43 protein-coding genes are annotated in these 47,579 nt (G+C 67.4%); 14 read left to right on the top strand and 29 right to left on the bottom strand.

Annotated elements, in window-relative coordinates; translation table 11 throughout:
• Positions 1 to 610: 610 nt before the first annotated feature.
• From CCS01_RS21575 to CCS01_RS21525, 12 genes are all read right to left on the bottom strand, one after another.
• Positions 611 to 1,570, bottom strand: a complete 960-nt coding sequence (locus CCS01_RS21575; protein ID WP_104520833.1) for a radical SAM protein — start codon at positions 1,568 to 1,570, stop codon at positions 611 to 613.
• Positions 1,571 to 1,587: 17 nt separating this feature from the next.
• Positions 1,588 to 1,734, bottom strand: a complete 147-nt coding sequence (locus CCS01_RS33895; RefSeq protein WP_158258528.1) for a hypothetical protein — start codon at positions 1,732 to 1,734, stop codon at positions 1,588 to 1,590.
• On the bottom strand, positions 1,731 to 2,693 hold the full coding sequence (locus CCS01_RS21570; RefSeq protein ID WP_158258527.1) for a radical SAM protein: 963 nt from the start codon (positions 2,691 to 2,693) through the stop codon (positions 1,731 to 1,733). The genes CCS01_RS33895 and CCS01_RS21570 overlap by 4 nt, the downstream gene beginning before the upstream one ends.
• Before the next feature lie 10 nt (positions 2,694 to 2,703).
• The gene (locus CCS01_RS21565; RefSeq protein ID WP_104520832.1) at positions 2,704 to 3,633 is read right to left on the bottom strand and encodes a prenyltransferase; all 930 of its coding nucleotides are present in this window, start codon (positions 3,631 to 3,633) and stop codon (positions 2,704 to 2,706) included.
• Complete coding sequence (locus CCS01_RS21560) at positions 3,618 to 4,622, bottom strand: radical SAM protein (RefSeq protein ID WP_104520831.1); 1,005 nt, start codon at positions 4,620 to 4,622, stop codon at positions 3,618 to 3,620. The genes CCS01_RS21565 and CCS01_RS21560 overlap by 16 nt, the downstream gene beginning before the upstream one ends.
• Complete coding sequence (locus CCS01_RS21555) at positions 4,619 to 4,879, bottom strand: PqqD family protein (protein WP_158258526.1); 261 nt, start codon at positions 4,877 to 4,879, stop codon at positions 4,619 to 4,621. The genes CCS01_RS21560 and CCS01_RS21555 overlap by 4 nt, the downstream gene beginning before the upstream one ends.
• 375 nt (positions 4,880 to 5,254) lie before the next feature.
• On the bottom strand, positions 5,255 to 5,668 hold the full coding sequence (locus CCS01_RS21550) for a type II toxin-antitoxin system VapC family toxin (RefSeq protein ID WP_104520829.1): 414 nt from the start codon (positions 5,666 to 5,668) through the stop codon (positions 5,255 to 5,257).
• Positions 5,669 to 5,908, bottom strand: a complete 240-nt coding sequence (locus tag CCS01_RS21545) for an AbrB/MazE/SpoVT family DNA-binding domain-containing protein (protein ID WP_104520828.1) — start codon at positions 5,906 to 5,908, stop codon at positions 5,669 to 5,671.
• A gap of 75 nt (positions 5,909 to 5,983) precedes the next feature.
• Positions 5,984 to 7,930 carry an RNA polymerase sigma factor RpoD gene (rpoD, locus tag CCS01_RS21540; protein ID WP_104520827.1) on the bottom strand — a complete coding sequence of 649 codons (1,947 nt, stop codon included), beginning with the start codon at positions 7,928 to 7,930 and terminating at the stop codon, positions 5,984 to 5,986.
• Positions 7,931 to 7,987: 57 nt separating this feature from the next.
• Complete coding sequence (gene dnaG, locus CCS01_RS21535) at positions 7,988 to 9,817, bottom strand: DNA primase (RefSeq protein WP_104520826.1); 1,830 nt, start codon at positions 9,815 to 9,817, stop codon at positions 7,988 to 7,990.
• Between the two features lie 15 nt (positions 9,818 to 9,832).
• On the bottom strand, positions 9,833 to 10,291 hold the full coding sequence (locus CCS01_RS21530) for a GatB/YqeY domain-containing protein (RefSeq protein ID WP_104520825.1): 459 nt from the start codon (positions 10,289 to 10,291) through the stop codon (positions 9,833 to 9,835).
• A gap of 67 nt (positions 10,292 to 10,358) precedes the next feature.
• On the bottom strand, positions 10,359 to 10,832 hold the full coding sequence (locus tag CCS01_RS21525; RefSeq protein WP_104520824.1) for a GFA family protein: 474 nt from the start codon (positions 10,830 to 10,832) through the stop codon (positions 10,359 to 10,361).
• 88 nt (positions 10,833 to 10,920) lie between these two features.
• On the opposite strand from CCS01_RS21525, the gene carA reads away from it, so the two are divergent.
• The 6 genes from carA to CCS01_RS36330 all read left to right on the top strand — a co-directional run bounded on the left by carA (position 10,921) and on the right by CCS01_RS36330 (position 20,485).
• Complete coding sequence (gene carA, locus CCS01_RS21520; RefSeq protein ID WP_104520823.1) at positions 10,921 to 12,309, top strand: glutamine-hydrolyzing carbamoyl-phosphate synthase small subunit; 1,389 nt, start codon at positions 10,921 to 10,923, stop codon at positions 12,307 to 12,309.
• Position 12,310: 1 nt separating this feature from the next.
• Positions 12,311 to 12,628 (top strand): hypothetical protein, encoded by a 318-nt coding sequence (locus CCS01_RS21515; RefSeq protein WP_104520822.1) that lies wholly within the window; start codon positions 12,311 to 12,313, stop codon positions 12,626 to 12,628.
• 1,180 nt (positions 12,629 to 13,808) lie between these two features.
• The gene (gene carB, locus CCS01_RS21510) at positions 13,809 to 17,054 is read left to right on the top strand and encodes a carbamoyl-phosphate synthase large subunit (protein WP_104520821.1); all 3,246 of its coding nucleotides are present in this window, start codon (positions 13,809 to 13,811) and stop codon (positions 17,052 to 17,054) included.
• Positions 17,055 to 17,137: 83 nt separating this feature from the next.
• Complete coding sequence (greA, locus tag CCS01_RS21505) at positions 17,138 to 17,611, top strand: transcription elongation factor GreA (RefSeq protein WP_104520820.1); 474 nt, start codon at positions 17,138 to 17,140, stop codon at positions 17,609 to 17,611.
• 168 nt (positions 17,612 to 17,779) lie between these two features.
• Entirely contained in the window at positions 17,780 to 18,976 is a 1,197-nt protein-coding gene (locus CCS01_RS21500; protein ID WP_104520819.1) for a threonine ammonia-lyase, read from the top strand.
• A gap of 789 nt (positions 18,977 to 19,765) precedes the next feature.
• Positions 19,766 to 20,485: a PTS sugar transporter subunit IIA gene (locus tag CCS01_RS36330; protein WP_104520818.1), complete on the top strand. Its 720-nt coding sequence runs from the start codon at positions 19,766 to 19,768 to the stop codon at positions 20,483 to 20,485.
• A 410-nt stretch (positions 20,486 to 20,895) separates the two neighbouring features.
• Here CCS01_RS36330 and CCS01_RS21485 read toward each other — a convergent pair whose 3' ends face one another.
• From CCS01_RS21485 to CCS01_RS34435, 4 genes are all read right to left on the bottom strand, one after another.
• Entirely contained in the window at positions 20,896 to 21,309 is a 414-nt protein-coding gene (locus CCS01_RS21485) for a DUF29 family protein (RefSeq protein WP_104520816.1), read from the bottom strand.
• A gap of 341 nt (positions 21,310 to 21,650) precedes the next feature.
• The gene (locus CCS01_RS21480; protein ID WP_104520815.1) at positions 21,651 to 22,637 is read right to left on the bottom strand and encodes a CobW family GTP-binding protein; all 987 of its coding nucleotides are present in this window, start codon (positions 22,635 to 22,637) and stop codon (positions 21,651 to 21,653) included.
• 53 nt (positions 22,638 to 22,690) lie between these two features.
• Positions 22,691 to 23,791, bottom strand: a complete 1,101-nt coding sequence (locus CCS01_RS21475) for a glycosyltransferase family 4 protein (RefSeq protein WP_104520814.1) — start codon at positions 23,789 to 23,791, stop codon at positions 22,691 to 22,693.
• Positions 23,792 to 23,866: 75 nt separating this feature from the next.
• Positions 23,867 to 24,862 (bottom strand): glycosyltransferase family protein, encoded by a 996-nt coding sequence (locus tag CCS01_RS34435; protein ID WP_193540159.1) that lies wholly within the window; start codon positions 24,860 to 24,862, stop codon positions 23,867 to 23,869.
• 523 nt (positions 24,863 to 25,385) lie between these two features.
• Between CCS01_RS34435 and CCS01_RS21465 the strand changes: the two genes are divergently transcribed.
• Positions 25,386 to 26,177, top strand: coding sequence for a slipin family protein (locus CCS01_RS21465; RefSeq protein WP_104520813.1), 792 nt, complete (start codon positions 25,386 to 25,388; stop codon positions 26,175 to 26,177).
• A gap of 141 nt (positions 26,178 to 26,318) precedes the next feature.
• Complete coding sequence (locus tag CCS01_RS21460; RefSeq protein WP_104520812.1) at positions 26,319 to 28,952, top strand: cache domain-containing protein; 2,634 nt, start codon at positions 26,319 to 26,321, stop codon at positions 28,950 to 28,952.
• Between the two features lie 680 nt (positions 28,953 to 29,632).
• Here CCS01_RS21460 and CCS01_RS21455 read toward each other — a convergent pair.
• The 5 genes from CCS01_RS21455 to CCS01_RS21435 all read right to left on the bottom strand — a co-directional run bounded on the left by CCS01_RS21455 (position 29,633) and on the right by CCS01_RS21435 (position 36,471).
• Positions 29,633 to 30,520 carry a DUF2076 domain-containing protein gene (locus CCS01_RS21455; RefSeq protein ID WP_104520811.1) on the bottom strand — a complete coding sequence of 296 codons (888 nt, stop codon included), beginning with the start codon at positions 30,518 to 30,520 and terminating at the stop codon, positions 29,633 to 29,635.
• A 129-nt stretch (positions 30,521 to 30,649) separates the two neighbouring features.
• A complete protein-coding gene (gene metH / locus CCS01_RS21450; RefSeq protein ID WP_104520810.1) occupies positions 30,650 to 34,138 on the bottom strand; it encodes a methionine synthase in 3,489 nt (1,162 codons plus the stop codon).
• Positions 34,139 to 34,149: 11 nt separating this feature from the next.
• Positions 34,150 to 35,112, bottom strand: coding sequence for an ArsR family transcriptional regulator (locus tag CCS01_RS21445; RefSeq protein ID WP_104520809.1), 963 nt, complete (start codon positions 35,110 to 35,112; stop codon positions 34,150 to 34,152).
• Positions 35,113 to 35,173: 61 nt separating this feature from the next.
• The gene (locus tag CCS01_RS21440; protein WP_104520808.1) at positions 35,174 to 35,803 is read right to left on the bottom strand and encodes a hypothetical protein; all 630 of its coding nucleotides are present in this window, start codon (positions 35,801 to 35,803) and stop codon (positions 35,174 to 35,176) included.
• Between the two features lie 86 nt (positions 35,804 to 35,889).
• Positions 35,890 to 36,471 carry an LOG family protein gene (locus CCS01_RS21435; protein WP_104520807.1) on the bottom strand — a complete coding sequence of 194 codons (582 nt, stop codon included), beginning with the start codon at positions 36,469 to 36,471 and terminating at the stop codon, positions 35,890 to 35,892.
• A gap of 123 nt (positions 36,472 to 36,594) precedes the next feature.
• Between CCS01_RS21435 and CCS01_RS21430 the strand changes: the two genes are divergently transcribed.
• The 4 genes from CCS01_RS21430 (at position 36,595) to CCS01_RS21415 (ending at position 38,847) form a co-directional block, all read left to right on the top strand.
• Entirely contained in the window at positions 36,595 to 37,032 is a 438-nt protein-coding gene (locus CCS01_RS21430; protein ID WP_104520806.1) for a c-type cytochrome, read from the top strand.
• A gap of 319 nt (positions 37,033 to 37,351) precedes the next feature.
• The gene (locus CCS01_RS21425; RefSeq protein ID WP_104520805.1) at positions 37,352 to 37,567 is read left to right on the top strand and encodes a ribbon-helix-helix domain-containing protein; all 216 of its coding nucleotides are present in this window, start codon (positions 37,352 to 37,354) and stop codon (positions 37,565 to 37,567) included.
• Positions 37,561 to 37,926: a type II toxin-antitoxin system VapC family toxin gene (locus tag CCS01_RS21420; RefSeq protein WP_104520804.1), complete on the top strand. Its 366-nt coding sequence runs from the start codon at positions 37,561 to 37,563 to the stop codon at positions 37,924 to 37,926. Before CCS01_RS21425 ends, CCS01_RS21420 begins: the two co-directional genes overlap by 7 nt.
• Positions 37,927 to 37,998: 72 nt before the next feature.
• Positions 37,999 to 38,847, top strand: a complete 849-nt coding sequence (locus CCS01_RS21415) for a TauD/TfdA dioxygenase family protein (RefSeq protein ID WP_104520803.1) — start codon at positions 37,999 to 38,001, stop codon at positions 38,845 to 38,847.
• Between the two features lie 9 nt (positions 38,848 to 38,856).
• On the opposite strand, the gene CCS01_RS21410 is transcribed toward CCS01_RS21415, so the two are convergent.
• The 6 genes from CCS01_RS21410 to argC all read right to left on the bottom strand — a co-directional run bounded on the left by CCS01_RS21410 (position 38,857) and on the right by argC (position 43,667).
• On the bottom strand, positions 38,857 to 39,282 hold the full coding sequence (locus CCS01_RS21410; RefSeq protein WP_104520802.1) for a VOC family protein: 426 nt from the start codon (positions 39,280 to 39,282) through the stop codon (positions 38,857 to 38,859).
• 17 nt (positions 39,283 to 39,299) lie between these two features.
• Positions 39,300 to 40,433, bottom strand: coding sequence for an acyl-CoA dehydrogenase family protein (locus CCS01_RS21405; protein WP_104520801.1), 1,134 nt, complete (start codon positions 40,431 to 40,433; stop codon positions 39,300 to 39,302).
• A gap of 281 nt (positions 40,434 to 40,714) precedes the next feature.
• Positions 40,715 to 41,320: a DUF1214 domain-containing protein gene (locus tag CCS01_RS21400; protein ID WP_146101886.1), complete on the bottom strand. Its 606-nt coding sequence runs from the start codon at positions 41,318 to 41,320 to the stop codon at positions 40,715 to 40,717.
• A gap of 3 nt (positions 41,321 to 41,323) precedes the next feature.
• Positions 41,324 to 41,953 (bottom strand): DUF1254 domain-containing protein, encoded by a 630-nt coding sequence (locus tag CCS01_RS21395; RefSeq protein WP_104520799.1) that lies wholly within the window; start codon positions 41,951 to 41,953, stop codon positions 41,324 to 41,326.
• A gap of 201 nt (positions 41,954 to 42,154) precedes the next feature.
• Entirely contained in the window at positions 42,155 to 42,718 is a 564-nt protein-coding gene (locus CCS01_RS21390) for a gamma carbonic anhydrase family protein (protein ID WP_104520798.1), read from the bottom strand.
• Positions 42,711 to 43,667: an N-acetyl-gamma-glutamyl-phosphate reductase gene (gene argC / locus CCS01_RS21385; protein WP_408887500.1), complete on the bottom strand. Its 957-nt coding sequence runs from the start codon at positions 43,665 to 43,667 to the stop codon at positions 42,711 to 42,713. The genes CCS01_RS21390 and argC overlap by 8 nt, the downstream gene beginning before the upstream one ends.
• Before the next feature lie 158 nt (positions 43,668 to 43,825).
• Between argC and ykgO the strand changes: the two genes are divergently transcribed.
• Positions 43,826 to 43,951, top strand: a complete 126-nt coding sequence (gene ykgO / locus CCS01_RS21380; protein ID WP_104520796.1) for a type B 50S ribosomal protein L36 — start codon at positions 43,826 to 43,828, stop codon at positions 43,949 to 43,951.
• Between the two features lie 96 nt (positions 43,952 to 44,047).
• Here the strand turns inward: ykgO and CCS01_RS21375 are convergent, their stop codons facing one another.
• Both CCS01_RS21375 and CCS01_RS21370 read right to left on the bottom strand, forming a co-directional pair.
• Positions 44,048 to 45,229 (bottom strand): acyltransferase family protein, encoded by a 1,182-nt coding sequence (locus CCS01_RS21375; RefSeq protein ID WP_104520795.1) that lies wholly within the window; start codon positions 45,227 to 45,229, stop codon positions 44,048 to 44,050.
• 118 nt (positions 45,230 to 45,347) lie between these two features.
• Positions 45,348 to 46,445, bottom strand: coding sequence for a glycosyltransferase (locus tag CCS01_RS21370; RefSeq protein ID WP_146101885.1), 1,098 nt, complete (start codon positions 46,443 to 46,445; stop codon positions 45,348 to 45,350).
• Positions 46,446 to 46,536: 91 nt separating this feature from the next.
• Here CCS01_RS21370 and CCS01_RS21365 point away from each other — a divergent pair.
• The coding region (locus CCS01_RS21365; RefSeq protein WP_104520793.1) for a mandelate racemase/muconate lactonizing enzyme family protein at positions 46,537 to 47,579 on the top strand (1,043 nt) is incomplete at its 3' end.

Here is a 47,579-nt window from a genome sequence, read left to right as displayed (position 1 = left end):
TCCCATTTGGTGTGATTTAGGCTCTCGAATTCGTCCATTGATGGAACTCCATCAGCGTGTGCTTTGGCGGCTCACGCTCCAGAGTTTCATTGATGGGCGAACCGGGGCCTACCCCCGCAAATGTCAAACTGCTGCTGCCTCCCCGGCAGAGCCGGGGGAACTCCCGGTTACGTTAGGGAACGGTAGCGGATGCAAGCGCAATGCGACCACAGGCCATCTGAATCCCTGCTCTGCGGAGCCTGCGCCCCGCTCTGCGTTGAATCGCGGTGGCCGGGGCGCCACCGGCGTTTCGGGCTGGGCAACCCACCGGCAACACCGATCTTTGTTGCGGCACCGCATTTTTCAACGCAGCGTCCGCAGAGCGGGGCGCAGAGTCCGCGGAGAAGAACTTGTTGCGACCTGCGGTCGCCTGGGAGCAACCGCTGTCCCACAGGCTTCGTCAGGCCGGGGCAATCGTTGGACTTGGCGGCGTAGGCTCTGACACGGCAGCGACCGGCGAATATGGCGGCACTCCGGCCTCTGGAGGCCGGCTCAACAGCGCAATCAAGACGCCGCTTGCCAGCGCGCCGGCAGCTCCGTCCCCGACGATCAGGCTCTACCGCGACCGCTATCAGACCGTTTCCCGCAAGTACCACGTTTCGTTAGCATGCCGCAGCAGATTCGGGTCGGCCTGACAGCGTGCGATGAAATCCCGCACCTCATCGGTCTTCCAGGCCTGCCGATAGGCATCCCAGGCTTCGGCCAGCGTCATCCGCCGCAGGTCGCCCGGCGCGAAGGGCAGAGCGTTCAGCAGCTTGACCCGGCCGTTCGGCACCACCAGCATCATCGCCTGCGGGCTTTCGATCCGCTTGTCCAGCTCCGTCAGGATGCCCCACGGATAGATCGACAGCATCAGCCCGCCGCCGAGCGCGATCGCCCGCGCCCGCAGCGTCATCGCCGCGTCCCGCCAGGTTTCCTCGTCGCAGGCCAGCGTATCCCACGCCCACGCCGCCCGACCCAGTTGCATCAGCGGCCCGGTGACGAACGCGCTGCACCCGTGCTGCTTCGCCAGCTCATAGGTGGCCGCCATGTCGTCGACATTCAGCCGCGTCGGCGAGAACACCACCTGTGGCGCCAGGCCACGCGACACCAGCCGATCGATTGCGGCGAGGGCGGCATCAAAGCTGGAGCCGGGGCGGACCCGTTCGTGCACCTCGGCCGTCGAACCATCCACCGAGATCTGGACGCACTGCACCTGCATCGCCTGCAGCCGATCGGCCGCGGCGTCGTCGATGTGGCGCCCGTTGGTTTCCAGCTTGAGGGTGATGCCAGCCGCGGCCAGCTTTTCAAAGATGTCCCAGCAGAACGGGACGCTCAGCGGCTCACCGCCGCCAAAAGCCACGTACGGGATGCCCATGCCGATCGCCTGTTCGGCGACATGCAAGGCTTCGTCCCGGTTGAGTTCGTCTTTCCAGCCCTTGTCCGGCCCTGATTCCTCACAGCATGCGAGGCAGTTCGCCTCACAGCGGTTGGTCAACTGCCAGGCGAGGAAGAGCGGGGACCCAAACTCGTCAAGCGATCGCCCGCTCATTGTCACAGCCGATCGGCTCAGGTGAAGCGGATGTAGGGCTGCGCCATCACCTGCTCGGAGACGTCCTCAAGCTTCGGAGTCTCCCAGAAGGGCAGGTCGCTCTTCTGCTTCTTGGCCTGCACAGTTTCGGCAGCCTTGGTCGTTTCGACTACCATGTCATTCATGTCACTGCTCCTTCGTCCGGAATGGACTGCCAGGTGTTTGCGTCCGCGTGACCCGCTTCCGCCGCAATGGCGCGGCGTATCGCGTCCAGGACCGTTTCGTTGCGCCAGGCGGCGCGATAACTGTCCCATACCTCCGTCAGCGTCATACGGCGAAGGTCACCACAGACATAACCGATCGCCGCAACGACCTTGACCCATCCGTTCGGCAGCACCATCAAAGTCGCCGGCGGGGAGCCCAGGCTCTGCTGCAACCCTGCTTCGATTGCAAACGGATCATGGCAAAACTGCATTGTATCGTCAATGATATGCTGCTGCCGGTGCAGCGTTTCGCGGAAGCGCGCGTAGTCCGCCTCCGACGGCGCGATCCGCGGCCACAGCCGCGCCGCCCGGCCGATTCGCATCAGCGCGCCGGTGTTGAAACGGAAGGCGCCGAGGTCCCGCGCGCGAGCGATCACCGCCTCGGCCTGATGGATGTTCATCCGGGTCGGGGCGAACGTCACCTCCAGCGGCAGCCCGGCGTCGCGCACCGCGCGGCAGGCGGCGTGGGTCTTCGCCAATGAAGCGCCGGGACGCTGGCGCCCATACACGTCCTGGGTGTCGCCATCGAGACTGATCTGGATCGAGCGAATCGGCAGCCGCTTGAGACGCTCGGCCGCGGCGGCGTCGAAGCGCTGGCCGTTGGTCTCGATCTTCAGCTTGACGCCGGCGCGGCCCAGGTACTCGGCGATGTCGAAGAAATAGGGCACGATCAGCGGCTCGCCGCCGCACAGCATGACGTACGGGACGTCGTGGCGGACGATGTCCTCGGCCAGCCGCATTGCCGCGTCGGCATCCAGCTCATCGGCAAGCGGCTTGTTCGGGGCCGAGTCGGTGCAGCAGTGCAGGCAGGCCAGATCGCAGGCGCGGGTCAGCTGCCAGGAAACGAACAGCGGCGCGGCGAGCGAATCGATCCAGTTCATGCCGGCCCGTTCATCCCGGCATATGCAGCCAGGCGTCAAACGCCACCGTAAGGGTGAACAGCGACACCGCGACGCCATAGCAGGCGACGATGCTGCGGATCGCCGGCACGAACAGCCTCGGCGTGTTGTAGGTACCGATGGCCTTGCGCGCGCTGGAAACCAGCAGCGGCAGCGCCAGCAGCGTGACCAGGCACTCGGGCGGAAACACCCGCTCGACCACGCCGATCGGCGCCACCATCAGCCCCGCTGTCGCCAGCCCGAGATACAGCCCGACGGCTTTCTGCCGGCCCAGCCGGACCACGAGGTTGCGTTTGCCGACCAGACGGTCCTGATGGAAGTCCGGGATGGCGTTCACCACCGCCAGCGCCATGATCAGCAGCCCCGGGACCAGCGACGCCCACAGCGCCCCCGATGCCAGGGTGTGCGCATGCAGGTACAGGCTGCCCAGCACCATCCACGGGCCATAGGACAGCGCGATCACCGTCTCGCCCAGGCCGCGATACGCCCAGCGTACGGGGGGCGCGACATAGAACACCGCGGCCAGCCCCCCGAGCACGGCGAACGCCAGGATCGGCCAGCCCACGAGAAGCGTCAGATAGAAGCCCACAGCCAATGCGCCGGCAAAGCCCGCAACGCCCAGCCACATCACCGCATCCGACATCGGCGGCAGGTCGTCCGGGTTGAACACCCGGTCGGTGCCCATGCGCGCGTCGAAATATTCGTTGAACGCCTCGACGCCGATGACCGCGAGGATCACGCCGCCCAGGCCGCTCCAGAACGTCGTGCCCGGCACCGAGCCGGTGACGCGCCACGCCCAGGCCGCCCCCAGCAGGTACGGCAGCAGGCCCGCATAGAGAAAGAACCGGTAGCGGACCAGGCTGAGGACACGCAGCAGCCGGTGACCCGGCCGCGCGTGCGGCGCGGCTAAACGCTGATCCATTGGTGCAGCATCGCTGTCTTGCCGGGATCCTGCTCGAGCGCGTGGACGAACGCCGCAACCCGCGGGTCCTGCCAGGCCTGCTGGAAGTGTGCCCAGATCTCGGTCAGGCTCTGCCTGCGGAGGTCACCGCAGACGAAAGGCAGGGCGTTGATCAGCTTGACCAAGCCGTTCGGCAGCACGATCAGCAGCGCCGCGGGGTGGTGCAGGCGGTACTGCAGCTCCTCCAGCAGGCCCATCTCGTGGAAATGGATCCGCATCCGGCCGCGGTACTGCTCGGTCTTCTCGCGCAACGTGGCGAAGAACTGCTCGTACTGCTCATCGGTGGCGTTGAGCTTCGCCCAGGTCTTCACCGCGTTGCCGGTGTACATGGTGCGGCCGGTGTAGAAGCTGTCGGCACCCACCTCGGCCGAGAGATCCACCATGTTGGCGATCTCATGCGCATTGAATCCCGTCGGCGAGTGGTTGATCTCGATCGGCACCCCCGCTTCATGCAGGTTGTGCAGCCCCTCGATCACCTGGTGGAAATTGCCGCGCACCCGCATGCGGCCGAAGCTTTCGGGGTTGGCGCCGTCCAGGCTGACCTGCACCGCCTTGACTCCGGCCGCTTTCAGCCGGGCGCAGGCCTCCGGCGAGAGGTAGTGGGCGTTGGTTTCCACCTTCACCTGCGTGCCGTGGCTGCAGGCGTATTCCACCATCTCGAAGAAATACGGGTGCAGCATCGGCTCGCCGCCCGAGAACGACAGGTACGGCACGTCGTTCTCGGCGATCTGCCGCAGCACGTCGAACACCTGCTCCTTCGACAGTTCGTCCTTGAACGCCTTGCCGGGGCCGCTTTCCTCAATGCAGTGCATGCAGGCGAGGTTGCACTCGTTCGTCACCTGCCACGCGACATAGAGCGGGGCGCGCAACATGCCGGAGGTGGTGGTCGCCGGCGTGGAGACGGGAATGCTGCTGCCGGGCAGCGGCGTGACGCCGGTGATCTGGGTCATGACCTTGCGTCTTCCACCAAACCCTTCTGCCGCAGGTCGGCGATCAGCGCGGCCACGTCGCGTTCGATCGTGTCCATCGGTGCCTGGAAGCGGTCTGCCAGGCGCTGGGTGAGTTCCGTCGCGTCACAGCCGGAGCCGAGTTCCCGGATGATCGCCGCCGCCGTCGGGTTCAGCGTGTAAACCTTCTCCGACTGGGTCTCGAACAGGACGCCCCCGAACTTCTCTTCCCGGAACTTGACGTATTTGCCGAGTTGCATGGCGATCAGGACCTCATGGAATTGCAAGGAAAAGGGGCTGGGCGGGACTGGCGGAGAGCCAGCCGAACCTGTCCGACAGACGCGCATTCGTTCGATATGTCGGTGCCACCCGGGTTCCCCATGAATGATGGCGGTCAGGATACAGGCTGTCCGCGCGGCTGCCGGTGTCGCCAGAGGCCCCGCAGCCGCGCCAGCACAGACGCTGCCTGACAACCATGATTGTCGTCAACGTCCTATGCCGTGCGGTGATTCAAGCCAAGTGGAAAAAGGCTGATCGTATCGGAGCTTCGGGGGGATATTCGAAGCGGCCTGATGGACAGGGGCCTTCGGCAGCAGGCGGCTATCGTACGCGATCCGCGCGGCTTGGAACCGGCTTCAGCAATAATCCGGCGCTATCAGGCGAAGGCGCGGGTAATAGGTACGGTACCGGGCGATGTCGCGGGTCAGAAGCTGATATCCTGCAACCGCGGCATGCGCACCAATGAGGAAGTCCGGGAGTGGCGAACGCTTCGTACCACCCCGCTGCCGGTAGGTGAGAAATGCCTTTCCGGCCAGAAAGGCCGCCTCGTATGGCAGTTCCTCCCGTTCGAACATGGCGTCCGGCAGGGCTGTATCGAGGTCTTCAATGCGCGAATAGCGAACGGAAACCTCGCCGTAGATGACGGCATTGATCACAAGGCGAAACCGGTCGGCCGCGCTTTCTATGGCGTTGGCCGACCATGTTGCCCAGTTAGTGTCGTTGGTGACCACGTCGAGCAGAACATTGCTGTCAACCAGGACGGCGGTCATTCAGTCGCCACGGGTCAAGGCCATGATGGCCTCGGTGCTCATGGGAACATCGCCCGGATGCGCCTTCAGGTTGGCGACCACGCGGGCACCCCGGCCATCGGTCCGCCGGGGGGAGGCGGCCCGGACGATCCGCACGTCGGTGCCGTCGAACTGGAATTCGACCTCGGTATGCGGAAGCAGGCCGGCTTGCTCGCGGATGTCGGCAGGGATCGTGACCTGGCCTTTCGTTGTGATGCGCATTTTGCCTCCTTACTCTTACATGTAAGAGTAAGGAATTGGCGTGGCGAAAACAAGGCCGATGGCGACCCACCGCCCTCAATCGTCCAAAAAGCTCCGCAGCTTCCGGCTCCGGCTCGGATGCTTCAGCTTGCGCAGCGCCTTCGCCTCGATCTGGCGGATACGCTCGCGGGTCACGTTGAACTGCTGGCCGACTTCCTCCAGCGTGTGGTCGGTGTTCATGCCGATGCCGAAGCGCATGCGCAGCACCCGCTCCTCGCGCGGGGTCAGCGACGACAGCACCCGCGTGGTGGCCTCGCGCAGGTTGGCCTGGATCGCCGCGTCCAGCGGGATCACCGCCGCCTTGTCCTCGATGAAGTCGCCCAGATGCGAATCTTCCTCGTCGCCGATCGGCGTTTCCAGGCTGATCGGCTCCTTGGCGATCTTGAGGACTTTCCGGACTTTCTCCAGCGGCATGCCCAGCTTGTCGGCCAGTTCCTCCGGCGCCGGCTCGCGGCCGATCTCGTGCAACATCTGGCGGGAGGTGCGCACCAGCTTGTTGATCGTCTCGATCATGTGCACCGGAATGCGGATCGTCCGCGCCTGGTCCGCAATTGACCGGGTGATCGCCTGCCGGATCCACCACGTGGCATAGGTGCTGAACTTGTAGCCGCGGCGGTACTCGAACTTGTCCACCGCCTTCATCAGACCGATGTTGCCTTCCTGGATCAGGTCGAGGAACTGCAGCCCGCGATTGGTGTACTTCTTGGCAATCGAGATCACCAGCCGCAGGTTCGCCTCGATCATCTCCTTTTTCGCCCGGGCGCTGTCCCGCTCACCGCGCGAGACTGTGGTGTAGACCCGGCGGAACTCCGCAATCGGCAGGCTGGCATCGGTCGCGACGGCGGAAATCTGCGCCCGCACCTTGCCGATATCCGTCGGGTGCTTGGCGACGAACAGCTTCCAGCCCTTGCCGGGCAACTGGCCGACACGCTCCACCCAGTTCGGATCGAGTTCCGCGCCGCGGTAGTGCTTCAGGAACTCCTCGCGGTTGACCTTGCAGCTCTCGGCCATGCGCATCAGCTGGCCCTCCAGCGTGGTCAGCCGCTGATTCAGCAACTTGAGCTGGCTGACCAGTTCCTCGATGCGGTTGTTGTGCAGGCGGACCTGGCTGACCTTCTCGACCAGTTCCTCGCGGGTCTTCTCGTAGCCCTTTTCCGAGCGCACGTTCATTTCCTCGCCGCTGGTGATGGTTTCCAGCCGGCGGTGCTGCATCTTGTGCAGCTTCTTGTACAGGTTCTCGATTTCCTCGAAGTTGGCCAGCACCTCGGGCTTCAGCTTCTCTTCCAGCGCCGACAGCGACATGCTCGGGCCGCCGTCCTCATCGTCCGGGTCCATGTCGTCATTGGCAGCGAAGTCGCCCCCGGCCGGCGCTTCGGCCTCGCCCTCGGCCTCGACCGCCTCCGGCGCGCCGGCGCCTTCGGTCGCCTCCAGGTCGATGATATCGCGCAGCAGCATGCGCCCGGCCTTGAGCTGCTCGTGCCAGTTGATGATCGCCTTGAAGGTCAGCGGGCTTTCGCACAGCCCGTTGATCATCATTTCGCGGCCAGCCTCGATCCGCTTGGCGATGGCAATCTCGCCCTCGCGCGACAGCAGCTCGACGCTGCCCATCTCGCGCAGGTACATGCGCACCGGGTCGTCGGTGCGGCCGAGGCTGGCTTCGTCGACGTTGCCGCTCTGCTCTTCCTCGTCGGCTTCCTCGACCTTGTCCGCCTTGGCGGCGGGGGCCTCGCCTTCCTCGTTCTCTTCGCTTTCAACGACCTGGATGCCCATTTCGGAGAAATTGGCCATCACGTCCTCGATCTGCTCGGAGCTGTTCTGGTCCGGCGGCAGGATGGCGTTCAGTTCGTCAAAAGTGATGTAGCCCCGCTCCTTACCCTTGGCGATCAGCCGCTTGACGGCGACCGTGGTCACGTCCAGCAGTGTGGTCTCGACATCTTGTTCCGCGGTTGCGGTTTCGCCGGCAGCCATGGGCTTCGTAGCCATCAGGGCACTCCTTCGTCTGAGAGGTGGCGGTTGGCAAATACCGCGTCCCCCCTATAATTATGCATCAACGAGTCCGACGCCGTCGGGCTCACCGCTGCGGACCTTGCTGAACGCTTCAACGAGCGCACGGAGGCGACGCTCGGTTTCGGCGGTCAGGTTACGGTTGGCGTCCGCCCGGGCCAACTCAACTTCCTCAAGCAGCTGTTCGACATTGAGGAAGCCAAAGATGTGCCACCACCCCGTCGTTGCGTCGGCTGGCATCGCGTCCAAGGCGGCGCACGCCGGAAGAGGCATCGGCGCCTCTGCCAGGACGTGGTGAACTTCAGACTCTAATCCAGATTTCGTGAGGTGGTTGATCAACCCCTCAGAGTCAAGAGCCTCGGCTGTTTCCGCCCATGCATCCATTGCAGTGCGCAGGCGTTCCAGAAGCGGATCAAGCGGCAGGCTGTTGTAGGCCTGGAAGACCTCGTTCAGCAGGAACGGGTGCCGCAGCAGGATGGCGGTCAGGATGCGCGTCCGCTCGGCCGTGGTGCCGTCCTGGTGCAGATGCGCGCGGGGCGCCCGGGGCACAGCCGCCTGGTTCCAGGCGCCGGGGCGCTTGCCGTCCCACTTGTTGTTCCGCTGGCCGGGCCGGAAACGGCTGGCACGGAAACGCTCCTTCAGGGCCTCACGATATTCCCAGGCGAGCGATTTGTCGGCAATCCGGCCGGATGCCTCGGTCAGGCGCGACCAAAGAGCGGCGCGCTGCTCGGGCGTGGTGTCGCCGATCTCGGCGCGCAGCATGTCGTAGAGGGCATCGACCGGCGAGCGGGCGATGTCCAACACCGCCTGGAACGCCGCGGCGCCGCCCTTGCGCACCAGGGTGTCCGGGTCCTCGCCCGTCGGCAGGGTGGCGAATTTCAGCGTCCGCTCCGGCGTCAGCAGCGGCAGCGCCAGTTCCATCGCCCGGGACGCCGCCTTGGCGCCGGCGGCGTCGCCGTCGAAGCACAGCACCGGGCAGGGGGAGACGCGCCACAGCTCGTCCAGCTGCTCCTTGGTCAGCGCCGTGCCGAGCGGGGCGACGGCGCCGGACAATAGCGCCTGGGCAGCGGCGATCACGTCCATGTAGCCCTCGACCACCACCAGGGTGGCGCCGGCGCGCACGCCCTCGCGTGCCAGGTCCAGGCCGTAGAGGTTGCGGCGCTTGGAGAACACCGGCGTGTCCGGCCCGTTCAGGTATTTCGGCTGGCCCGATCCCAGGATACGGCCGCCGAAGCTGATGATCACGCCGCGGCGGTCGCGGATCGGGAACATCACCCGTTGGCCGAACAGCTCGTAGGTGCGGCCGGTTTCCTCATCCCGGCGAATCAGTCCGGCTTCCATCAGCTGGTCCAGGCCGATGCCCTGGCGCGCCATCTCGGCGGTCAGCACGCCGCGCTCGCCCGCCCAGCCCAGGCCGAAGCGGGCAATGGTCTCCTCGGTCAGGCCGCGTCCGGCGAGGTAGTCGCGCGCCGCCCGGCCCTCCGGCAGCCCCAGCCGGCGCTGGTAGTGCGCCTGCACCGCCTGCAGCACGCCGACAATGTCGAGCCGCCGCCGTTCCGCCTCGGCGGCTTCGGGCGTCGGCTTCGGCACCTCCAGCCCGGCTTCCGCCGCCAGTTGGCTGACCGCCTCCATGAACGACAGGCCCTGGCTCTGCATGACGAAGCTGATGGCGTCGCCGTGCGCGCCGCAGCCGAAGCAGTGGTAGCCGTCCTCATAGACGAAGAAGCTGGGGGATTTTTCGCCGTGGAACGGGCAGCAGCCCTTCCACTGCTTGCCGGACCGCGCCAGCCGCACCCGGCGCCCGACCAGGCCCGCCATCGGCGTGCGGGCGCGGAGTTCGTCGAGGAAGCTGGCGGGAAGAGCCATGGGCGCGCCGCTGCCTCAGGCGGAGAGGCGGGCTTTGACCAGCGGGCCGGCCTTGGCCATGTCCATCGCGGCGGCATGCTTCACCTTCAGGGCAGCCATGACCTTGCCCATGTCCTTGATGCTGGTCGCGCCGGTGTCCGCCACCGCGTCGGCGACGGCCTGCTGCATGGCGGCTTCGTCCATCTGCTGCGGCAGGAAGCCTTCGATCACGGCAATCTCGGCTTCCTCCTTCGCCACCAGGTCCGGGCGGTTGCCTTGCTTGTAGAGTTCCACCGATTCGCGGCGGGACTTCACCATGCCGCGCAGCATCGCCAGCACGTCGTCGTCCGGCACCTTGTCGACGCCCTTGGGGCGGGCGGCGATGTCGACGTCCTTCAGCCTGGCGAGGATCATCCGCAGCGTGGAGGTGCGGGGGGCGTCACCGGCTTTCATCGACGTTTTCAACTGCTCGGTGAACTGGTCTCTCAGGCTCATGTCGACTTCGCTCCTGCGCGAAAGCGGGGGTTTATAGTATGGTGCCGCCGCCGCCGGAACGGAAACATCAGGCTGGAATCGGCCATTCCGCTGTTTCGTGATCGGGGTGCTGGCGGCTGACGATCACCCGGCTGCCATCCGGGGGGACTTCCGGCAAGCCCCCCGGCACCAGCAGGGCGATCCACGGCAGGCGGGAGGCGACGCCGAAATTCTTTTTCGGCGGCAGGTCCGCCGGGTGGTCCAGGCTGCCGGTGGTGACCTCGATCGAGTCGCCGTCCTCCAGGTAGTGGAAGGCCAGCGGCGTGCCGCAGGCGCGACAGAACTGCCGCTCGGCGGCGTTCGAGCTGCGGAAGGCGGCCGGCTGGCCACGGGTCCAGGCGAAGCACTCCCGGCGCACCTTCGACAACGCCGCGAACGGGCCGCCGACAGCCTTCTGGCACATGCGGCAGTGGCAAATGGTCGATTCGGGCCATTCGAACAGCGCATAGCGGATCGCGCCGCATTGGCAGCCGCCGGTGATTGTCGGTTGGGTCTTGTACATGTCAGTTTCCCCTTGTTAACGGAAGAAACTTCCCAGCCGGGCGAGGCTCGGGTTGCGGTGGGAAGTTTTTTCCCATATTCAGCTGGCCATGCCGATCGCCATCGATCATATCATAGAACGCCTGGGTGGGGCGGAGGCTGCGGCCCGCCTGACCGGCGTTGGTACCGAAGCCGTGCGCAAGTGGCGCCAGAACAACGCGATTCCCTCCCGCCACTGGCCTGCGGTAATTGCCGCCACCGGCCTGACACTGGCCGATTTGCAAACGCCCCCTGAACCGACGCCCCACAGACAAACGAGTGCGCTCATGACCGATGCCTCCGACACCGTGCCAGCCGGCGCCACCGCGGCTCTTGTCCTGGCGGACGGCGCCGTACTGTGGGGGCGCGGCTTCGGCGCGCATACAGCCGCAACCAACCCGGTCGGGGAGGTGTGCTTCTCCACCGGCATGACCGGCTACCAGGAGACGCTGACCGACCCGTCCTTCGCCGGCCAGATCATCACCTTCACCTTCCCGCACATCGGCAACGTCGGCACCAATGCCGAGGACATCGAGACGCAGACCATCGCTGCGCGCGGCCTGGTGGTGAAGCAGGACGTCACCGAGCCGTCGAACTGGCGCTCGGCCCAGGGGCTGGACGCATGGCTGCGCGCGCAGGGCGTGACTGGCATCGCCGGGGTGGACACGCGGGCACTGACCGTCCGCATCCGCGATAAGGGCGCGCCGACGGGCGTATTGGCCTATCCGACCGACGGGCGCTTCGACCTGAACGCCTTGCGCGCCCAGGCCAGGGCATGGCCGGGGCTGGAGGGGATGGACCTGGCGAAGGAGGTCACCTGCCGCCAGACCTACACCTGGGACGAAACCACCTGGACCTGGCCCACCGGCACCGGTCGGCAGGAGGCGCCGAAATACCATGTCGTGGCCGTGGACTACGGGGCGAAGCGCAACATCCTGCGCTGCCTCGCCTCCGCCGGCTGCCGCGTCACCGTCGTGCCGGCTACCGCGACCGCCGAGGACATCCTGCGCCACAAGCCGGATGGCGTGTTCCTGTCGAATGGCCCGGGCGACCCGGCGGCGACGGCTGAGTATGCGGTGCCCGCCATCCGTGGCGTGCTGGAGGCGAAGGTGCCGCTGTTCGGCATCTGCCTCGGCCACCAGTTGCTGGCCCTGGCGCTGGGGGCGAAGACCTACAAGCTGGAGCGCGGCCACCGGGGCGCCAACCAGCCGGTGCAGGACCTGGGGACGAGGAAGGTGGAAATCACCAGCCAGAACCACGGTTTCGCAGTGGACGCATCGACGCTGCCGGACGGCGTGAAGGTCACCCATGTCTCGCTGTTCGACGGCTCCAACGAAGGCATCGCCTGCGAGAATCGGCCGGCGTTCTCGGTGCAGTACCATCCCGAGGCGAGCCCGGGTCCGAGCGACAGCCACTACCTGTTCCACCGCTTCGTCGATATGATCGAGCGGCGGGCGTGAGATGGACGTCCTTGGGCTGCTTCTGACTACGGCGTTCCGCCACACCATCAACGAGCCGAACATCGAGGCGGGGTTCACGCGCTTCACCGCCCTGGCGGGTGAGGGCGTCAGCTATGCCGCATTCTGCGACGCCGTGGCCGCCGCCCTGCGCGACGGCCTGATCCGCGAGCCGATCCGGCTGCCGGAAGGGGCGCTTCAGTGCCACTGGCACCTGGAGCTGACGCCGAAAGGCGTGGAGGCGGCCAGGAATTTGCTCCGGGTGGATGGTACAGGCTCAGGAGGCGGGGCGTCGCGTTGCGGCGAGCCGCGGACAGATTGAGACGCACGGTGGGTCGCTCATCGTCATGGTGGCCGCAGGGCCGCCATCCACGCTTGGCGGTGCTTACCAACGAGACGGCCAAAGGGCGGCCATCCCCGATCGTCATGCCGGGCGGAGGCCCGGCATCAACGCCTTGCGGTACCGCTATCAACAAAGACGTGGATGGCGGCCCTACGGCCGCCACGGCGGTGAAAGCGTGCCGCCCATCTGCCCCAACCAACCTGCGGTCCGCTCAAGATGCGTGGCATGCCATTGGCCGTCTCATGGGTATATCAGTCAAAGGCGTGGCTGGTGGGCGTACGGCTGCCATGACAACGAAGGTACACCGTCAGACCGTCGCAACCGGCCTACAGTCTGCCATTCGGGACGTTGTGGCGTCGCCGGTGCCTACGCAGGTTACGTCCGCGTCTGGATTTGGCCGTGTCAATTTAACACGGAGGAAGAACGAGGTACACGAAGGGCCACGGAGAAGGCTGGCTTTGCGCTACGCGCGGAGCGCCTGGTCCTGCCGTGGGAAGAAGCATTCCTTTCGTCAGGCCGGAACGAACCGCAGCGCAACCCGCCTTTCGACCGAAAGCCAAGCGCCACCAGGGTTGCCCGTTCGCACGGGCGTCATCTGCGTGCATCTGTGTGCATCTGTGTTTCCCCAATCACGCGCTCCCAGCGCGGCAGGAAACGACCGTTGGCGCTTGGACCGGGACGCAGCGCGATTGCTGGTCCTACGGCATGAAGGGAACCACAGATGCACACAGATGCACACAGATGGTTCCTGTTCCGGCGCCTCTGCCCAAGCCCGCAGGCCAATCGGCCGGAGCCGGTCATGGCCGCGTAACGCAGGACAGGTCACCAATCCAGGCCGTTGGCATTATCCGCCGGATTTGCAAGCCAGTGCCTGCGGCCTGAGGTGCCGTAGGCTCGCAACCGCCGCCCCTGAAACAGCCGAAAGCACCACACGCCCTTCGACCGGAGGCAGGCAGCCAACACAGCTCCCCTCCACGGCCCTTCGTGTACCTCGTTCTTCCTCCATGTTAAATTTTTCAATCGCTTCCGCGAAGACTGACGCTCGCCCAGTGCGCACCAACAGCGCCACGGCCTCCCGCGCCGGCCAATCCCCTGCCCGTCTCCCCACCCCGCCAGCGTCCCTCACCGGCCTCCGCGCCTCAACCCTGAAGTAGGCCCCATGCCCAAGCGCACCGACCTCCACTCCATCATGATCATCGGCGCCGGCCCCATCGTCATCGGCCAGGCCTGCGAGTTCGACTATTCCGGCGCCCAGGCCTGCAAGGCGCTGCGGGCCGAGGGCTACCGCGTCATCCTGGTCAACTCCAACCCCGCCACCATCATGACCGACCCCGGCCTGGCCGACGCGACTTACGTGGAGCCGATCACGCCGGAGATGGTGGAAAAGATCATCGCGCGGGAGAAGCCGGACGCTCTCCTCCCGACGATGGGCGGCCAGACCGCGCTGAACACCGCGATGAAGCTGTTCGAGAACGGCGCGCTGCAACGCCACGGCGTCGAACTCATCGGCGCCAGGGCCGACGTCATCGACCGCGCCGAGGACCGCCTGAAGTTCCGCGACGCCATGGCGGAAATCGGCGTCGAATCCCCCCGCTCCGCCATCGCCCACACCATGGAGGAAGCCCGCGCCGCCCTGGCCATGACCGGCCTGCCCGCCGTCATCCGTCCCAGCTTCACCTTGGGCGGCACCGGCGGCGGCATCGCCTACAACAAGGAGGAATTCGAGCAGATCGTCGCCGGCGGCCTGGAAGCCTCGCCGACCACCGAAGTGCTGGTCGAGGAATCCGTGCTCGGCTGGAAGGAGTACGAGATGGAGGTCGTGCGCGACAGCGCCGACAACTGCATCATCGTCTGCTCGATCGAGAACGTCGATCCGATGGGCATCCACACCGGCGACTCGGTCACCGTCGCCCCTGCCCTGACGCTGACAGACAAGGAATATCAGCGTATGCGCGACGCCTCGATCGCCTGCCTGCGCAAGATCGGCGTCGACACCGGCGGCTCGAACGTGCAGTTCGGCCTGAACCCGGCTGACGGCCGCATGGTGGTCATCGAGATGAACCCGCGCGTGTCGCGGTCGTCCGCGCTGGCGTCGAAGGCCACCGGCTTCCCGATCGCCAAGATCGCCGCCAAGCTCGCCGTCGGCTACACGCTGGACGAACTCAAGAACGACATCACCATGGTCACGCCGGCCAGCTTCGAACCGACGATCGACTACGTCGTGGTCAAGATCCCCCGCTTCACGTTCGAGAAATTCCCTGGCACGCCCGCCCTGCTGACCACGTCGATGAAGTCCGTCGGCGAGGCGATGGCCATCGGCCGCTCCTTCCCGGAGGCCTTGCAGAAGGGCCTGCGCAGCATGGAGACCGGCCTGTCCGGCCTCGACGCCGTCGATCCACCCGGCGACGGTGGCCCCGACGCGTTCCGTGCCGCCCTGTCCACCCCCCGCCCCGACCGCCTGCTGATCGCCGCCCAGGCCCTGCGCGCCGGGCTGAGCGTCGAGGACATCCAGGGGACGACGAAATTCGACCCCTGGTTCCTGCGCGAACTGGAACGCATCGTCCTCGCGGAACGCGAGGTCGCCGCCGCCGGCCTGCCGCGCGAACCCGGGGCGCTCCGCCGGCTGAAAGCGCTTGGCTTCTCCGACCAGCGCCTCGCGGAACTGACCGGCAGCACCGCGACGGACATCCAGCAGGCCCGCATCGCCCTCGGCGTCACGCCGGTGTACAAGCGCATCGACACCTGCGCCGCCGAGTTCGCCTCCAGCACGCCGTACATGTATTCCACCTACGAAGGCGGCTACGGCACCCCGTCCTGCGAGGCCAATCCGACCGACCGCACCAAGGTGGTGATCCTCGGTGGCGGCCCGAACCGCATCGGCCAGGGCATCGAGTTCGACTATTGCTGCGTCCACGCCGCCTACGCCCTGAAGGACGCCGGGTTCGAGACCATCATGGTCAACTGCAACCCGGAAACCGTCTCCACCGACTACGACACCTCCGACCGCCTGTATTTCGAGCCGCTGACCGGAGAGGACGTCATCTCGCTGATCCGCCGCGAGCAGCAGGCCGGCACCCTGCTCGGCTGCATCGTCCAGTACGGCGGCCAGACCCCGCTGAAGCTGTCGCAGGCCCTCGCGCGAGAAGGCATTCCTATCCTGGGTACCTCGGCCGACGCCATCGACCTCGCCGAGGACCGCGAGCGCTTCCAGAGGCTGCTGCAGCGCCTCGGCCTGTTGCAGCCGGAAAATGGCATCGCCCGTTCGGTCGAGGAAGCCGAGGCCATCACCGAGCGCATCGGCTACCCGGTGGTGATCCGCCCCAGCTACGTGCTCGGCGGCCGGGCGATGGAGATCGTCTATGACCGCGCCGGCCTGCACCGCTACATGCGCGAGGCTGTCCGCGTCTCCGGCGAGAACCCGGTGCTGATCGACCGCTACCTGAACGACGCCATCGAGGTTGACGTCGACTGCATCGCCGACGGCGAGAGCGTCTATGTCGCCGGCGTGATGGAGCACATCGAGGAGGCCGGCATCCACTCCGGCGATTCCGCCTGCTCCTTGCCGCCCTACTCGCTCGCCCCCGCCATGATCACCGAACTGAAGGCGGAAACCGAGGCCCTGGCCAAGGCGCTGGGCGTCGTCGGGCTGATGAACGTGCAGTACGCCATCAAGGACGACACCATCTACGTGCTGGAGGTGAACCCCCGCGCCTCCCGTACCGTCCCCTTCGTCGCCAAGGCCACCGGCGTCGCCGTCGCCAAGATCGGCGCCCGCGTCATGGCCGGCGCAAAGCTCGCCACCGACTTCAAGCTGGACGACGACTCGATCGCCCCGCACGTCGCGGTGAAGGAAGCGGTCTTCCCGTTCGCCCGCTTCCCCAACGTGGACACCATCCTGGGCCCGGAGATGAAGTCCACCGGCGAGGTCATGGGCCTCGACTCGGGCTTCGAGCGCGCCTTTGCCAAGGCCCAGCTTGGCGCCGGCGTGATCCTGCCGCTGTCCGGCACGGTGTTCCTCTCGATCAAGGACGCCGACAAGAAGGGCCTGCCCGCGCTCGCCCGCCGGCTGAACGAGATGGGCTTCACCATCCTGGCCACCCGCGGCACCGCCGCCCGCGTCCGCGACGCCGGCTTCCCGGTCACCGTCGTCAACAAGGTGCTGGAAGGCCGGCCGCATTGTGTCGACGCCATCCGCTCGGGCGAGGTGCAGCTCGTGATCAATACCGCCTCCACCCCGCAGTCGGTCGCCGACAGCTTCGCCATCCGCCGCAGCGCCTTGACGCATGGGGTCCCGCATTATACTACCCTTGCGGGTGCTCGGGCCGCCGTGCACGCCATTGCAGCGCTCAAAGCAGGAATGCTTGAAGTTGCGCCGCTCCAGTCTTACTTTCGCGGTTCGTTTTGACCCACACGCCGTGGCCGGGTTACGCCCGACCGCGGCCGTACAGCATGACGGACCCGCACTTACCGAAGGATTGAGGACGCGCCGTGCAGAAGTTTCCGATGACCGCCCAGGGGCTGGTCCGGTTGGAAGAGGAACTCCGGACCCTGAAGACGCAGGAACGCCCGGCTATCATCCGCGCGATCGCCGAAGCCCGATCGCACGGCGACCTGTCCGAGAACGCGGAATACCACGCGGCGCGCGAACGCCAGTCCTTCATCGAAGGCCGCATCATGGAGCTGGAGGAGATCGTCGGCGCCGCCGAGGTGATCGATCCGGCGACCCTGTCCGGCTCCAACGTCAAGTTCGGCGCCCGCGTCACCCTGGTGGACGAGGAGACCGAGAAGGAAACCAGCTACCAGATCGTCGGCGTGCACGAGGCTGACATCAAGGCATCCCGCCTGTCGATCTCCTCGCCGCTGGCCAAGGCGCTGATTGGCAAGAAGGTGGGCGACACCGTCTCGGTGCCCGCGCCGGGCGGCGACCGCTCGTATGAGATCCTGGACATCCGGTTCGGCTGAAAAAAGATTGGCCCGCACGGCACCGGGCTGTCGGCTACGTTGCCGCGCCCGGTGCCGGCGTTGTAGGTTCCGCCCGGTCTTCCCGCCTTGATCGCCATATCCGCCCTTTCTCAACCGCTCGCGCGCAGACCGCGGGGACTGCGCCCGGCGTGACATTATAGGTCCGACATGATCACGCTCGCGGATGTCCAGCAGGCGTCCGAACGCATCGCCGGCCGGGTCCTCCGCACGCCGATGCTGCCTTGCCAGGCGATTTCCCGCGTCACCGGCGCCGAGGTGCTGCTGAAGCTCGACAACATGCAGGTCACCGGCGCCTTCAAGGAACGCGGCGCCGCCAACCGGCTGGCGCTGCTGTCGGACGCCGAGCGGGCCTGCGGCGTGATCGCCATGTCGGCCGGCAACCACGCCCAGGCGGTGGCGCGGCACGCCCATCTGCTGGGCATCGAAGCCACCATCGTGATGCCGAAGCACACGCCGTCGACCAAGGTGACCCGCACCCGGGCCTGGGGCGCGCGGGTGCTGCTGGTGGGCGACACGCTGGCCGAGGCCGCCGCGCACGCGCACCACCTCGCCGACTCCGAGTCGCTGGTGTTCATCCACCCGTATGACGATCCCGCCATCATCGCCGGCCAGGGCACGCTGGCGCTGGAGATGCTGCAGGACGCCCCGGATCTGGATGCGCTGATCATGCCCGTCGGCGGCGGCGGCCTGCTGGCCGGGGCGCTGATCGCCGCGACCGGGCTCAACCCCTGCATCTCGGTCTATGGCGCCGAGGTCGAAACCTACGCCCCGATGGCACAGCGCCTGGCTGGCCGCGCCGTCTCCGTCGGCGGCGCCACCATCGCCGAGGGCATCGCCGTGCGCGACATCGGCGAACTGCCGTTCGAGATCGTCCGCCGCCGCGTCGCCGGCGTGCTGGTGACGCCCGAGCCCGCTTTCGAGGAAGCCATCGGCCTGCTGGTGGAAGGCGCCAAGACCGTGGCTGAGGGCGCCGGTGCCGCCGGCCTCGCCGCCCTGCTGGCCTACCCCGAGCGCTTCCGCGGCAAGAAGGTCGGCATTGCCGTCACCGGCGGCAACATCGACGCCCGCATCCTGTCCAACGTGCTGCTGCGCGACCTGCTGCGCGACGGCCGCCTGCTGCGGCTGCATTTGCAGATCCCCGACCGCCCCGGCGTGCTGGCTGACATCGCCGGCAAAATCGGCGGGTCCGGCGGCAACATCATCGAAGTCTCGCACCAGCGCCTGTTCGCCGCCGCCTCGGTGCAGGCGGCCGAGCTGGAGGTCATGGTGGAGGCACGCGACCCCGACCACGCCAACGCGATCGTCGAGGCGCTGGAGCAGAGCTATATCGTCCGACGGGTGTAGGGTTTGGCCGACGGGTACGGGCTCGCTATGACGACGCCATGATGCTGGCTGACATCTGGGTTGGCCCTCATGTCGTTATCGCCACCCGGGCGCAGGCAACTTCGGTCGGATCGGCATGATGAAGCGGGTCCGTTACATCGCCATTAATGGGACCGCCAGGAAATAACCGCCATGACTAAAGGGAATTTAATGACTTGATTTCAAGCTATTAAAGGATTGGTGTCAGCGCAGTTATTCCCTGACAAGCCCATTAGCTCCAAATGCGTGAACTAAACTGCGTCCACTTTGAGAACCATGGTTCTGGCGGCGCGCAATCAGGAAGGGCGCCGATACCCAGCGCCTCAGGTCCGAACTGCCGGACTATGGTTTCCAAAGTGGACGTGGTTTAGGTTAAGCGATCCAGCCACTTGTTCGCATGGGTTGCTCTCCGGTCCTCGCTGCGAGCGGACAGCTTGCCTGACACTGTCGGATGCACCGAGATCGGCCCAGATCTGGTCATTCGATTGAAAAGCTGACGAAACGCATTGTAACACAGGCCGGAGCCGGGCATCCGGACGGCATCGGGCACGTGCCGTGGCGGGTCTATCTAACAGATAGGGGAGCTGACGCGTGATGGCGCGGAAGACGCCTTCCTGATGGGCCGCTCGGTTGCACATCAGAAGGATTCAGATATAGACAGGTCTGCACCCGCCTTGTTCTGGCGCGAGAGGCCCAGCACAACACGATGGTCCTACGAACAACACCCGGACTTCTACATCCGGCAATATATTGGAACCGCCTGGATTAATCATGATCGGGATGGTTTTGGTCACGCATGGGCGCTTGGCGGATGAGTTGCGGGCCGCCATGGAGCATGTCGTCGGGCGGCAGCGTTATGTCGACACGGTCTGCATCGGGCCGGAGGATGACATGGAAAACTGCCGCGCCAAAATCGAAGACTGCATCGGCCGGTGCGATACTGGCGAAGGCGTGGTGCTGTTGACCGACATGGCCGGCGGAATGCCCTGCAACCTCGCCATCTCCATGATCGAGCGGAAAAGCGTGAAAGTGATCGCCGGCGTCAACCTGCCGATGCTGGTGAAGCTGGCGGCTGTGCGCTACAGGCAGTCCCTGGCTGACGCTGTCAGTTGCGCCGAAGACGCCGGGCGCAAGTATATCGCTGCCGTATCCGCCCCCCAGTCCCAAGCGCCAGTCGTTCTTTCGCCCCCCCACACTCTGGAACATCAGGGAACAACCCATAAACCCCAGGCGTCAGTCGCTCCTCCGGACCCTCATACTCTAGAGCGTGAAAGAACAGTCCATAACGAGCGCGTGAAGCTAAATGCCAATTTTTTCAATACGCTCGCGGGTTGGGCTGCCGGCGCTGGTGGGATCGGGATTGCCATCACTACCATCCTGTCGTCAACGCCCCATCCGTGGTTTGTACCAGTTGGGTTTCTCGTGGGTGGCCTGGTGAGTTCAAGTGTGCTAAAGTGGCTGGCGTACCGTGAAATAGGCAAGCTACGGTGATCGAGGGTGCATTCGTTATAGGTGCGTTTTGGTTATTCGCCGCGGGCACGATCCTGATGGCCATGGTATTTTCGCGTCAGACGACCCTTTCTGCTCGCAGGCTTGATAGCATGATCGCGAACCGGGAGAGGGTCATCTCGGACACGGACCATGCTGTCCAGGCTAAGGATCAAGCGCCGAGCACTCGCCGTGCTGCTGTGGAGCACAACGAGGTCCGTGCCTATTGAAGTGAGTGACATAATCGGCCGGCGGGCAAGGGGCCAGATTATTGGAATCGCTTGTCTTCCAGACGATGCGGTGCTGAACACGCGGCAGAAAAGTGCCTCGCGCACATCAGAAGCCGCAGGCACATCAGGCTCAAAGTGACCGGGCGGCCGCAAACCCGCGCCGGGCGGCGTGCCCAATAGGAATCAATCCTGCAGCAGCTCTTCGAGGGTCCAAGGACAGGTGTCCGGCAGAGCTTGCGGCAGCGCACCATACATCGTTTCCGGCTGATGCCGCAGAGCAGCCCTGTAGATCTTCGCCAAATCAATCTTTTGCCGCCACGCCGGCCGGTAGCGAAGCTGCGCCTGGCCCAGAAAGTTGAGATACTCGTGGTGCCAATGCTGTACGTCGCGCGCTTGCGGCCATGCCATGATCTTCAGCTGATGGCTGAGGGCCTGGTACAATAATCCCTCGATTGCCTCCAGCGCACCCATGCCGATGTCCTCGATTTCGCTTGCCAGCGTGTCCCAGTCCAATTCGTTTGACGCGCGCCGGCGCAGTGCATCGGCTTGCTGCTTCGACCAGGCGACGATGTCGTCGTCTATCCTGATGGCGTCCATCAATCAGGTCTCCTCATCGACCGGGATCGGGCGACTGCCAAGGGGCGGTTCCCATGATAGCACAACCTTGCGCAACCACGGACCGGCATCAGCCTGTGGAGGCAGATCCTCACTATCAGGCCAGAGGCGTTCCCGTATCGGACAGCGGGTTCCCCCGACCAACGGCGCGTCGCGTTTGCTCGGCCGCCATGGCGGAAAGGACGCTCGCCGCCCTCGGTCGCTGTTGTCAGCGCGTACGGGGCTGCGTTCAGCCATGACGATGAGACACCCCGACGGAAACTGCTGCATGAACCGTCAGGACCGCGCCAGGGTCGGGACGCAGCCTCTTTCCCGAACGCCCCTCAGTCCGCCGCGCAGCTCTCGAATCCACGCCGCAGTTGCGGGCGGTTCAGGTTGCGGCCGATGAACACCAGCCGGCTGACGCGCGGCTCGCCCTCTTTCCACGGGCCGATGAAGTCGCCGTCGGCGATCATGTGCACCGCCTGGAAGGCGAAACGCCGATCCTCGCCGGCGTAGTTCAGGATGCCCTTGGTGCGCAGCAGGTCCTGGCCCTTCTCCTGCAGTAGTACACCGATCCAGGCGTTGAACTTCTCCGGGTCGATCGGCTTCTCGACCTCGAAGCTCATCGACGTCACGTCCTCGTTGTGCTCGTGCTCGCTGTCCTCAAGGAACTTCGGCTGCATCCCCAGGATGCGATCCAGGTCGAACGCGCCGCGGTCCAGCACCTGCTCGATCGGCAGCGCCGCACGCTCGGTGCGGTGGATCACGGCGAACGGGTTGATGCCGCGGATGGTCCGCTCAACCGCTTCCAGTTCCTCCGGCGTCACCAGGTCGGTCTTGTTCAGCACGATGACGTCGGCGAAGGCGATCTGGTCCGCCGCCTCATGACTGTCGGCCAGCCGCGCCGGCAGGTGCTTGGCGTCCACCACGGTGACGATCGCGTCCAGCTTGGTCTTGGCCCGGACGGCGTCATCGACGAAGAAGGTCTGCGCCACCGGGGCTGGATTCGCCAGGCCGGTGGTCTCGATGATGATGCCGTCGAACCTGTCGCGCCGCTTCATCAGCCCGCCGACGATGCGGATCAGGTCGCCGCGCACGGTGCAGCAGATGCAGCCGTTGTTCATCTCGAACACTTCCTCGTCGGTGTCCACGACAAGGTCGTTGTCCACGCCGAGTTCACCGAACTCGTTGATGACGACCGCATACTTGCGGCCGTGCTGCTCGGTCAGGATGCGGTTGAGCAGGGTGGTCTTGCCGGCGCCCAGGTAGCCGGTCAGCACAGTCACAGGCACCTGAGGCACCGGCACCTGAGGGTTCGCGTCAGCCATGTTGGCGGGCTCCGTTGCTGTCAAGTCCAGCAATATAGGTGCGGCGTTCCCCGTCAACCACCGAGCACCGCCCGGCGCAGGTCTGCCAGCCGCGATGCGATCACCGGTGCGTCAAATTGCTTCGCCCGCTGCCGCCCGGCTTCGGCCAGGGCGGCGCGACGGGCCTCATCCGTCGCCAGGGCGCGGATCGCGGCGGCCATCTCGGCAGGATGGTCGGGATCGGCATAGACGGCGGCCTCGCCCGCGACCTCCGGCAAGCCGCCGCGCGGCGAGCAGACCAGGGCGGCGCCGGTGGCCAGCGCCTCCAGCGCCACCAGCCCGAACGGCTCCGGCCAGCGGGAGGGCACCACGACGATCGACGCGCGGGTCATCGCCCCCAGCACGTCCGGGTGGTCACGGTAGCCCAGCATGCGGACGCCGGCGGGCCCGGCGGCGGCACGGACCATCTGCACGAAGGCGGTGTCGGGGCTGTCGTAGCTGAACCGGTCGGCGCCGATGATCGTGGCGGACCAGCCCGGCAGGTGCGGCAGCGCCTCGGCGCAGGCGGCGACGAAGGCATCCGGCGCCTTGTTGTCCACCACGCGGCCGGCGAACAGGATCAGCTTCTCGCGCGGCTCCGGCGGCGGGATCTCCTTCAGATCCAGGCAGTTCAGCAGCACCAGCGGCGGCTTCTCCGGCGCCGGAACGTCCTCCAGCAGGCGCCGCCGCAGGTAGTCGGAGGAGGTGAAGACCCGCGCCAGCCGCCGCAGCATCGCGGCACGCTCGGCCGGCGTGTTGGCCTCGCGCATGCCCTGCGGATCGTTGTTCAGGATCAGCGTCACCGGCGTCGACGGCAGTTTCGCCGCCAGCGCCAGGGCGAGTTCGGGGCGGTTGTGCACCTCGACCAGGGCCGGGCGCAGCTTCTTCAGCACCCGTGCGACGGCGGCGGCGTAGCGGAGATTGGTGCTGCCCAGCGCCAGCAGGGCCGGCTCGACGGGCCGGAAGGCGACGCCCGGGAACACCGGGCCGTCCTGCTTTCCGCCGATGATGACGGTGTCGAAGCCGGGCGTTTGCACCAGGCGGCGGGCCAGCAGGCCGATGGCGCCGGTACGGCCGGGACCGAAGCCTTCGCGCGGCGGCAGGACAACGGCGACAAGAGGGGAACCGGAAGACATTATGCTCGCTTATAGAGTCGCCAGAGGGGGCCTGCTATCGGGCCATGCAGGCACGATGGCGGACCAATCCGGCGGTCACGACAGCACCGTATCCTGAACCCGGGCCGGATCGGCCTGGTGCACCAGTTCCGCCGCAAGCGCCGCCGCCATCCGTTGGAAATGTCCGTAGCGCAGGCTGAGTTGGTGCACGCCGCCCGCAAGGTCCGGCACCTCGACTGTCGCCGCCGGATCGAAGCGCATGGCCTTCTGCCCGGCCAGGTGCACGATTCCGATCCTGGGATAGGGATAGAAATATTCGCGCAGGGAAGCGGAGCGCGGATCGACGCGCCAGGCGGTGATGTAGTTGCAGGTGTCCGGCAGCAGCTCGACCGGCAGCGCATCCTCATGCACGGCCAGCGCCATGGCGATCTGGTCCGAGGTGAACGGCCTACCGCGGCGCAGGATGTGCTGCTGCCAGCGCCGCATCGCCTCCCAGTGCGGCGCGTCGGCCCGCAGGGCAAACACGCCGGCATTCAGCAGCGGACGCGGACCGATGTCGCGCAGGATCCGCAGCGGCAGGTCCGCATGTTTCCCGTTCTTGAAATTGAACGAGCGGACCTGCGCCAGTCCCCACAGGCCGCCCAGCAGCCAGCGAACGTCAATCGGCCGGGGCCAGAACCGGCCGCCGCCGGGCACGATGGCGAGCGCTCCGTTCCGCGCCGCCCCCAGCAGCAGCTCGATCGCGGCATAGTCCTGGACCCAGGTATCGCCATCCAGCCAGACCAGCGTCCGATAGCCGGGAAACAGCCGATCGAGCCACAGCTTGCCGAGATTGGCCGCCAGCGCCGGCCGCTTGCGCAGCGGCGCGACAGGGAAGTGCGGCAACGGCCGAGGCTGCACCACCGTCACGCCGTCGTGCCGCAGTTGCCACACCTGCGGCGCTGTCAGCCCGGCATCGATCACGCCGAGCGCCGGCGATTCCGGCGACGCGGCCCGGATCGACTGGTGCAGTTCCTCGATCATCGGGAAATACACCGAGTCGCCGCCTGTCACCAGGATCGGCCCATCGTCACCATGTTGGCTTTGCGTCACAGGTTCTTCAATGCAATCGGCAGACGACAATCAGGCGGGACAAGTCGGTGCAAGGCGGACAGAAAGGCGGTGGATCTTCATGTTTGCTTCTACTGCTTTCAGCATGAAGGGCTTCGGCGGGACAACAAAGCCGCCGGCAACGGACGCGTAGCAGCCAGCGAATTACGGTATAATTTCGTGCCTGGTCAATCCGGTGGCTGCATACGCGCCTCCATCGCTCAATCCGGCAGCGGCCAGTGCTGCCGCCGAAGCCGGGCCAGACATGCGCCGGCCGCGCACGGCCGGTGGCGGAGCCGTCGAGAACCCGCGTCGCGCCAGCGGGCTCTGCACATCGATCTCCCGGGCACGGGGACAGAGCAATCCGCCGCGGGCGGCGCCGGGAACGTCTCCAGCCATGACGCCGGAAAGCCCGCGGGCCAACGGTCATGCGCAAGGGCGGCCGGCATTGCATTGCGTGCATGATTGTTTCGAATGATCGCTGGCAAGGGTCTATACAGGCGCGCTGACCGTCCGGAGCCTGGCCATGGATATCGTGTTCATCATCATCGCTCTCGCTGTCGCCTTCATCCTGATCCGATCGATCCGCATCGCCTATGAATGGCAGCGCGCCGTCGTTCTCCGGCTCGGGCGGTTCCACCGGGTCAAGGGGCCTGGCCTTTATCTGGTCCTGCCGATCATCGACTCGGTGGCGCAGCTGATCGACCTGCGCATCCGGACCACGACCATCACCGCGGAACAGGCCTTGACCCGGGACACGGTGGCGGTTGGCGTGGATGCCATCGTCTTCTGGTACGTCGAGGACGCCGAGGCCGCCGCGGTCCGCATTGCCGACTACCAACAGGCGATCGAGCAGGTGGCGCAGACCACGCTGCGGGAGATGATCGGCTCGATCGACCTCTCGAAGCTGCTGTCCGACCGCAAGGCCGCCGACGAGCAACTGCGGCAGACGATCTCGGCGAAGACCGCCACCTGGGGCGTGACCGCGCGCAGCGTGGAGATCAAGGATGTGGCGATCCCGCGGGAACTGCAGGACGCGATGAGCCGGCAGGCCCAGGCGGAACGCGAGAAGGACGCCCGCGTCACCCTGGCCTCGGCCGAGCGGGCGATCGCGGAACAGGTGCTGCAAGCGGCGCGGCTGTATGGCAGCGATCCCAACGCGCTGAAGCTGCGGCAGATGAACCTGCTGTACGAGATGAACAAGGAGCGCGGGACGACAGTGCTGATCCCGACCGAAATGGCCTCCAGCCTCGGCACGGTGGTGGCGCTGACGCAGGCGGCGACCCAGGGGGCAACCCAAAGCGGCCCGCCATCGTGAGCACAGGCGGCGGGCCGCAGACCCGCGGCAAGCGCAGGCCGTCCGTGCGGAAAGCAGCAGTCTGGGCGCTTCATAAACCGTTTGTTAACGGAATGCCTTTATGGACCTCGGTTCACTGGATCACTGCCATGCCGAGGGCTCATGCGAAGGTTGTTCGATCGGCTGCGACTGCGGGTGCGCATCACCGCTGCCCTGGCACTGACGTCGGCGGCGACCGCGCTTGTCCTGCTGTTCGGCGCGCTGTGGATCGTCGATGGCCTGATCGACCGGGCGGGCCAGCGGGAACTGCGCAGCCACTACGACTTCCTGCAAACCCTGCTGCAGGAGCAGGCGCGGCAGGCCACGGCCATGAGCGCGCTGGTCGCTTCGATGCCGCCGGTGCAGCAGGCGATGGCGCAGGGCGACCGCGCAGCGCTGATCGCTCTGTTCGGCCGCGGGCTCGGTGACCTGAAGCCGCGCTATGGCGTCGAGCAGTTCCAGTTCCACACCGCCCCTGCGATATCGTTCCTGCAGGTGCACATGCCGGAGAAATACGGCGACGACCTGTCGGCCTTCCGCAGGACGGTGGTGCGGGCCAATGCCATCCACATGCCGGTTTCCGGACTTGAAGGCGGTGTCGCCGGGCTGAGCATCCGCGGCGTCGTGCCCGTCGGCGGCGCCGGCAAGCAGCTTGGGACGGTGGAATTCGGGCTGTCGTTCGGCCAGGCATTCTTCGCGCATTTCAAGCAGGTGCGCCGGATCGACATCGCCTTCCACCTGCGCGGCCCGGACGCGTTCCGGACCTTCGGCGGCACCCTGGGCGAAGCCAGCCTGTTCAACGCCGCTGATTACGGTACCGCGACCGCGGGTGCGTTCCTGATCCGCACCGGCAGCCTCGGGTCCACCCCGGTGGCGGCTCTGCTCGGGCCGATCCGGGACTTCTCCGGCACGCCCATCGGCGCGGTCGAGCTGGTGATGGACAATACCGCGTATGCCGCCACGGCGGCCCGGGCGCGGGCGCTCGCCATCGGCATTGCGGCTCTGGCCCTGCTGGTTGCCGGGCTCGCCAGATGGCTGTTGGCGCGTGGCATCATGCGGCCGATCGGCGCCATGACCGAGGCCATGCGGCGGCTGGCTGCGGGCGACCACGACGTGATCGTGCCGAGGCAGCGTGGCGATGACGAGATCGCGCGCATGGCGCAGGCCGTGGAGGTGTTCCGTGGCAATGCCATCGAGCGCGCGCAGTTGCAGAACCAGCAGCGCCGGGAACGCAGTGCCCAGGAGGAGAAAAAAACGGCACTGCTGGCGATGGCCGCGACGATCGAGGCGGAAACCTCGGCTGCGGTCGAGACCATCCGCCGCCGCACCGATCGGATGACCGAAACGGCAGCGGCGATGAGCGCCTCGGCCGAACGCACCGGGGCGGCGGCGGCCAGCGCGGCCAACGCTTCGGAGCAGGCGCTGGCGACAGCGCAGACGGTGGCCGGCGCCGCCGAGCAGCTCAGCGCCTCGATCCACGAGATCAGCGGCCAGATCGCCCAGTCCAACGCGGTGGTCAGGCGCGCGGTCACCATCGGGGGCGAGGCGCGGGCGACGATCGCGGCGCTGACCGATCAGGTGGGCCGCATCGGCGCGGTGGCGGACATCATCGGCGCGATCGCCTCCAGGACCAACCTGCTGGCCCTGAACGCCACGATCGAGGCGGCGCGGGCGGGCGACGCCGGCAAGGGGTTCGCCGTCGTCGCCTCGGAGGTGAAGGCGCTTGCCACCCAGACGGCCCGCTCCACCCGGGAGATCGCGACGCACATCGCCCAGATCCGCAGCGCCACCGGCGCATCGGTGGCCGCGGTCGAGCGGATCGAGCGGACTATCGGCGAGATCGACGCCATTGCCGGCTCGATCGCCGCGGCGGTGGAGCAGCAGGGGGCGGCCACGGCGGAAATCGCCCGCAATGTCGCCGAGACCGCCTCGGCTGCCCACGCCATGACCGATCGCACCCAGGAAGTATCCGGTGAGGCGAGGCAGACCGGGATGCGCGCGGCCGATTTCCTGAACAACACCGCCGCGCTGAATGCGGCGATGAACGCGCTGAAGACCGTCGTGATCCAGGTCATCCGGATTTCCAGCGCCGACGTCGATCGCCGGAGGCATCGCCGCCGTCCCTGCCTGGCGGAGGCGACGATCAGCTGCGCCGGCCGGACGGGAAGAGCCGTGGCCCTCGACATCTCCGAAGGCGGCTGCATGGCGGAGACGGACGTCCCGTGCCAGCCCGGGCAGACGCTGGCGCTTGCGCTCGACCGCTTCGGCCTGCGCCTGGAGGGCAGGGTGGTGCAACTGGCTGGGCATGGGCCTCGGATCGCCTTCACCGGGGACGGCCTGACTGCCGCCCAGGTGGACCAGGTCAGCCTGGAGACGATTCCCGACCTGGTGAAGCAGACCAAGGCCGATCATGCCGCCTTTGTCCAGAAGGTGGTGCATGCGGTGGAAGCCAACGAGCCGTTGCCGGCCAGCAGCCTGGGAACGGCGCATCATTGCCGCCTGGGCCGCTGGTTTGACGGCGTCAGCGATCCGGCGACACGCGTGCTCGCGCCATTCAAGGCGCTGGAGGAACCGCACCACGTCGTGCATGACGCCGGCGCGCGGGCCCTGGTCGCCCTGGTGGCCGGAGACATGATGCTGGCGCGACAGGAGCTTGAAGCGGTGCGACAGGCGTCGGCGCACATCATGCAGGCGCTGGATGAATTCGGCCGCGCCTATCCGTCCACCATCGGCGCCGCGACGAGGACGGCCGCCTGAAAAGGGTCCCGGGCGTGGCAGCCAATCGCCTGGCGAGACGTCCTTCCGGCACGGGCGGACCGGCTCCGTCGAGCCGGCAACCCGGGGCAGGCCCGGGTATGGGTGGCCGCCTCGGGGAAGCCCTGCCCGCTGATTGAGATGAGGCGAGGCACTGACACCCAAACGCTGCAGCCTGGGATCGCGCCCCGCGTGAGGAGCGGCAGACGCCGAGGACTACAACTGCAGCTACGCGCAACCCATTAGAATGCACTGTTGCGAATAAGCCACAAATTGGGGTATCCGCGAAAGAATTGTGCATCGCAGCAAAAAGGGGCTTGCACAGCGTTTGCGCAAGCCCCATTCTCCTGCACGCAGACCGCGCTTAGGCGCACTGCTTTCTTGGACGTTTCCTCCCTAAACTTCGGCGGTGCCACAAGCACCGCCGTTTTTTTGCCCTCACGTCCGCGTTCCTCCAGACCCGTTCCTCCGGGCCCGTTCCTTCAGGCTCACAAAATACTGCGTTGCAGCAAAAAAGACTTGTGTCACGCGGCCGTGAGATCCATTATCTCTACCGCAGACCGCGCTTAGGCGCACTGCTTTCTTGGACGTTTCCTCCCTAAACTTCGGCGGTGCCACAAGCACCGCCGTTTTTTATGCGGCCGCGCCACGGCCCGGGACACGCCGGGCCGTCACGCAAACTGTCAGAACGTATCGTCCGAATTGCCGCTGTCCCAGCCGCCGCCGCTGTTGTCGGTCCAGGAGCTGTCCTGGTCGTTGCTCGGCTGGTCCCAGGTGCCGTTGTCGACATAGTCCTGGTTGGAGGCCGGCGCGGCGGAGTCCTGGTTCCAGCTTCCGTTGTCGACGTAGTCCTGGCCTGGCGCCGGCGTCGCCCACGGGCTGGCGGCCGCGCCGCCCAGGCCGGCCGCACCGCCGAGTCCCGCGGCGCCGTAGTCGCCGCCGAAGGCGCTGTGGTGCGGGGAGAACAGGCTCATGAGCGCGTTGCCGGCCACCAGGCCGCCGGCCACGCCCGCCGCGGTGGTCAGCGCGGATCCCAGGAAGCCGGAACCGCCCTGGCGCTGGAACATGCCCTGCTGGTAGCCCGGCGGATACTGCGGCGGCGGCGGCGCGGATTGCTGGTAGTAGCCCTGCTGCGGGGCGTATCCCTGCTGCGGCCCGCCGCCCTGGCCCCACGGACCGGCGCCCGGAGGCGGGCCGCCCTGCTGCTGGCGGTTGCCGCCGCCGAACAGGCCGCTGAAGAAGCCGCCACCGGACGAGCCGGACCGGGAAGCCGCCTGTTGCGCCTGCTGGGCAGCCTGCTGCGCCTGCTGGACTTCCCATTCCAGGCGCTTGATGCGGTTCTGCGCCTCGACCAGCGCATGCTCCTGCACGAAGGCAAGCTGGGTGATGCGGTAGCGGGCCTCAGGGTACTGCTGGAACTGCTGCGCGATGAAGGCGTCGGCGTCACGGTCAACCGGCGGCAGCGCGGGCTGGGTGGCGGGAACCGAGCCGGCGGCGAAGCCGGACGGAGGCTGCGCGCCGCCGACCCGGGCGATGAATTGGCTGATGATGTCGCGTTCTTCGTTGGTCATGGAGGTATTCCTCAGCGGGGCGGAAAGGGCGACGTGAACACGCCTTATGTGGCGCCGAACCGGGTCCGGTTCAATGGTGCGCGCGCACGCCACCGAAACGGCCCCGTCTCAACCTGCCCGCGGTCTTCTCTAGACCGAGAAATATTTCGCGTGCGGGTTCAGCACCACCAGCGCGCTGGTCGATTGCTCGGGGTGCAGCTGGAACTCGTCGGAGATCGACACGCCGATGCGCCCGGCCCCCAGCAGGCGGAGGATCGCGGCCTGATCCTCCAGCCGCGGGCAGGCGGGATAGCCGAAGGAGTAGCGGCTGCCGCGGTAGCCCTGGCCCAGCATCTTCTCCATGTCGCGGTCGTCCTCGGCCGCGAACCCGAGTTCGGCACGGATCCGCTTGTGCAGGTATTCGGCCATCGCCTCGGCCATCTCCACCGACAGGCCATGCAGGTACAGGTAGTCCTGGTAGCGGTTCGCCTCGAACCACAGCCGTGCGGTGTCCGATGCCTTCTGGCCGACGGTGACCACCTGCAGGCCGATGACGTCGCGCTCGGCGTCATCGACGTCACGGAAGAAGTCGGCGATGCAGTCCCCGTCCTCCCGCGGCTGGCGCGGCAGGGTGAAGCGGGCCACCTCTGTCGTGCCGTCTGGCTCGAAGACGATCAGGTCGTTGCCCTGGCCGGCGGCCTTCCAGTAGCCGTAGGCGGCCTGCGGCTTGAGGATGTCCTCCTCCTCGCACAGCGTCAGCATGCGCCGCAGCACCGGGCGCAGCTCCTGCTTCGCCCAGCCGAGGAAATCCTCCAGCGAGCGGCCCTGCTTCCGGAAGCCCCACTGGAACTGGTAAAGGCTGCGCTCGTTGACGAACGGCACGACCGCCTTGGGCGCGGCCTCGACGACCTTGGCACCCCAGAACGGCGGCTCGATCACCGGCTGGTCCTGCGTCAGCCGGCGGCGGCGCGCCTGCACGGCGCCGATGTCGACCGGCTGGAACGCCTTCTCGTCCGCCTGCCCCAGCGTGCGGGCAGTGTTCCGCGCCTTGCCGGCGCGCCGGGCCTGTACCGCCGCCAGGTAGTCGTCCAACGACTTGCCGGTGACCTTGTCCATCAGGTGCAGGCCGTCGAACGCATCGCGGGCATAGGCGACGCGGCCGCCGCCATAGGCGCGCACGCAGTCGTCTTCGACATAGGTCCGGGTCAGCGCGGCGCCGCCCAGCAGCACCGGGACTTCCAGCCCCTGGCGCGCCATTTCCTCCAGGTTCTCCCGCATCACCACGGTGGATTTCACCAGCAGGCCGGACATGCCGATGGCGTGCGCCTTGTGCTGCTGCACCGCGTGCAGCATCTCCGTCAGAGGCACCTTGATGCCCAGGTTGACCACCCGGTAGCCGTTGTTGGTCAGGATGATGTCGACCAGGTTCTTGCCGATGTCGTGCACGTCGCCCTTCACCGTGGCCAGCACGATGGTGCCTTTTTCCTGGCCCTCCACCCGCTCCATCTTCGGCTCCAGGTAGGCGACGGCGGCCTTCATCGTCTCGGCGCTTTGCAGCACGAACGGCAACTGCATCTTGCCGGCGCCGAACAGCTCGCCGACGACCTTCATGCCGTCCAGCAGCACGGTGTTGATGATGTCGAGCGGCGGCAGGGTCAGCAGCGCTTCATCCAGGTCCTCGGTCAGGCCCTTGCGGTCGCCGTCGATGATGCGCTCCTTCAGCCGCCCGATGGCGGTGTCGGCGCGCTTTTTCTGCACCGCGTCGGCGGCCTTGCGCCCGGCGAACAGTTCCAGCAACCGCTGCAGCGGATCATAGTCCTCGCGTCGGCGGTCGAAGATCAGGTCCTCGGCGACCTGGCGTTCCGCCTCCGGGATCAGGTGCATCGGGCGGATCTTCGACACGTGGATGATCGCGCCGCTCATGCCGGCATTGCGCGCGTGCTCCAGGAACACCGAGTTCAGCACCGCGCGCGCCGCCGGGTTCAGGCCGAAGCTCACGTTCGACAGGCCGAGGATGATCTGGATGTCGGGGAACTCGGCGCGGATCGCGGCGATGCCCTCCAGCGTCCACTGCGCCAGCTTGCGGTCGTCCTCGTTGCCGGTGGCGATGGTGAAGGTCAGCGGGTCGATCAGCAGGTCGGACTGCTGCAGGCCGTGCCGGTTGCAGGCGAAGTCCACCAGCCGGCGGGCGATGCGCAGCTTGTCCTCGGGCGTCTTGGCCATGCCGACTTCGTCGATGGTCAGCGCGATCACCGCCGCGCCGAACCGCTTCGCCAGCTCCAGCCGCTCCGTGGCGTTGTGCTCGCCATCCTCGAAGTTGATCGAGTTGATGATCGGCTTGCCGCCGTGCAGCTTCAGTGCCGCCTCGATCACCGGCGTCTCGGTGCTGTCGATCACCAGCGGGCTGTTCACCGAGGCGGTGAAGCGGCGCACCACTTCCGTCATCTCCGCCTTTTCGTCGCGGCCGACGAAGGCGGTGCAGATGTCCAGCGCGTGCGAGCCCTCGCCGATCTGCTCGCGGCCCATGGCGACGCAGCCGTCCCAGTCCTGCGTCTCCTGCAGTTCGCGCCATTTCTTCGAGCCGTTGGCGTTGCAGCGCTCGCCGATGGCGAAGATGGCGTTCTCCTGCCGCAGCGGCACGGCCTGGTACAGGCTGGCGACGCCTGGCACCCAGACCGCGGTGCGCGCCACCGGCGCCGGGCGGTAGCCGTCGCCGCGCCGGCGCAGCATCGCGTCCAGCGCCTCGATGTGCTCGATCGAGGTGCCGCAGCAGCCGCCGATGAGGTTGACGCCGTCCTGGCTGATGAAGCGTTCCAGCCACGACGCCATGTCGGCCCCACGCAGCGGATAGCGCGTCTGCCCGTCCACCAGTTCCGGCAGCCCGGCATTCGGCTGCACCGAGATCAGGCCCGGCCAGTTGGCGGAGAGCCAGGCGATGTGCTCGGCCATTTCCTGCGGCCCGGTGGCGCAGTTCAGCCCCATCAGCGGCACGTCCAGCGCGTTCACCACGGTCGCGGCGGCGGCGATGTCGGGCCCGACGAGCAGGGTGCCGGTAGTCTCCACCGTGACCTGGACGAAAATCGGCGTGTCGGCGCCGGCCTCACGCCGCGCGATCCTGGCGCCGTTGACGGCGGCCTTGATCTGCAGCGTGTCCTGGCAGGTCTCGATCAGGATCGCATCCACACCGCCGGCGACCAGGCCGCGGCACTGCTCGGCCAGCGCGGCTTCCAGCGGGTCATAGGCGATGTTGCCCAGGCTGGGCAGCTTGGTGCCGGGACCGACGCCGCCGAGGACCCAGCGGTGGCGGCCATCGGCAAAACTCTCCGCCGCCTCGCGCGCCAGTTCGGCGGCCTGCTTGTTGATCTCGAAGGCGCGGTCCGACAGGTCGAACTCGCCCAGCGTGACCGGGGAGGCGCCGAAGGTGTTGGTCTCCACCATGTCGGCGCCGGCGGCGTAGTAGCCACGGTGGATCTCCCGCACGATGTCGGGACGGGACAGCACCAGCACGTCGGTGCAGTTCTCGCGGCCCCAGAAGTCCTTCTCGGTGTCCAGGGGCAGCGCCTGCACGCGGCTGCCCGTGCCGCCATCGCACAGCAGGACACGATCGCGCAGGGCTTCAAGCAGATGGGGACGGGTCATGCAGGCAACTTTCAGAAAGCGAGTTCGCGCGTCGTGGAGGGCATCACATCGGCCGTCCGGGTGGCGGGCCAGATGCGCATGGGCAGGGTGCCGGCGATGGTGACGGGCTCGGCCCGCTCCAGCCCGGCGGTGGTCAACATTCGATCGACGTCGGCGTCGGCGAAGCCGGGCCAGCGATGCGCCAGCTTGCCGGTCAGGTCGGTGCGCTGGTGGGCCGCGAGGTCGATCAGCAGCAGGCGCCCGCCCGGCGCCAGCACGCGGGCGGCTTCGGTCACCACGCCGGCCGGATCCTCGGCATGGTGCAGGATCATCTGCAGCACGACAGTATCGAAGGAGGCATCCGGCAGCGGCAGCCGGTACATGTCCGCCTGGCGGACGGCACAATGGTCGAGGCCGGGACCGGCCAGCCGGGCGCGCGCCAGAGCGAGCATCTGCTTCGACGCATCCACCCCCAGCCCCTGCCGCACCCGTGGGGCGAGCAGTTCCAGCACGCGGCCGGTGCCGGTGCCGATGTCCAGCAGGCGGCCCGCGGGCTCGGCCGGGACCAGGGCCAGCAGCGCATCCTCGACCGCCCGGGCCGGCAGGTCGAGCGCGCGCATCTCATCCCAGTCGGCGCCCTTGCTGCGGAAACTGTCCGACGCCACTCGCGCCCGCTCGGCCAGCACCCGCGCCGCCTGCCGCCGATCGGCTTCCAGGATGGGATCGTTGGCGGGGAGACGGGCGACGAGTTCGCGCGGCAGGCCGCCGCCGTCGGCGCCGGTGGGCAGGGCGAACCAGACGTTCGCGCCCTCACGCACCCGGTCCAGCAGGCCGCAGTCGCACAGCAGCTTCAGGTGGCGCGACAGCCGCGGCTGCGACTGGCCGAGGATCTCGGTGAAGTCGGTGACGCAGAACGTACCCCGCGCCGCCAGCGCCAGCAGGCGGAGGCGGGTCGGCTCAGCGGCAGCGCGCAGGCTGGCGAGGAGGTGCTCCATATCGCCACCCTACTGACATAAAGATATCCTTATGTCCAGATGGTGTTTGCGATCGCCCGACCTACGGTTCAAGCGGGATGATGAAATCGGCCCCTCCGCCGCCCAGGCCGTGACTCTTTTCCAGTGCCTGCATGACGGCGCGCACACGCGCCGGCGAGTCGTACGGTCCGGCCACGAAGAAGGGCTTGCCGTCCTTGCCGAATGTGAAGGTCTCGGTGCAGGCGGCGGCATCGACATCGCCGAAGATCGCCTCGACGGCCGGCGTGTCCTTGGCGGCGGGCAGCCCCAGGCTGGCCGCATAGGCGGCCGCATCGCGGATCAGCTTGCGGGCGCAGGCGGGATCGATGTCCTTGGAGCCTTCTGTGTATTGCTGCTCCATGTGCGACTTCAGCTCGTGAGCGGCCACTTCGCGATAAAACGCCTCCTTGACCCCCAGGCAGAACACGTCGAGCAGGAAGAAGGCGCAGCCGAGCAGCCCTGACGGCAGCTTGCGGGCGACAATGACCACGCCAATGCCGACGTCGAACAGGTTGCTGGGCATCGTGCAGCGGGCGATCGGACCTTTTGCAGCCACCCTGATCTGGCTGGTGACGCTGCCCCCCAACAATTCGGCCTTCTTCTTCTCGGTGACGACCGCCTTCCGGCGGGCAGCCTTTGCCGCCAGTTTGCGCTGACGTTGCGCGGCATCCATGATGAAGCCTCCCCGTTCCGCGTGGGTGGAACCGATCTCTCCGCACCGAGTCTAGTGGTCTTCTCTTGGCGCGGAAAGACAGTGGCTCAGAACCGGTCCACCGGTTCACCCGTTCCGGCCGGCAGCAGCTTCAGCCGATCGAGCACCGCGGGGACGCCGTCGACGACCTCGAACAGAGTGCGGCAGGTCGGCGCGGCGAAGCCCTGGGCGATGGCATGGTCGATCAATCCTGCCAGCGGCCGCGCCCAGCCCTCCACGTCGCATACCAGGATCGGCTTGTCGTGCAGCCGGAGCTGGCGCCAGGTGATGATCTCGAAGGCTTCGTCGAACGTGCCCAGGCCGCCGGGCATGATCAGGAAGGCATCCGATTCCGCATAGAGGCGCAGCTTGCGGGTGTGCATGCTGTCGGTGACGACCATCTCGGTCACGCCGCTGTGGGCGACTTCCATCTGCGTCAGGAACTCCGGGATGACGCCCAGTGCCGTGCCGCCGCCCTCCAGCACGGCGTCGGCGATGACGCCCATGATGCCGATGCGGCCGCCGCCGAACACCAGGCGGATGCCGGCCCGGGCAAGCCCCTGGCCCAGCAGGCGCCCGGCCTCGGCATAGGCGGGATTCACGCCGACGCGGGAGCCGCAGAACACGGCAAGAGAGTGTATGGCCGTCATGGATGTCCTTGTTTGTTCATGGGATCAGTCTGTCCGGTCGTTCGCGGATCTGCTAGCGAAGCACCGTAGCAGTGCCGGATCGTTGCGAAGCGCTGAACGATAAGTGATTGGGAAGGATAACGGATGAAAATCTGGTTGACTCTCTGTGCCGCCGGTCTGCTGGCGGGGATGGGTGTTGCGCATGCCGACGGGCTTGACCCGATTGCCGTCCGGCAGACTGCCATGGGCCTCACCGGCGGCGACTTCGCATTGCTGCGCGCTGTAGTGGCGAGCAAGGGCGACGTCAAACATTTGGATGAGCCGGCCAAGGCGATCGCCCGCTGGGCAACGCTGATCCCGGCGGCGTTCCCGCCCGGCACCGACAAGGGCGGCAATACCAAGGCGCTGCCGGAAATCTGGTCGGACCGCGCCGGGTTCGAGAAGCGGGCCCGGCAGATGGGTGAGGCCGCCACCCGGGTCGCCGTGGCGGCGAAGGCCGGTGATGCCGAGGCCGTGGCCGCCGACACCAAGCTGCTGGGCGAGCAGTGCAGCGGCTGCCACAAGGCGTACCGGGCGAAGTAGGCCGGCACGGATTTGCCGCCGGATCTGGCGTCGCGGCCGATGATCCGGCGGCTGCATTGCGGATGGTGATGTCGCGACATGACCGCCGGGCGGACGCCGAGGGTCACATCGAAGCTTTTCAGTGGCTGCCATGGCATGGGTCACCAGCGGATCGTATTCGAGGAACGACGGCCACGCCTGGAGAACCCGCAAGTTGAGCAGGACGTGCAGCCCACGAAGCCATGCACCAGGCTTTGGATCTGTCCGGGCCCTATGCGCTGGGCTTGCAGCGTCCATCAGCAATGATATATGATGCTGATATCAGATATAGAGATCCGGCATGCGCACACTGATAGACCTTCCCGATACGCAGATCCGCGCCCTCGCCGCCCTTTGCGAGAGGGTCAACCAGCCGCGCGCCGCGGTCATCCGTGACGCTGTTGCCGAATACCTGGATCGTCACGCCGCAACGACCACCGGGTCCGCGTTCGGGTTATGGGGCTCGGAAGCGATGGACGGCCTCGCCTACCAGGAGAAGGTCCGCGCCGAGTGGTGAAGGCGCTACTCGACACCAACGTCCTGATCGACTACCTGCGCGGCATCCAGGCCGCGCGGGACGAACTGAGCCTCTATACCGGCAAGGCCATCAGCATCGTCACCTGGATGGAGGTGATGATCGGCGCTCCAACGGCCATGGAGCGTGCGACGCAGGACTTCCTCGACGGCTTTACGCTGATCGAACTGGACCAGGCGGTTGCGGCCCGGGCGGTGGCGTTGCGGCGGGCGCATCGGCTGAAGCTGCCGGATGCGATCGTCTGGGCGTCGGCGCAGGTCCACGCGATGTTGCTGGTGACCCGAGATATGAAAGGGTTTGCCGCCGGCGATCCTGGCGTGCGGATGCCGTACCGGATCTGAAACCAGAATGCCGTTCGCCTTGACGGGCTGCCGCGGGAAGCCTCTGCTCCTGTCAGGGAGGAACCGCCAGTGATGCAGATCCGTCCGCTTTGCCCGCAGATCGGGGTGGAGGTTTCCGGCATCGACGTGCGCACGCTGGATGCGGCCGGCTTCGCCGCACTCTACCGGGCGTGGCTGGAACGTAACGTCCTGGTCGTCAGCGGCCAGGACCTGACGATCGATCAGTTCCTGGCCTACAGCCGCCGGTTCGGGATTGTTTCGCCGCATCCGTCCAAAAGCACCCGGCATCCGGACGTGCGGGAGATCACCCTGCTCGGGATCAACAAGTTCCGGCCCGACGGCACGCTGGACCAGGCGATCTACCGCCGTGGCGCCGAAGGCTGGCACACCGACGGCGCCTACGACGACGTCCCGTTCAAGGCGACGCAGCTTTACGCCCTGGCCATCCCGGACACCGGCGGCGACACAGTGTTCGCCAGCGGCTATGCCGCCTATGACGCGATGCCGGAACGGCTGAAACTTCGGCTGGACGGCGTGCCGGGCGCCTTTGCCTATGGCGGCCGGCGCAAGGCGCAGGCGCTGCTGAATCCCGAGGACCGCGACCGTCCGCCGGCGTTCCACCCGATCATCCGCACGCACGAGGAGACCGGCCGGAAGTCGCTGTACTTCGATCCCGGAAAGATCCTGTACATCCAGGGCGCGGCGCCCGCGGAAAGCGAGGCGTTGATCGAGGAACTAACGGCGCTGATGATCCAGCCGAACGGGCAGTACCGCCACAAGTGGCGTGTCGGCGACGTGGTGATCTGGGACAACCGCTGTTCCTACCACAAGGCGGCGGGCGACTACCCGCCCGAGCAGGACCGCATCCACTGGCGCACCTCGATCAAGGGATGGCCGGCGGACGCGGCGCCTGTTCGGTGAAGTAACGGATCAGTAGCCGCGCACGCCCTTGGTTTCGGTCTCGCTGGCGTCGAAATTGCACTCGACCGCGACGCCGTCCGGATCCAGGTAGAACAGCTGCGTCATGTTCATCCGCGGCAGCACCCGTTCGTCGAATTTGATGCCGCGCCGGCCCAGGTTGGCCTTCATGCCCTTCAGGTCGTTGCAGGCGAACGCGATATGATCCAGCCGGCCGGTCGGGACGGGATAGGACGGGCCGTCGTTGATCACCGGCAGTTCCGGGCGATAGCCGACCAGGTGCACCACCGGCACGCCGCCGGTGTACAGCCAATAGCCGGGGAACGGCAGCGGCGGCCGCTCGCCCACCGTCAGGCCGACGACGTCGCAGTAGAAATCCTTGGTGCGTTCGAGATCGCGGACGTTGATCGTGTAATGATTGAGCGACTGGGCCGGCATGTCGTGTTCTCCCCTGGTTAGAATTGATTCTCGGGCGGCAGGCCGAGCATGATCTGCCCGACCGATTCGTAATGCAGCTGGCGCCCCTGGGCCTGCTGGTTCACGGTGTGGATATCGCGCAGCCGGCGCTCGAACGGCTGGTCCTCGAACACCGCGACCGACCCGGCGCAATGGAACAGTGTCGTCACCGCCTCGCGCGACTGGTTGATCGCCCAGGTGGAGGCCAGGCGGATCATCGCCGCCTGCTGCCGGGTCATCTCGCCGTGGCGCACGACGTGGTCGTACACCTCGTCCAGCGTGGTGTGCAGGAAGGCGCGGGCGGCGTGCCATTTCGCCTCGGACTGCGCCAGTTGCGACTGGACGACGTTATTTTCCCGCATCGGCCTGCCGGCGCCGCGTGAGACCTTGGCGGCCGGCAGGTCCAGGAATGCGTCGATCAGGCCGCGGGCGATGCCAAGCCCAACGCCGGCGAACCCGGCGGAATACAGCTGGTTGCTGGTGAAACGGTACAGCGGCCCGTCCTCCCGCCGATCGGCTGGCTGGTCGCGCAGCATGGTGTAGTCGGACGGGACGAACAGGTCGGTGACGGTGTACTGGTTGCTGGCGGTGCCGCGCAGGCCCAGCGTGTGCCAGATGTCGGCCATCTGCGCACTGGATTTCAGGAACAGCAGGGTGCGGACCTCCCGCAAGCCGGCGACCTTCATGTGCGCGCCGAGCCAGGTGGCGTTCTGGCTGCCGCTGGCGAAGCGCCAGGTGCCGGTGATGCGGTAGCCGCCGGGAACGGGCTCGGCTTCGAATGGCGCGCCCGGCGGACCCCAGGCCAGGATGCCATCGATCGATCCGAAGATCGCGCGGGCGATTTTCGGGTCGAGATAGGCGGCGGACATGGCGCAGCCGTTGCTCTGGCAGACGACCCAGGCGACCGATCCGTCGGCGCGGGCGAATGCTTCGGTGACGCAGGCGAAATCCGACGGCTTCAGCTCCATGCCGCCGATGGCGCGCGGCTGCAGCATGCGGAAAAAGCCGCCGTCCTTCAGGGCCTGGACGATGGGGGCGGTCAGCTCGCGGCGCTGGTCGATCGCGTCCGCATCCCGCGTGATCAGCGGATGCAGCGCGAGGGCGCACACGACCTGGGGATGGGGTTCGGACATCCGTTAGCCTCCGCATCGTCGGCTTGATCGCCTTTGCGGGGCAGGATGGCGCATTTCGGCCGGCGGTGCAAAGCGCGTTGGGGCTGGTCACATCTTTGGCGGCGACAGGGTTCTCGATCCACGCTCGCAGCAACAAAGCCATTGCCTGCGCAAGTCTTTATGCGCGCCTGCGGCCGTCGAGACGCTGCGCCGCATTTGGATGTGGCACTCTCGTCGTGCCAGGGACCGGCCGGACGACCCTGTGCAACGCCGGCCGGAGCGTGGCCCGCCGGGTGTGATCTTCAATCGCTTCTGGCGATCCCCGGCGGGACATAGGTTTCGTTCGCGCCGGCCTCGGGGCCGTAGATGCGCTGCCACAGCGTGAACCCGCCAGCGCCGATTGGCAGCCAGTTGGCGGCCGGCACGCCCTCGGGCTGCTGTGGGGCCACGTAGATGGACAGCGATCCGTCCGGGTTCATCTGCAGGCTGGGCGTACAGTTGGCGACGCTGTACTTGCGCAGAGGATTGCGGATGACCGCCTCCGTCTCCCGGGTGTAGGCGCTGACCGACCAGAAGCGCGTCGGGTGGGGGATCTGCTCTGGCTTGAAGGTCAGGACGTAGCCGGACGGATTGCTGCCGTCGAGCGGCTGGCCGCTGATGTCCTTGAACGCGTTGTAATAGATGGCTGTCTCGGCGAGGTTGCCGCCCTGCCCGAATTCGTCTGCCGTCGCGCGCGCGAGCACCTGGCCGCCGAGCCAGCCGTAGTTCGTGTAATGGGTCCAGTTGGTCGGGCCCGCATGCGTCATGTATTCGTTCACGATCGCCGCGAACGCCCTGCGGGCGGCCGCGCTGAACACAGCCGTATCAGCATTGCCGCTACGGAACAGAGTATCGAAGCGCTCCGACAACTTCTACGCGTCGGGAGACAGGGGTGGGGTATGGGGGGATGCCACGATCGCCTGGAGTTGCTGGAGATAGGCGATCGGATCCTTCGTGATCGATGCGTCGCCCTTCGCGTTGATGGACCCCAGCGGCGCGAATGAAATGACCGGCACAATATTCGCCGAGCCGCCGGCAGGGTCCGCCAGATATTTGCTCAGCGGCTGCATCTTGAGCGACGCTCGGAATGCCGTGGCTGCGTCCGTCTGATCCTCGCAGACGGCGGAGAACAGGTCGACCCTGAAGGGAATGATGGGGAAGCTGACGGGCATCGGAACCGGCGTGATACCGGCGGGAAGCTGGCCGGAAAATCCGGACCCGGTCAGGCCATAGACGCCAGGCGTCTGCGCCGGGATGCTGATCGGAAGCGCCTCGAAGCAGGGATCGTACGCCACGATCGAGTACCGAACGGTGGTCTCGGGGGCCGTCACGATAATCGGCTCGGCGGTCAGGTCCAGGAAACTGCTCGCACAGAGCGTGTCGGAACTGGGGCCGGTCAGCATCCTGAAAGCCGGCGCAATCCGGTCGGGGCCGCGCATCACCATACGGCCCGTCAGAGCATGATCTCGCCAGGCACCGCCTGCCATCGCCTCGAAGCCCATGGGTGAGAGGCTCGGCGGCCCCGGTCGAATCAGCCGGCCGGAATGCAAACGGGCGCCATAGTTACGTTACAATAACTGACGACGAGGGCCAAGCAAGAGCTTCCATCGCACGACTCCTGCCTCCCGTCTGGCCAGGGGCGCGGTACGGATCCACGGGATGACGGCGCAAATCGTCGACGGCAGCGCCGCCCGGGCACCAGATCAGACGACCACCTTCAGCCCGGCCCGGAACCGCTTCGCCAGGTCGCGGTACACCACGGCGTTGCGGTCGAACCTGCGGCGTTCCTCCTCGTCCATCACCCGCCGCAGCTTGGCCGGGGAGCCGGTCCACAGCTCGTTCGCGCCGATGACCTTGCCCGGCGTCAGCAGGCCGCCGGCGCCCAGCATGCCGCCTGCCTCGATCACCGCGCCGTCCAGCACCGTGGCGCCGATGCCGACGAAGGCGCGATTTTTGAGCGTGCAGGCGTGGATCACCGCGTTGTGGCCGACGGTGACGTCGTCGCCGATGAACGTGTCCAGCCCGCCGGAGTCGATGTGCACCACCGTGCCATCCTGGATGTTGGTGCGCGCCCCGATGCGGATGATGCCCATGTCGCCGCGGACCAGGCAGTGGAACCAGATGCCGGTCTCGGCGCCAATCACCACGTCGCCGATGATCGCGGCGGTGGGGGCGATGAAGGCGTCCGCGGCGATCTGCGGGGTGACGCCGTCGAGCGAGAAGACCGTGCCGTAGGGCCAATGGGCGATGTGGGCGATCTCAGGCATCGGCCAACTCCCGCACGCCGGCGCCGGTGCGCAGGCCCAGCATCAGGCCGATGTTTTGCACGGCGGCGCCGGACGCGCCCTTGCCGAGGTTGTCCAGCCGCGCCACCAGCACCGCCTGGCGATGGGCCTCATTGGCGCAAACATACAGTTCCAGGCGGTCGGTGTCGTTCAAGGCTTCTGGCTCCAGCTTGCCGTTGGTGGGGGCAGGCACGACGGTCACCTGCGCGCAGCCGGCGTAGCGCGCCTGCAGGACGGAACGCAGGTCTGCGCCGGTGGGTTTGCCGGGCAGCGTCTCCAGGTGCAGCGGGATCGAAACCAGCATCCCCTTCAGGTAGTGCCCGACCGAGGGCACGAAGATCGGCCGCCGGCTGAGGCCGCCGTACAGCATGGTCTCGGGCACGTGCTTGTGCTCCAGCCCCAGGCCGTACAGCTCGAAGGCCGGGCCGTGCGCCGCGTCATGCGCCTGGATCATCGCCTTGCCGCCGCCGGAGTAGCCCGAGACGGCGTTGATGGTCAGCGGATAGTCGGCTGGCAGCAGCCCGGCATCGACCAGCGGGCGGACCAGGGCGATGGCGCCGGTGGGATAGCAGCCGGGATTCGCGACGGTGGCGGCGGCGGCGATGTTTTCGTGGTGATCCGGGGTGAGTTCGGCGAAGCCGTACACCCAGCCGGGCGCGACGCGGTGCGCGGTGCTGGCGTCCAGCAGCCTGGGCGCGTCCCGGCCGAGTTCCGCGGCCAGGGCGGCGGATTCGCGGGCGGCGTCGTCCGGCAGGCACAGCACGACCAGGTCGACCTCGGCCATGAGGGCGCGGCGGGCGGCGGGGTCCTTGCGGCGGTCGTCCGACAGGCTCTTCAACGTGACCTGGGGCAAGGCGCCGAGACGCTCGCGGATGCCCAGGCCGGTAGTGCCGGATTCGCCGTCGATGAAGACCGTGGCCATGCGTGGGATTCTCCTTCCTGGCGGCGGAAGGTCGCGGCGCGGCAGGGGAAAAGCAAGAGGCGCGTGCGGCATGGCTGACCGGTTCGGCCTGACTTCGGCTTGACTCCGGGGGGCGAGGCCCCTACCAAGCGCCCCTTCCAGTCACCCGAGCTTAGAGTGCGCGCGTCATGAGAGTCCGTAACAGCCTGCGGTCCGCCAAGGTCCGCGACAAGAACTGCCGCGTGGTGCGTCGCCACGGGCGGGTCTATGTGATCAACAAGAAGAACCCCCGCATGAAGTGCCGGCAGGGCTGACCAGCCCGCCGCGACCGGCGACCGGCCGCCGGTTCGTCAGCCCATTGGCGCCCGGGCGCCGGTTCGTCAGCCCATTGGCGCCCGGGCGCCGGTTCGTCAGCCCGCTGGCGCGCGTCGCCAGCGCCGGCCTTTCAGCATTGCCGACAGTTTGCGCTCGAACCCGGCGTTGATCGCCAGGGCGCAAAGCTGTGCGGTTGCCAAGCTCAGCCCGACATAAAGGATGCCGCTTGCCGCCGTCGGCGGGCCGAGATGCGCGCCCAGAAGGCTGAAGCCGCGCATGACGAACGGGTGGCAGAGATACAGCGCATAGGACGCATCGCCCAGGCGGACCAGGATCCGCATGGCGGGGGTTGAGCGCTCCGGCCGTCGCCCGGCGACCGCGGCGGCGACCAGCAGCGCGCCGGGCAGGCCGTGGGCCAGCGCCCGCCAGGGTTCGGGCGCACCAGCCATCAAGTGCAGCCCGGCGCAGGCCGTCGCCACCAGCGCCAGCCGCAGCCAGCCCGGCAGCGTCAGGCCGTGCGCGACCGCCAGCGCCAGACCCATGCCGGCGACGAACTCCAGGACGATCGGGTTGGACCAGAACCGCAGCGCGGCCGCGTGGAAGCCGTGGACCTGCCCGGCGGCGACGAACAGCGCCAGGCAGGCCGCGCTGCCCAGCACCGCCCACGCGCGCGGCAGCCGGAGGAACGGCGTCAGCACGAGGTAGAAGAACATCTCGTAGTTCAGCGTCCAGCCGAGGCCGAGGGCCGGCTCCATCAGCCCGTCGGGCCGCGGCCAGGGCAGGAAGGCGTAGCTGGCGAGGATGAAGCCGGGGCCGCCCATGGCGCCATGCACCGCCGAGCGCTGCAGCAGCAGGGTCGCCAGGAACAGCGTCGTCATCGTCCAGTAGAGCGGGACGATGCGGATCAGCCGGCGCCGGAGAAAGACCCGGCCGCCGCCGGGGACCGCGAACAGGTTGGCCGAGGCGTGGACGATGACGAAGCCGGAGATGACGAAGAAGATGTCCACCCCGGCGGCCCAGGGCATGAAGCCGTTGATCGCGGCAATCCAGCCGGCCGGGTCACGGCCGGCGGTGATGGCGTCGTTGGCGACGTGCAGGAAGGCGACGGACAGCGCCGCGATGGCGCGCAGGCCCTGCACCCAGGGGTAGAGTCGGATCAGCTTCGGCATGACGGGATAGGCGGTGTGGCCGGGCCTGACGCCTTGGGCGCCGGGATAGAGCGGAGCAGGGAGCCGGGTCGTCGTCCCCTCGTCATGGCCGGGCGTAGTCCCGGCCATCCGCGCTGCAACGGATGGGGGTGGATGGCCGGGACACACCCAGCCATGACGGAGAGAGAACAGCCGGCGTATGAAACGCGCAGGGATTCCCGGTCAGCGCCTGCGGGGCGGAGCAGCGTCATAGCGACAGCAGCAGCGCTTCCAGCCTTGCCGACTGGATGCGGGCGTTCAGGCCCGTGGCGGCATAGGCGTAGCCGGCGTGGCCGAGCGCCTGGCGCAGGCCGGGCTGCGTGGCGAGCCGGTGCATGGCGGCCGCCAGAGCGTCGGCGTCGCCGGGCGGGACCAGCAGGCCGGTGGCGCCGGGGCGGATCGCCTCGGCGATGCCGCCCTGGTCGGAGCCGATGACCGGGCAGGCCTGGGCCATCGCCTCGGGGATGACGCTGGGCAAGCCCTCGGCGTCGCCGTCGCTGGCGATGACGCTGGGGACGAGCAGGGACACGGCGCTTGCCATGTGGGCGCGGACGGCGTCGGGCGGCAGCCAGCCGGTGAGGGTGATGCCGGGGGTTTCGCGGGCCAGGGCCTCCAGCGCCGGGCGCAGCGGGCCATCGCCGACGCAGGTGACGGGCATGGTGTCGCCCATGGCGCGCAGGCGGCTTATGGCGTCGGTGAGCGTGAGGATGCCCTTCTTCTCCACGAAGCGGCCGACGAACAGGTGGGATGTCGGCGTTTCGGCGGGCGGGGGATGATCGGGGACCTCGACGCCGATGGGCAGCACCAGCAGCTTGTCCGCGGGCGCGCCGTGGGCGGCGGCGATCTCGGCGACGGCGTGGGAGACGCAGACGAAGCGGGCCGCCTGGCGCACCAGGGCGGGCCAGCGGCGGGCCAGCACGGTGCCGCTTTGCCAGTTCTTCCGCTTGCTGACGTCGCCGCCGTGCAGGGTGACGACCAGCCTCAGGCCCAGCTTCTGCGCCAGCGGCAAGGCGAGCGCGCCGCCGCGGGCGAACTGGGCGTGCAGCACGGGGGCGAGGTTTTCCACCGGCAGCGGCGGGACGATGCCGAAATGGCGGAACAGCAGGCGGCGCAGCGGGCCGAGCGGGAAACCGTTGCCCAGGCGGTGGACGTTCGGGCTGATCTGCTCCGCCTGCGGCAAGACCGTGCGGCCAATCCACACCGGGCGCAGGCGGGTGAAGCCGAGATACTGGCGGCGGAGAAAGCCGATCTCGGAGGGGGCGCCGATGCGGTCGCGGTAGATCAGGACGGGGGGTGGGGCGGACATCGGGTTGTGGCGTGTGGCAGGTCGGGGCGGTGTTGGCAAGCACGCGCGGGCGGCGCAGGCTGGGGAAAAATCTGGTCGGAGGAACCTCGCCATGAGCATCGCCGCGCTGGACACCGCGCTGTACCGCATCGAGCTGCCGGTGCCGCTGTCCGATTCCACCCACGGCACGATGACGCATTTCGAGTTGGTCACGGTGCGGCTGCGCGACGGCGACGGGGCCGAGGGCGTCGGCTACACCTATACCACCGGCGCCGGTGGCGCGGCGGTTTACAGTCTGATCGACCAGGGCCTGCGCCCGGTGCTGCTGGGCGCGGATGCGGACGCGATCGAGGCTTTGTGGCAGCGCATGTGGTGGCGGCTGCATTACGGCGGGCGCGGCGGGTCGGTTAGCCTGGCGGTTTCGGCCTGCGACATCGCGCTGTGGGACCTGAAGGCGCGGCGGCTGGGGCGGCCGCTGTGGCGGCTGCTGGGCGGTTTCGATCCGGCGGTGCCGTGCTATGCCGGCGGCATCGACCTGGAGTTCACGCTGGACGCCCTGCTGGCGCAGACAGATGGGAATTTGGCGCGCGGCTTCCGTGCCATCAAGATGAAGGTTGGGCGGGCCAGGCTGTCGGAGGACGTGGCGCGGGTGGCGGCGATGCGGCGGCACCTGGGGGACGATTTCCCGCTGATGGCGGATGCCAACATGCGCTGGACGGTCGATCAGGCGATCCGCGCGGCCCGGGCTTTGCGGGACTGCGGCCTGACCTGGCTGGAGGAGCCGACGATCCCCGACGACGTCGCCGGCCATGCCCGCATCGTGCGCGAGGGCGGGGTTCCGATCGCGACCGGGGAGAATCTGCATACGCTGCATGAGTTCACGCAGATGATCGCCGCCGGCGGGGTGACGTTCCCCGAGCCGGATGTGACCAATTGCGGCGGGGTGACGGTGTTCATGAAGGTGGCGCACCTGGCCGAGGCGTTCAACCTGCCGGTGACCTCGCACGGGGCGCATGACCTGACGGTGCACCTGCTGGCGGCGGCGCCGAACCGGTCGTACCTGGAGGTGCATGGGTTCGGGCTGGATCGGTATATTGAGCAGGCGATGGCGATGGAGGCGGGGAATGCGGTGGCGCCGGAGCGGCCGGGGCACGG

Source organism: Rhodopila globiformis, assembly GCF_002937115.1.
Lineage (GTDB): Bacteria > Pseudomonadota > Alphaproteobacteria > Acetobacterales > Acetobacteraceae > Rhodopila > Rhodopila globiformis.
The sequence above is the reverse complement of the archived record's forward strand: the minus strand, read 5'-3'. Positions and strand labels throughout refer to the sequence as shown.

Bases quoted from the DNA above. Each gene is read 5' to 3' on its own strand.
- CCS01_RS21465 (WP_104520813.1), top strand. From the start codon at position 25,386: ATGGATATCGTGTTCATCATCATCGCTCTCGCTGTCGCCTTCATCCTG.
- CCS01_RS21575 (WP_104520833.1), bottom strand. From the start codon at position 1,570: ATGAGCGGGCGATCGCTTGACGAGTTTGGGTCCCCGCTCTTCCTCGCC.
- carA (WP_104520823.1), top strand. From the start codon at position 10,921: ATGCCGATCGCCATCGATCATATCATAGAACGCCTGGGTGGGGCGGAG.
- CCS01_RS21425 (WP_104520805.1), top strand. From the start codon at position 37,352: ATGCGCACACTGATAGACCTTCCCGATACGCAGATCCGCGCCCTCGCC.
- CCS01_RS21560 (WP_104520831.1), bottom strand. From the start codon at position 4,622: ATGACCCAGATCACCGGCGTCACGCCGCTGCCCGGCAGCAGCATTCCC.
- CCS01_RS21430 (WP_104520806.1), top strand. From the start codon at position 36,595: ATGAAAATCTGGTTGACTCTCTGTGCCGCCGGTCTGCTGGCGGGGATG.
- CCS01_RS21395 (WP_104520799.1), bottom strand. From the start codon at position 41,953: ATGGGCTTCGAGGCGATGGCAGGCGGTGCCTGGCGAGATCATGCTCTG.
- CCS01_RS21435 (WP_104520807.1), bottom strand. From the start codon at position 36,471: ATGACGGCCATACACTCTCTTGCCGTGTTCTGCGGCTCCCGCGTCGGC.
- CCS01_RS21530 (WP_104520825.1), bottom strand. From the start codon at position 10,291: ATGAGCCTGAGAGACCAGTTCACCGAGCAGTTGAAAACGTCGATGAAA.
- CCS01_RS21445 (WP_104520809.1), bottom strand. From the start codon at position 35,112: ATGGAGCACCTCCTCGCCAGCCTGCGCGCTGCCGCTGAGCCGACCCGC.
- CCS01_RS21460 (WP_104520812.1), top strand. From the start codon at position 26,319: ATGCGAAGGTTGTTCGATCGGCTGCGACTGCGGGTGCGCATCACCGCT.
- CCS01_RS21375 (WP_104520795.1), bottom strand. From the start codon at position 45,229: ATGGCCGGGACTACGCCCGGCCATGACGAGGGGACGACGACCCGGCTC.
- dnaG (WP_104520826.1), bottom strand. From the start codon at position 9,817: ATGGCTCTTCCCGCCAGCTTCCTCGACGAACTCCGCGCCCGCACGCCG.
- metH (WP_104520810.1), bottom strand. From the start codon at position 34,138: ATGACCCGTCCCCATCTGCTTGAAGCCCTGCGCGATCGTGTCCTGCTG.
- CCS01_RS33895 (WP_158258528.1), bottom strand. From the start codon at position 1,734: ATGAATGACATGGTAGTCGAAACGACCAAGGCTGCCGAAACTGTGCAG.
- carB (WP_104520821.1), top strand. From the start codon at position 13,809: ATGCCCAAGCGCACCGACCTCCACTCCATCATGATCATCGGCGCCGGC.
- CCS01_RS21570 (WP_158258527.1), bottom strand. From the start codon at position 2,693: ATGAACTGGATCGATTCGCTCGCCGCGCCGCTGTTCGTTTCCTGGCAG.
- CCS01_RS21525 (WP_104520824.1), bottom strand. From the start codon at position 10,832: ATGTACAAGACCCAACCGACAATCACCGGCGGCTGCCAATGCGGCGCG.
- CCS01_RS36330 (WP_104520818.1), top strand. From the start codon at position 19,766: ATGATCGGGATGGTTTTGGTCACGCATGGGCGCTTGGCGGATGAGTTG.
- CCS01_RS21390 (WP_104520798.1), bottom strand. From the start codon at position 42,718: ATGCCTGAGATCGCCCACATCGCCCATTGGCCCTACGGCACGGTCTTC.
- CCS01_RS21410 (WP_104520802.1), bottom strand. From the start codon at position 39,282: ATGCCGGCCCAGTCGCTCAATCATTACACGATCAACGTCCGCGATCTC.
- CCS01_RS21500 (WP_104520819.1), top strand. From the start codon at position 17,780: ATGATCACGCTCGCGGATGTCCAGCAGGCGTCCGAACGCATCGCCGGC.
- ykgO (WP_104520796.1), top strand. From the start codon at position 43,826: ATGAGAGTCCGTAACAGCCTGCGGTCCGCCAAGGTCCGCGACAAGAAC.
- CCS01_RS21480 (WP_104520815.1), bottom strand. From the start codon at position 22,637: ATGGCTGACGCGAACCCTCAGGTGCCGGTGCCTCAGGTGCCTGTGACT.
- CCS01_RS21415 (WP_104520803.1), top strand. From the start codon at position 37,999: ATGCAGATCCGTCCGCTTTGCCCGCAGATCGGGGTGGAGGTTTCCGGC.
- CCS01_RS21485 (WP_104520816.1), bottom strand. From the start codon at position 21,309: ATGGACGCCATCAGGATAGACGACGACATCGTCGCCTGGTCGAAGCAG.
- CCS01_RS21545 (WP_104520828.1), bottom strand. From the start codon at position 5,908: ATGCGCATCACAACGAAAGGCCAGGTCACGATCCCTGCCGACATCCGC.
- CCS01_RS21555 (WP_158258526.1), bottom strand. From the start codon at position 4,879: ATGCAACTCGGCAAATACGTCAAGTTCCGGGAAGAGAAGTTCGGGGGC.
- CCS01_RS21405 (WP_104520801.1), bottom strand. From the start codon at position 40,433: ATGTCCGAACCCCATCCCCAGGTCGTGTGCGCCCTCGCGCTGCATCCG.
- CCS01_RS21455 (WP_104520811.1), bottom strand. From the start codon at position 30,520: ATGACCAACGAAGAACGCGACATCATCAGCCAATTCATCGCCCGGGTC.
- CCS01_RS21370 (WP_146101885.1), bottom strand. From the start codon at position 46,445: ATGTCCGCCCCACCCCCCGTCCTGATCTACCGCGACCGCATCGGCGCC.
- CCS01_RS21565 (WP_104520832.1), bottom strand. From the start codon at position 3,633: ATGGATCAGCGTTTAGCCGCGCCGCACGCGCGGCCGGGTCACCGGCTG.
- CCS01_RS21515 (WP_104520822.1), top strand. From the start codon at position 12,311: ATGGACGTCCTTGGGCTGCTTCTGACTACGGCGTTCCGCCACACCATC.
- rpoD (WP_104520827.1), bottom strand. From the start codon at position 7,930: ATGGCTACGAAGCCCATGGCTGCCGGCGAAACCGCAACCGCGGAACAA.
- CCS01_RS21550 (WP_104520829.1), bottom strand. From the start codon at position 5,668: ATGACCGCCGTCCTGGTTGACAGCAATGTTCTGCTCGACGTGGTCACC.
- CCS01_RS21440 (WP_104520808.1), bottom strand. From the start codon at position 35,803: ATGGATGCCGCGCAACGTCAGCGCAAACTGGCGGCAAAGGCTGCCCGC.
- CCS01_RS21475 (WP_104520814.1), bottom strand. From the start codon at position 23,791: ATGTCTTCCGGTTCCCCTCTTGTCGCCGTTGTCCTGCCGCCGCGCGAA.